This is a genomic window from Glaciihabitans sp. dw_435, assembly GCF_018449675.1.
GTDB lineage: Bacteria > Actinomycetota > Actinomycetes > Actinomycetales > Microbacteriaceae > Glaciihabitans.
In genome coordinates, this window is sequence record NZ_JAAVUZ010000005.1 from 169641 (window position 1) to 215667 (window position 46027).

Here is a 46027-nt window from a genome sequence, read left to right on the forward strand (position 1 = left end):
CGATGAACGAGCCGACGATGGCCAAGACGGCGCTGACGAGCACAACGACCTGCCGCACGGTGTCTTTCACGGGATCCTCCAATTGATCAGCTAGCTGATCAATTACGGTAGCACCGTCTTCGGTCGACGGCGAGGGGGAGGCGAGGAGGGCGTTAGCCCAGCGCGAGCAGCGCGACGGCGACGAGGGCGGTGGTGAGGCCGATCGCCTGCAATCGTGTGATGCGTTCGTGGAGGAACACGGCGGCGAGGATCACGGTGACTCCCGCGTAGAGCGCGACGAGGACTGCCATGACCGACAGCTCGCCGAGTCGCACGCCCGTGAGCATGACCGCGTCTGCGGTTGCCGAGAGAACTCCCCCGCCGACCGCGTACCAGAATCCGCCCCGCCATCCGCTTCCCGTGGCGCGTACCCGGGACCGTTTGGCTCGCAGGAAGATGACCCCGACGGCGGCAAACATGACGATGACCGTGACCGTGCGACCCACGATGAGTGGCACGAATCCGGAGGCGGGCGGCATGGCGTTGAAGGTCACGAGGCCTGCGCCGATGGAGGTTCCGGCGCCGACGGCCAGCAGGATTCCCCGGGTGCTCGGCCGTGTGCCCGTGCGTTCAGGGGCGAGCCCCACGAGGATCACCGCGGCGAGAGCGAGTGCCAGGCCGAGGTATCCCGCAGCGCCGAAGCGTTCCCCAGTGAGGAGCCCGACCGTCATGGGAACCACGGCCGAAATCACCGCGATGAGTGGGGAGAGCACGCTCATCGGGCCGATGGCGAGCGCGGCGTACAGCATGGAGACCGAGAGACAGGCGATTCCGCCGGCGATAGCGCCCCAGAGGATCGCCTGCGCGGACCACTGTCCTCCGAGGAACGGAACGATGAGGCACACGGCAACCAGGCCGCCGGCGGCGCTGAGGGCGGTGACGCGGATCGCACTGATCTGCCGGGAGGCGAATCCGCCGAGGAAGTCTGCCGAACCGAAGAAGAACGCGGTCGTGAGCCCGAGGGCCGCGGTGATCATGGGTCTCCTCGTGCGGTTGGTGCGTGCTCCGAGCGTAGTGGAGGGCGGTGCGGCTAGGTTGAGGAGCATGACGGACGTCGACGGCACCGAGAGCTGGCCCACTGGGCGGTTGCTCTCCACGGCCGCGCGGCTGGTCGAGCACGCCTGGGTCGAGGCGCTCGCCGAGATGGGCTTGACCCACGCGGGACTCATCGCCCTGCATCTGCTGGACGCCGGTCCCCTGAACCAGACCGACCTCGCCCAGCGTGCCCGCGTGCAGACGCAGACGATGTCGCGCACGATCGACCGGCTGGAGCGCCAGGGTTTCGTGGAGCGCCGGCCCGACGACAAGGATCGACGCCGGCAGCTCGTCAGCCGCACCGAGTCGGGAGCCGACGCGTGGCGCAAGACTCGCACCCTCGAGGCCGACCTCTTTCCGGCCACGGATGACCCGGCCGGCCTGCGGGCGGCGCTGCTCGCGATCATTTCGTCGACATCCGGAGCCCGCTGGAGCAACGCGGACTGAGCGCGGCGAGCAACGGCGGGTTCGCCGGGGCCCGCGGACGACGCACAACGTCATCCAGCGACCCCGTAAATACCGGTGAAATACGCGCCACCGGTATCCTCGGTGAGGGGCAAACCCACCGACGACCGAGGAGTTTCACCGGCATGAACGCACCTGGACGGGACGCCACTCCGGCCCTCGAACACTCCGTCCGTCTGGTGAACGGCGCCGTCGAGATTCTCGACCGCCGCGCGTTCCCCGCGGAACTCACCTGGGTGCGCGCCACCAGCGCGGCCGAGGTGGCCGACGCGATCCGCGACATGGTCACCCAGAGTTCCGGACCCCTCTTCGCCGCGTTCGCCGGCCTCGAGCTGACCGCCCAGCAGGTCCGTGGCCTTCCGCTGGACGATGCCCGAGCGACCCTGATCGCGGCGGCCGGCGCTCTCACCACCGCGCGCCCGACGAACAACCATCCGAGGGATGCCGCCCGCCACGTGCTGGGCGCCATCGCCGGGGCGACGACGACCGACGAGCTGGTCGAGCTCGCGACATCCGCTGCCCACACGGGCGTTGCCGCCTACAACGCCCGCAGCCGCGCGCTCGGCGAGCACACCGTCGCACTGTTGCCGGACGGGGCGCGCATCCTCACCCACTGCTGGATGGACAGCTACCTCATCGCCATGGTGCGCGCCGCTCACGACGCGGGTAAGAGCTTCGAATGGGTCACGACGGAGACGCGCCCCTACCTGCAGGGCGCCCGGCTCACCTCGCACACGCTGCGCGAATTCGGCGAGAAGGTCACGCTCATCACGGACAGCATGGGCGCCGCCGCGCTGTCGCCCGGGTCCTCGCTCGGGGCCATCGACGCGCTTGTGACCGCTGCCGACGTGGTCAGTCTCGACGGCAGCGTGGTCAACAAGGTCGGAACCCTGGGGCTCGCGGTCGCCGCTGCCGCGTTCGAGGTTCCGTTCTACGCGCTGGTGCTCAAGCCCGATGCGGATGCCCCGACGGGATCCGACGTCGTCATCGAGCAGCGTGACCCCGGCGAGGTGTTCCACGCGCTGGGGCACCGCACCGCCTCTAACCTCGTGACGGACGGCTGGTACCCCGCCTTCGACGTGACCCCCGCACGCTTCGTCACGCGCATCGTGACCGATCGGGGTGCGTTTGCGCCGGACTCGGTCGTCGATTATTTTGCGGCGGATGACTCGGGCCCCGTGCTCTCCGCGTCCGCCGACGCGAGCGTCACCCGGTGAGCACCACCGAGCTGTCGCCGTCGGGCGACGAATACGAACTGCTGGTCAGCGGCCACGACGTGACCGCCTACCTCACCACGGCCGGCCTGCTTCCGCGGCTGGCGGATGATCCCGCCGACGTAATCGTGCGCGAGGTCACCGCGGGAAACATGAACCGCGTCTTCATCGCCCGCGGCCCGCTCGGCAGCGTCGCCGTGAAGCAGGCACCCCCGTTCGTGCAGGTGGCCGGGCCCGAGTGGCCCATCGACCCCGCCCGGATCGGCGCCGAGGCGCGGGCCTACGAGCTGCTCGCGGGGCTCGTTCCGGACGCGGTTCCGGCCATCGAGCTCGTGGACCTCGAGCGCTTCGTGATGGTGATGGAAGACCTCTCAGACCTCGAGGTGGTGCGTGATGTTCTCGTCGACGAGATCGCGACCGGCGGGGCATCCACCATCGACTTCGACAACCTCGGCGCCGTGGTTGGGCGGTTCATCGGCGAGCTGACGCTGGCGACGAGCGAGGGGCGACTGGGGTCCGAGGCGCACGCCGAACTCGTGGCGACCGCCGCTAACCCCGAGCTGTGCGCGCTGACGGTCGACGTCGTGCTCGACGAGCCGTATCGCGAGCACGAGCACAACCACTGGCACCCGGTGCTCGACGACGAGGTGCGCGCGCTCTACACGGACGAGGCTCTCGCGGCCGCCGTGCTCATCGTGCGGGACACGTTCGACACCCGGGCCGAGGCGCTGCTGCACGGCGACCTCCACACCGGCTCGGTGATGGTGGGCACCCGCGATGGCGTCCAGGCCGTGAAGGTGTTCGACCCCGAGTTCAGCTTCGTCGGTCCCATCGGCATGGACCTCGGACTCTTCTGGGCCAACCTCACGATCGCGTCCGTTGCCGCCCGCGCGGTGGGCCGCGACCAGCTCGCCGACGACCGCCTGCGCGCGATCGACGCCAGCTGGGATGCCTTCGCAGCGGTGTGGGATGCCCCGGGCGCGCGCGATGCGGCGGCCGTGTCATCCACCCCTCTCGAATCGATTCGATCGGACGCGTGGCGCTTTGCCGGCGTCGAGGCCATGCGTCGCGTTGTCGGATATTCACACGCCGCCGACCTCGAGACCCTGCCCGCGGAGGTGCAGGCCGATGCCCACCGCGCGGTGTTCGACCTTGCCCGCCACTGGATTCTGACGGGCGAGCCCGCGCCCGACGCCGCACCCGACGCCGCGCCCGACGCCGCTCCCGCCTCCGCCTCCGCACCCGTCGGCACCACCCGCGCGGCCACCACCTCGTCTGACCCGACCGACCCCGCCCCGAAGGAGCAATCGTGACCTCACCCCTGCAGCTGACGGCGTCCACCCTGGTGGTCGACCTCGAGGGCACGACGAGTGCGGCCGGGTTCATCCTCGGCGACCTCTACGACTACGCCCGCCCCCGCCTCGGCGCCTGGCTCGATGATCATGCGGATGACCCGGACGTCGCCACCGCGCGCGCCCAGGTGATCGCCGAGGCCGGACTGCCCGCCGACGCCAGCACGGACGACGTCGTTGCCGTGTTGCACGGCTGGATGGCGTCCGACGTGAAGGCCACCCCGCTCAAGACGTTGCAGGGACAGATCTGGGCGCTGGGGTTCGAGCGCGGCGAGATCTCGTCGCACTTCTTCGACGATGTAATCCCGAAGCTGCGTGCCTGGCACATGGCCGGGGTGGGCCTCGCGGTGTTCTCGTCGGGGTCGGTGACATCGCAGGTCCCGTGGTTCCGTCACTCGCCGGACGGTGACCTCACGCCCCTGATCACGGACTACTTTGACACCGTCAGCGCGGGACCGAAGAAGGTTGCCACGTCGTACGACGCGATCGCGACGGCGCTGGGGCTCGAGGCATCCGCCCTCGTCTTCTTCACCGACAACCCCGAGGAAGTTACGGCGGCCCAGACGGCCGGGTGGCAGGTCGTCGCGTTCTCGCGGGAGGGCGAGCCGTTCTTCGGCGACGACTTCGGAACCGCGCCGGTGGTGGGGTCCTTCGACGAGGTCGACGTGGTCGCGCCGGTCCCACCCGTCGCGCCCGCCGTTGCCGGTGCGACCGCATGACCGAGTTCAACACCCGTCCGATCGCGCTGGAGACGCTCGACCGGGCCGGCGCCGCCCTGGCCGCCGAGTCTGCGCGGTTCGCTGCGCGCGGGTGGATGCCTGGAACCGCCGGTAACCTCTCGCTGCTACTGCGCACCGACCCGCTGCGACTGGCCGTCACCGCGTCCGGCCTGGACAAGGGCGAGCTGACGTCCGGCGACATCGTCGTGGTCGACGGGCATGGTGCCCGCGTGCACGGCGAGGCCGGGTCGCACGCCAACCCGTCGGCCGAGGCCGGCCTGCATGCCCGAATTGCCCGGGTCGCCGGAGCCGGAGCCATCATCCACGTGCACGCCGTGGCCGCCGTCACGGCTGCCCATGTCTGGCCGGGTGGCGTCGCGCTGCACGACCTCGAGATGCTCAAGGGACTCGGTCACTCGGCGCACGGCGAACAGATCGTCATCCCCGTTGTGCCCAACGGCCAGGACATGACCCTCGTCGGCGACGCGTTCGAGGCGGTCTACCGCCCGGCGACGCAGGACGTTCGGGATGTCCCGGCCCTCCTTGTCGCCGATCACGGTATCTACGCCTGGGGTAAAGATCTCCGCGAAGCGCGCTGGCACCTCGAGATCACCGAGGCGCTGCTGCAGATCGCGCTCGCGCGCCGCTAGCCGCGCCGCCCGCGGCCGTGCCGCGATGGGCGGCCGGCAGCGGCGCCACCCGCCGGCCCGCTAGCCGCGCGCCCCGCCGGCCAGTCGCCCCGCCGCTGCCCCGCAGCGCATCGAAAGGGTAAAAACATGCGTTTCTCCCCCGGAAATCGCCCATTTCTACCCTTTCGATGACACCTGGCGCACCTCAAGGCGCCCAGCCCCGTCGAAGGAGCAGAGATGGTCGTTCTTTGCTCCGGGACGCGACCATCTCTGCTCCTTCGATGCGCGCAGGAGGCAAAAAGGGCGCCCGCGCTGTAACGGGCGTCGAGAAAGCGCGCCCGCACCTGTGGTGGGCGACAAAAGAGGGCCAGGATGCGGTCGCAGCTGCCGCTCGCTGCCATTGCCACTCCCGGTCAGAGAGCTGCATCCCGCCCGCAGGCTGTCGCCGTCAGGCCGGCGCGATGTGGCGGGACGGAACGGGGCTCGAGTACACGACGTTTGTCGTGATTCCGCCGAGCGTGGCGAGTCGGCCGGTGATGCGCTCGAGGTCCCGCATGGATCGCGCGTGCACCTTGATGATGAAGCAATCGGCGCCGGTGACGTGGTGCGCCTCGACGATTTCGGGTGTCGTGTCGACCAGGTCGTGGAACGGCTTGTAGTTGCCCGATGGGTACGCCAACCGCACGAACGCGGTGACCGCGTAGCCGAGCGCCTCGGGATCGACGGTGATCGAATAGCCGGTGATCACCCCGGAGTCCGTCAGGCGGCGCAACCGTTCGGCGGTCGCGCTGGCAGACAGCGAGACCTCCCGGGCCAGCTGGGCAACGCTCATCCGCCCATCACGCTGCAACTGCTCGATGATCGCGTGATCGGTGGAATCGAAGTCAAGGCGTGGATTCGACGGCATACGCGTCACAATACCGGTGGATCACGCGCGATCGCGCCCAAGAGCCGGGCATCGTCTCTTCTTAGATGTGTGCCTCCGCCGCTTGGATTGAGACATGGAAACCACACTCTCAGCCCGCGATTTCTTCGCCGCAAAGCTCCGGTACGAAACCGACCCGTCCGACCTCGCCGCCGACCGTGTGGGCGGTGCCGGCCCGCTCATCCTCGACGTTCGCAACGACGCCAGCTGGAGCCAGGGACGCATCCCCGGCGCGGTCCACGTGCCCAACCGAGAGCTCGCGGACCGTGCGCCCGAGGTCATCCCTTCGCTCGACGCCGCCGTCGTTGTGTACTGCTGGGGACCCGGATGCAACGGCAGCACGCGAGCCGCTCTGACCCTCGCCACCCTCGGCTACACAAACGTCAAGGAACTCATTGGCGGCTTCGAGTACTGGGCGCGCGAAGGTCTCGCCGTCGTCAGCGACGAGGGCCGGTCGCGTCGCGCACCGGACCCCCTCACCGCTCCCGTCGGCGTCCCCGCGTGACGGCAACCGTCTCTGTCGACAGGGTCGAGGTGCTGCGAGCGGATGCCCCGGAGCGCGCGCTCGCCGTCGCGCACGCGCAGTTCGAAAAGAGCACAATCGTCATCCCCGCCGATTGGGCGGCACGCACGTCGCGACTTATCGCCGCGGGGCAGCTGGACCTCTTCGTCGCCCGTTCCTCCGGGCAGGCACTGGGATACGCGACGCTCACTCGGGGCGTGAGCACCTGGGCGGCAGAGCCCTACGGCTACCTCGACTGCCTCTTCGTGGCCGAGGGACACCGCGACGCGGGCGTCGGCCCGCTCCTGGTCACGGCCGTCGCCGAGCATGCGCGGAGCGTCGGGTTGCGCGAGCTGCAGTGGCAGACGCCCTCGTGGAACGCCGGTGCAATCCGGTTCTACACGCGGCTCGGAGCCGCACGCAGCGGCAAAGAGCACTTCGCCCTGCGGCTGGAGTAACCCTCGGCCCAGCGAAAGGGTAAAAACATGCGTTACGCGCCCGGAAATCGCAGGTTTTTACCCTTTCGATGACATCTGGCGTGCCTCAGCGGCACCTGGCCGCGCCGAAGGAGCAGAGATGGTCGTTAGGTGCGCCGGGAGACGACCATCTCTGCTCCTTCGATGCGCGCGGGTGGCAAAAAGGGGCGGCCACGGAGTGCACGGGTGACGAAATGGGCCGCCCACGCAGCGCACGGGTGGCGAAAGCGGCGCCGCGACGGGCAGGGGCGGCCGAAACGAGCTAGCGGGTGGCGGTTCCGCGGAGTATCTGCTGCGAGTGGAGCGACAACGAGCTGACCCAGGCCGTTCCGGAACCCGCACCCGCGAGCCTCGACAGCACGAGCTCGCGCCCGGCCCGCAGCACACCCCGGGCCGCGCCCTCGCGGAGCTCGGGCTCGAGGGTCTCGATGTCGCTCGCCTTCGCGAAGCCGATGATGCGGCGGATGGCCTTGGCGCCCGCGAAGACAGCCGCGTCTGCGCAGATTTCGGACAGCAGGCTCTCGAGCATGTCGTCGCCCCACACCCGCGGGTCGACCCGGGACGGCCACAGCGCGCGGTACTCGGCGTCGAAGGCCTCCCACAGCGCGGCCGGCAGCTCGAGAATGCGCGCGGCACGCTCGCTGTCGCCGAGCGCCTCGGCCCGTGCCGCCGCGATGACGAAGTTCGCCCAGAGCGCGCCGAGGTCGAAACCGGTGGGACCGTAGAACCCGAACTCGCTGTCGAAGGCGCGCACGGACGCGGGGGCGTCCTCACCGAATGCGGGCCGCACGAAGACGGACCCGGTGTGCAGGTCGCCGTGCAACAGCGACTGTGCGTTAGTCATGAAGCGGTACTTCGCCAGCCCGATCTGCAGCAGCAGTTCGTCGTCGGCGCGCAGCTCCGCGACATCCACTTCGTTGGCAGGCAGCACGCGGTTGTGCTCGTGCTCGATGTACGGCTCGGTGAAGACGAGGTCCTCGGTGATCTGGCAGAGCTCCGGATTGATGGATGCCGCGGCGAGACGCTTCTGCTCAAGGGGATCGAGTCCGATGACCGAGGTGGAAAAGGCGGCACGCGCGATGAAGCGGCCGACCTCTGCGGCGGCATAGCCGTGGACGCGGTTGGCGTTGAGCTCGTTGCGCCAGACCTCGTGGTCGGAAAGGTCCTCGATGGCGAGCACGTAGTTCTCGGCGTCGAAGTCGTACAGCGCGGGCACGTGGGATGCGTCGGCGCGCTCGTGGCTCGCGAGCACGACTGCCTCGCGGGCGGTGCGCTCCCGCGTCATCGGCCAGCTCGGGTCGGTGCGCACGTGGGGGAGCGACTGCTTAAGCACCAGGCTCGCGCCGTGGGTATCGCGCACGATGAAGACGAGGTTGAGGTTGCCGTCGCCCACCTCGGTGATGAGCTCGATGGCGCTGGCGTCGAAGCGGGCGACCAGCGCGGGACGCTGCGCCAGGTAGGCGGGCACCGTTTCCGCGGTCAGCTGGGAGAAGTCGGCGGCAGCGGTGCCCCTGGCGGCGGTGCCAGCGGGAGCGGTGCCGGTGGCGGCGGTAGAGGCAGCGCCGGTGCTCGCACCGGCGCGGGTCTCGGTGTCGGTCGGGTCGGTCATGGTCGCTGCCTCGGTGGGTCGTGGAGGGTGGGGCGGATGCCCCGGGTGTGGGTAATGCCGGCGGTGCTGGTGACTACGACGCGGACGTGGAACCCGCGGTCAACACCGTGCGCTTGCGGGAGAGCGTGAAGCTGAAGAGCATGGCGACGAGCAGCACGATTCCCTTGCCGAAGTCCTGAGCGTAGTAGGGCAGGCCCGCCATGGTGAAGCCCGTCGTCATGACGGCGATGAGCACGGCGCCGAGCAGGGTTCCCCACGCGTTCGGGCGGCCGATGCCGAGCACGGAGACACCGACGAGAGCGACGGCCATGGCGTCGAGCAACAGCGAGTTGCCGGCGGAAACGTCGCCCTGGCCGATGCGGGCAGCCAGCAGCAGGCCGGCGATCGACGCGAGCAGGCCACAGCCCATGTAGGCGAGGGTGCGGTAGAGCTGCACGCGGATTCCGGCGAGACGCGCGGCCTCAACGTTCGCACCGACAGCGAAGAGCGCGCGGCCCCAGCGGGTGCGTTCCAGCAGCACCCACATGAGAAGGGTGAGGGCGGCGAGGATGATCACGGGGATCGGGATGGGCCCGACCGAGCCGCGGTCGAGCGCGAGGAAGTCCGCGGTGAACTTGCCGGGCGCGGTCGTTCCGTCGGCGAGCGACATGTTCGACGAGATCGACTTGCCGTCGACGATGAGGAGCTTGAGGCCCACGATCACGAACATCGTGGTCAGCGTCGCGAGCAGGTCGGGCACGCGGGCGACCACCACGAGCAGGGCGTTCAGGCCACCGATCGCGAGGCCACCGATCAGCACCACGATGACCGCGACGCCGCCGACCTGGTTACCGATGACCATGGTCCAGGCTGCAACGGAGACGGCGAATCCCGCGGAGGCACCCACCGACAGGTCAATGCCGCCCACGGTCATGGCCAGCGCGACGCCGAGCCCGGCGATGGCGGTGGGAGCGACGAACTTGAGCATGCCAAACACGTTGTCGACGGTCCGGAAATTCGGCAGGGTGATGACGAAGTAGAGAATCAGCGCGACGGTGACGGCGATGAATCCCCACTTCACGACGAAGGCGGAGACACGTTCGCCGCGACGCGCGGAGATCAGGGTGCTGGGACTGCTCATCGGTTCACTTCTTTACGCTTCGGGAAAATCTGTCGGGAAAACGGGAGCGTCGGTGCCGCGCGGGCCCCGCTCGGAGTCGGTCGCGGTGGCGGCATCGCCGTCGGAGGAGGCGTCGGCGCCGATGTGGGAGCCCGAGTCGGCGCCAGAGCCCGACCGCGCGGCCAGGAACGCCGCGACGAGTGCCTCGCGGTTGGTCTGGTCTGAATAGACGTCGAGCACAATTTCGCCGGCGACGAGCACGATGATCCGGTCGGCGACCTCGAGGATCTCGTCCACATCGCTGGAGAGCACGATGGCGGCGGCGCCCGAGGTGGCGAGTGTTCCCAGCCGCGCCCCGATCTCACGGCGGGCGGCGATGTCGACACCGCGGAACGGTTCATCCAGAATCGCCAGCTTGGGCCCGGCCGACAGCCACCGGCCCACAACGACCTTCTGCTGGTTGCCACCGGAGAGGTCGTCGATGGATGCCTCGGCACCCTTGGTCACCACGTCGAGCGACGCGATCACGGTCTCGGCGCGTTCCGTCTCGCGCGAGCGCACGAGCATGCCGAACACCGAGGTCTCGCGCAGGTACGGCAGGGAGATGTTCTGGATGAGCGACCACCCGGGCAGTACGCTCTGGCGCTGGCGGTCCTCGGGCACGAGCACGACGCCGGCGCGCAGCGCATCGGAGGGGCGCTTCGGCGCGTAGGGCGCACCGGCGAGTTCGAGGGTTCCGGCGGGTGCCTTGCGCAGGCCGGCGAGCAGTTCGGCGAGCTCGGACTTGCCCGCCCCGATGAGCCCGAGAATTCCGAGCACCTCGCCGCCGCGCACCGCGAGGCTGAGCGGGGCGGACTCGGGCAGCAGGGTCGCCCCGGTCACGCGGGCGACGACCTCGGATCCGCGCTGTGTGATCGCGTGCGGGTGCTCAAGGTTGGTGGCGCGGCCCAGCATGTCGTGCAAGATCTCGTGCCACTCGAACGGCCGCACGGTGTCGCTCTTGACAACGCCGTCGCGCAGCACGACAACACGATCGGCGAGGGCCTCGATCTCGCCGAAGCGGTGGGAGACGTAGACGATGGACAGCCCATTGGTGCGCAACGCCCGCAGCACGCCGAACAGGCGGTCAGCTTCCGAGGCGGTCAGGGCGGACGTCGGCTCGTCGAGAATCAGCAGACGCGGGGTGCCCCGCAGGGCGCGGGCGAGGATGAGCAGCTGGGCGTCCGAGATGCTGAGATCCGCGGCATCCCGAACCAAAACAGAGTCGGGCCAGTCGATACCGAGCGTCGCGAGGGCTGCCCGGGCGTTGGTGAGCGCTGCGCGCCGGGAGCGGAGTGGATGCCTCGCGGCCGACGCCAGGTCGTCGAGGGTGACGTTCTCGGCGACGCTGAGTCCCGGAACGATGCCATCGGCCACCTTCTGGTGCACGGTGGAGATGCCCCGCGCCTTTGCCTGAACGGGGGAGGAGAGGTGGACGGTGGTTCCGTCGATGGCGATGGTGCCCTGATACCGCGGGTTCGCGCCCGACAGGGCTTTGATCATGGTGGACTTGCCGGCGCCGTTGGCTCCGAGCAGGGCGGTGATCTCGCCGGGACGGAAGGCGAGGGTCACGTCGCGCAACACGAGGTTGGACCCGAACGCCACCGACAGCCCGGTGAGGGAAACGACTTCGGGGACGCCCGCGAGGGAGGCGACCTGTCGGCCGCCTCCCTCGGAGTCACCCGTTGCCGGGGAGGTTGTTACTTCAGGGATGCTCAAGAGACTGCGGGCAGCCAATCTGCGACCGCGATGTCGTCGAGCGAAAGGGCAGGCTCGGCGTTGCGGAGGTCGGTGATGGTCTTGATCGACTTGCTCGTGAGGAAGTCCTGCGTGATGGTCACGGCGGGGAACTGCACGTCGTCCTTGTAGAGCTGGCCGGCGAGCTTCAGAGCGATGGAGCGCACGACGCCGGCGCCGACGGCTGCCGGGTCGGTGGCCGAGGTGGCGACCCACGGGCTCTTGTCCGCGAGGATCACGTCGAGGTCGGCGTTGGAGATGTCGATGCCGTAGACCTTGACCTTTCCCTGCAGGTTGTTCTGGGTGACTGCCTGGACGACGCCCTTGGTGATCTCGTCGTACGGGGCGAAGATCGCCTGCACGTCGGGGTTCTGCTTGAGCGCGGCATCCACGAGGGGAATGTTATCGGTTGCGGTGGATTCCGTGACCTTGCCGGTGGAGAAGACCTGGTCGAGCTTGTGCTCGGTCACGTACTGCTTCCAGATGACCGCGCGGCGGTCGAGGGCGGCGTAGCCCGTCGCGGAGACGTAGCCAACCTTGGCTCCGTCGCCAACATCCTTGATGAGCTGGTCGAGAACGCCGGTCGCCATCGACTCGTCGGACTGCGAGGTGGTGACCACGCCCGTGGCATCCGTCAGCGCCAGGTCGTAAACGGCGATGGGAATTCCCGCCGCGACGGCCTTGGTGATGAGGGGCTGCAGGGTGTCCGTCAGGCCGTGGTCGACGATGATCGCGTCAGGCTTGTTGGCGATGGCCTGCTCGAGGTCGCTCGCCTGCTTCGCGTTGTCGTTGCGCGCGTCGGAGATGGTGAGGTGAATGTTCGCGGCCTTGGCCTGAGCTGCTGCGCCCGCGCCCCATCCCTCGAAGTAGTCGCCGGCGCCGGACTGGCGAACGAGCGCGATCTCGACGGCCTTGTCGGTGTTGAAGGGAGCGGGAAGCGGGGCGGATGCCACGGCCGCCGGCGTCGTCGAGGCGCTGGAGGAGCTCGTGGCGCCGTTGGACTGCGCGCAGCCCGTGAGGGCGAGGATGACCGTTGCCGCGAGGGCGACGGTCACACGGCGGGTGGTTGCCATGGGGTGAATCCTTTCGATGAGCCGGGTCGCTCGACGGTGGTGCAAAGAGTGTGGAGTGTGATGATCGAAATTCAAGCAGCCCGGGGCCCGGGGCCACGATTCGTATGACTTTGTGTTACCGAAGTTAGGTGTGCCTCACTCGTGAGTCCTAACATTGGGCCATGACTTTGTTGACCGTCTGGGACGAAAACACACCCGAAACTCCCGAGCTGCAGACCCGGGACGCCGCCGTCATCACCGACATCCTGTCGGGACTCGGTGCACGCTTCAGTCGCTGGGAGCTCAAGCCGCTCTCGGACGACCCCACGCAGGAGGAAGTCCTCTCTGCATACAAGGACGACATCGACGCCGTGAACGCGGTGCAGGGCTACACGCTCGTCGACATGTTGAAGATCCTTCCCGACTCCACCCCTGACTACGCGCAGGTCGCACTCGACTCCCGCTCGAAGTTCCTCGACGAGCACCAGCACGATGACGACGAGGACCGCTTCTTCGCGCGCGGCAGCGGGGTCTTCTACCTCCGCGCCAACGGCAAGGTGCACGCCGTGTTCTGCGAGGCGGGCGACGTGATCTCCGTCCCGGCCAACACGACCCACTGGTTCGACATGGGAACCGCTCCCGAGTACATCTCGGTGCGCTTCTTCCACGATGACGACGGCTGGGTGGGTAACTTCACCGGCAGCGGCATCGCCAAGAACTTCGCGACCTACGACGAGCTGGCTTCGGTCCCGGCGTAATTCGCACCCGCGCGTGGCCCCGCTTTCGGGGTGCGCGGGAGGCCTCGTGCGGCGCCTTTTCCCGGGCGCGCGGGGGCCCTGCGATACCCCGGTTTCGGGGTGGCGGGAGAAGCTGGCAAGCGGCGGGAGTTACGACTCCCGCCGCTTGCTTTCTTTTCCCGCCAAAACCTGCGTTAACTCCCGCCGAACGCGATGACTCCCGCCGAACGGGAACTCCCGCCGAACACGAGGGCCCCGGCCAAACGGGATAGCTCCCACCAGGCGGCGGCCGCTCCGGGCGGACTAGCTGTAGGCGCTCGGGGTGGGGTGGGCTCCGGTCAGCGCCCAGTCGCCGACCTCCTGCGCCTTGTAGACGACGGGATCGTGCAGCGTGATGGTGCGGGCGTTGCGCCAGAAGCGGTCGAAGCCCGCGGAGGTGCTGGTCGCACGGGCGCCGGTGAGCTCGAAGGCCTTCGCCGTGACATCCAGCACCGTGCGCGTGGTGAAGACCTTGGCCGCGGCAATCTCGATGGCGGCATCACCCCGCTCGGCGTCGGTGAGATCCCAGCCGCGGTCGATCGCGGCCACGAGAGCGTCCGTCGCGCGCCACGTGAGGGCATCGGCCGCCCGGGTCTGCGCGGTGAGTTCGCCGATGATCTGACGGATGTACGGGTCATCCACCGCCGAATCCACACCCGAGGTGGCCCAGGCGCGGGTCTTGGTGCGTGCATAGTCGGTGGCGTCGGCCAGCGCCCCCTCGGCGATGCCGACGTGCAGGTGGTTCATGACCAGCTGGTAGAGCAAGATCGAGAGCGAGCCGCGCGGCTGGTAGGCGGGACCCGACTGCTCGTTGGGTCCGAGCACGTTCGCGTCGGGGACGAAGGCGTTATCGAACGACACCGACCCGGACGCCGAGAGGCGCTGGCCCATGTTGTTCCAGTCGTCATGGTGGATGACCCGGGGCTGGGTCGCATCGATCACAATGGCGAGCACTTCGCCGGTGTCAGCCCGGGTTCCGCTGGCGGTGACCCGGTCGGCGACCTGCGCGCCCGTGGCGAAGAACTTGCGACCGGAGACGGTGAAGCCGCCCTCGACGGGAGTGAGGGCCAACCCGGCGTCGCGCGGGTTACCGGCGCCACCCCAGAAGAGGGATTCCGCGGCGAGGTCGCGGAACTGGCCGTCGATGACGTCGGCGTTGGCGTTGAGCTGCACGCGCCAGGAGTTGACGAAGTGGTAGCCGAAGAGCTGGCCGAGCCCGCCGTCGGCGCGGATGATCGGGCGGATGGCGGTGAGGACTGCGTTCCAGTCGAGGCCGCCACCGCCGAGGTCGGTGGGCACGAGGGCCGGGACGAGACCGCTGGAACGGAAAGCGGCGACCTGCGCAAACGGGGCGGCGCCCTCGTGGTCGTCGGCGATGGCGTCGGCGGCGAAGCCCTCAGCGAGATGCGCGGCCGCCGCGATGGCGTCGGTGACGGAGGTGATCGCCGGGGTGCTTGTGGCGCCGGAAACGCCGAGGTCGGGTACTGCTGCTTCGGGCACGCTTGTTCTCCGTGATCTGACGGGTGGGACGAGATAACTATGCTCCTGCCGGGGAGCCCGACGGTATTCGCGTGACGCCCTGTTGCGGCATCCTCCCCTCCATGGGTGCTGTCGGGGGCCGAACCTAGGATTGTGGGCATGCCTACTCTCCTGCACCTTGACTCGTCCGCCGACACCGAGGTGTCCCGATCCCGCGCGATCACGCGCGCGTTTGCCGACGAATGGCGTGCGCAAGGCCCCGACTTCACCGTTGTGTACCGCGATCTGCACCGCGACCCACTGCCGCACATCCCGGCCGCGGCGCTGCACTGGCCCGAGCGTCTGCGCCCCGAGGGATCGGTCGTTCCGGCGGATGCCGAGGCGCTGCAGGCCGAGGTCATCAACGAGCTGCTGGCCGCCGACGTGCTGCTGGTGGGCGCTCCGCTCTACAACTACTCGGTGCCGTCGAGCCTCAAGGCGTGGATCGACCACATCCACGTGCCCGGCGTCACGGCGCCCTTCGACGTGGACACGCAGCCGCTGGCCGGCCGTGCCGCGGTGATCGCGACCAGTCGCGGCGGATCGTATGACGCCGGCTCCGCCACCGCTGACTGGGATCATGCGGTGCCCGTGCTCGAGTTGATCCTCGGCACGGCGCTGGGGATGGAGACCTCGGTCATCACCACGAGTCTCACCCTTGCCGAGACGGTGCCGGCGCTCGCCGAGGATCTCGAGCGCAGCCGCACGGAGTTCGCCGAAGCGCTGACGGCGGCCGCAGCATCCGCCCGCTCCATCGCGTCGGGTTTTTAGCACGCGCGACGACGAACCCGGCGGGAAAAATTGTCGCAAGGCGGGAGCTGTAGCTCCCGCCGCGTGCTTCGTTCTCCCGCCACAACCTGCGCGTTCTCCCGCCGAACGAAAAACGGGCAGCCCGCGTGCCACGAATAGCTAGCGAGTGTTCGCTTTTCGCGGGTGGGGCCAGTAGTGTCGATCTCGCTGGGGCTGGACCACTCAAGGGAGAGTAGATATGACCACCGCACTCGTCGGAAAGACCGCGCTCGTCACCGGCGCCGCGTCGGGCATTGGCCGGGCCGTCGCGACACGATTCGCCCGCGAGGGAGCCACCGTGATCTTCGCGGACATCGACGGTGACGGCGCCGCGGAGGCGGCCAGCGCCGCGGGCGGGCTCTCGTCGGGTGTGCGAATGGATGTCACGGACGAGGCCAGCGTCGAAGCGGCCTATGCCGAGGTCGTGAACCGCGGACTGCGCGTCGACGTCGTGGTGGCCAACGCCGGGGTGCAGCTCTTCGGCCGGGACAACAAGATCGCCGAGGTGGAGCTGGAGACGTTCCGCCGCACCGTCGAGGTGAACCTCGTCGGGACGTTCCTGACCGTCAAACACGCGGTCCGGGCGATGCTCGCGGACGCCGACGACTCGGGCGCCACCGGTGGCTCCATCATCCTCACCGGCAGCCCCACCGCGCTTAACGGTGAGGGCGCCGACTTTGCCTCCTACAGCTCCTCCAAGGCCGGCGTTCATGGCATGGGCCGCGCCGTCGCCATGGCATATGCCAAAAATGGCATTCGAGTGAACACGGCGGTTCCCGGGTACACCGAGACCCCGCTGGTTGCGGCGATTTCGGGCGACCTCGAGGCGCGGGCCGCGATCACCTCGCGCATCCCGCTCGGCCGGCCGGGTTCGGCGGCTGACGTGGAGGGGATCATGGTCTTCCTCGCGAGTGACGAATCCGCCTACGCGACCGGGAGCGAGTTCCGGGTCGACGGCGGAATGACGACGTTGTAGCCGGCGATGACCGACGACGCGGATGACTGGAACGACGGCGAACCCGCGCCCCGGGTCATCCACTCGGGGCATTGGTCGATCACGCTGCGCGGCGACTCCCTCTCGGACGTGCGCCACGACGGCGAGCTCGTGCTGCGGGCGATCCGCGTCGTGGTGCGCGATCACGACTGGCGCACCATCCCGGCGACCGTCGAGTCGGTGGATGAGCGCCCGACGTCCGCGGGTCTCGAGGTGCGGCTGTCCGTGCGCAACCACGGCCTTGGCGTCGATTTCGCCTGGGCCTGCCTGCTGACGCTCGCGGACGGCGAGCTGCGGTTCGACGTCGAGGGCCGCGCGCTGTCGGGGTTCCGGCGCAATCGCATCGGCATCGTGGTGCTGCACCCGACGGAGGTGGCGGGCTCCCCGCTGGAGATGCGACACGGGTCGGGGGCAGCGGATGACACGAGCACCGCGTTTCCCGTGGAGATCGCGCCCCACCAGCCGGCGATAGACGTCGCGGGTCTGGCCTGGCGCACCGCAGCGGGTGAACACGACCTCGCCTTCCGGGGGGACGTGTTCGAGATGGAAGACCAGCGCAACTGGACGGATGCCTCGTTCAAGACCTACAGCACGCCGCTGTCGGAGCCGTTTCCCGTGCAGCTGCGCCCGGGCGATGTCGTGCGGCAGGGGATCGTGCTGCGGACGCGGGCCCTGGCGCCGTCGGGGGAGTCCGTGGCGCCGTCCGCAGGGCTCGCGGCGCCGTCCGGCAGTTCTGCGGAACCTCCGGGCGATCCCGCACGCTGGAGGGTGCGACTGGTGAACCAGGGGCGCGTTGTGCCGCAGATCGTGGTGGGCGCGTCCACGGCCCCGCGGGACGACGCGGCCCCGCGGCTCGGCCGCGCCCTTCCGGTTCTGGTCGAGCTCGACACCCGCGCCGCGAACTGGCGGGCAGCCCTCGACCGCGCAGTGGAGGACGCACGCGGGGAGCCGCTCGACGTGCGCATCATCGCGTCGGACGTCCAACGCGGCCCCTCGGGCGATTCCGCGCCCGGCGACCCCATCGCCGGGGTGCTCGACGCGCTCCGCGGGGTACCCCTGCTGCGGATTGGCGTGTTCGATCCGGCGACTCACTGCAGTGAGCCCGGGCAGTGGAAACGGCTGCGAGTGGAAACGGCGGCCCGGGGCATCCGTGTCCCCCTCGTCGGCGGGACGCGGGCGCACTTCACCGAGCTGAACCGGCAGCACGAGCGACTCCTCGATACCGGGCGCGACACCGACGGTGGCGGCATCGCCGGCACCGACGCCCTCACCTTCAGCATCACGCCGCAGATGCACGACTCCGGCCGCGATCAGGTGATCGCGTCCCTCGCGGTGCAGCGGCTCGTCGCCGAACAGGCGGTGCGCATCGCCGCCGGGCGTGCGGTGCACATCGGGCCAGTGACCCTGCGGGCGCGCTTCAACGCCGTCGCCACGGAACCACCTCCGCCGGCGGCGGAGCCCACCGTCGACGCGGGCTACGGCCCCGAGTTCGTCTGGCGGGCGACCGACCCCCGGCAGCGTTCCCGCGGGTTCGCGGCGTGGCTCATCGCGTCGGTCGCAGCTCTCGCGGTTCCGGGGGTCGAGAGCATCACGGTCGGAGAGGCGTGGGGTCCGCGCGGCGTCGAGAGCGCCGCGGACGAAGCCCTCACCTGGATCGCGGACATCGCCGGCTGGGTACTCCTCGGGCCCGTCGGCGAGCTGGCACCCGGGGTCGCGGCGATCGCCGCCCGCCGCAACGGCATGACCGTGGTGCTCGCCGCCAACGTTGGCGCAGAGCATCGCACGATAACGATCGGGGCAGCGGATGTCCCGGACAGGGTCATCACCCTGCCTCCGGCGTCAGCGCTCCGAATCGAGGTGTAGCTACAGGTCGATCGTCAGGAGGGGACGCACGTACCTGCGTACTTCTTCGACCATGTCGATCGAGTCCCGGTCGAGTAGCCACTGAACCTGCAGGCCGTCCATGAGGGCAATGAGGGTTCGCGCCGCGCTTCCCGGATCCACGTCGGGCGCCAGCTCACCGCGCGACTTCATGAGCTCGAAGGATTCGGTCGCGATGCCCACCACGTAGGAGTAGCGGTTGATGAAGTAGTGGTGGGCGGGGTGCTCGGGCGAGGTCGCCTCGGCCGACAGTACGCAGTACAGCTCGACGAGTCCGGGCACTCCCGAGTTGTACTCGACGAGGTCAACGAGCCCGCGGATGGTGTCGATTCCCCCGTCCGGCGTCATGTTCATTCGCTCGCGCGAAATGTCATCGCGCAACTCGAGGACTCCGGCGAGAAGCTCGTTCTTGTTGGAGAAATGATGCAGGAGTCCCGCCTGGCTGATGCCCACACGCTCGGCGATCTCGCGGATCGATCCGTTGCGGAATCCCGAGCTCGAAAACACCTCGACACCGGCGTCGAGGATCTCGCGCCGGCGCTCGGCGGTCTTCGCATAGCTGCCACGCAGCGTCCCTGGGCTACCCATTTGGTGAGAGTAACACTAGTTTTCGCCGAATTTTTGAAAACCTAGTGACTATTCGTTTTTTGTGTTAGTTTCCTTTCCCAGAGGTGGTCCAACGGAGGATCCCCCGATCTGAAAGGGACCAACGATGTTCCGATGGAAGAGGCTCGCGGCAGTTGCTGCCGTGGCCGCGATCGCCCTCACGGGGTGCGCGGCAAACACCGGATCCACCAGCGCCGCAAGCAGCACACTCACGCTCGGGGTACTCGTACCCGCAACAACGTTCTCGGCCGAGGGTATGAACTGGGCAAATGAGTCGCCCTACGGCCAGGCGGTCTACGACGGTCTGGTTCGCGCAAACCCGGACGGTGAAATCGTGCCGTGGCTCGCCACCAAGTGGGAGTACAACGCGGACAACACCGTGCTCACCATGACCCTTCGCGATGACGTGAAGTTCTCCGACGGAACTCCTTTTACAGCGGATGTCGCAGCGCAGAACATCATTCGTTTCCGTGACGGCGACTCCGCCAACAAGTCGTTCCTTGTCAACGTCGCTGACGCCAAGGCGGTGGATGCCACGACTCTGCAGATCACGCTCAAGGCGGCTGATCCGGCACTGCTGACGTACCTGTCGCAGAATGCCGGACTGCAGGAAAGCCCGAAGGCGTTCGACAGTGCCGACATCAAAACAAAGCCCGTCGGCTCGGGTCCGTACCTGCTCGACAGCACCTCGACAGTCATCGGATCCTCCTACGTCTTTACCAAGAACCCCGACTACTGGGCGCCGGACGACCAGCACTACAGCAAGGTTGTCTACAAGGTGTTCACGACACCAACTGCCCTGCTCAACGCGGTCAAGGGTGGTCAGGTCAACGCCACGAACACCTACGACAACACCACGCTCGACCAGATGGAAGCGGTGGGCTTCACCACCAACAAACTCGAGCTCAACTGGACGGGCCTGATCCTGTTCGACCGCGGCGGCACCGTCTCCAAGCCGCTCGCCGATGTGCGGGTTCGCCAGGCGATCAACTACGCGTTTGACTCGGCCGCACTGCTCAAGGCGGTCGGCAAGGGCTACGGCACGGTGACCGGCCAGATCTTCCCGACCAACTCGCCGGCGTTCGACGCAGCTCTTGACACCACGTACTCCTACGACCCGGCGAAGGCGAAGCAACTGCTGGCCGACGCGGGATACGCCAACGGCTTCACTCTCGACCAGCCGAGTTCCGCGTTCTTCGGAACCGCGATCTACACGCTGATCTCGCAGCAGTTGAAGGACGTGGGCATCACGGTCAAGTACACCGACCCCGGCAACAACTTCATCGCCGACCTGCTGGCGCCCAAGTACCCGTCCTCGTACATGACGCTGCAGGAAGACCCGAGGGCATGGCAGATCGCGAACTTCGCCCTCACGCCCGAGGCCACCTTCAACCCGTACCACTACGTGGACAAGACGGTGGTTGACCTGACCGCGAAGATCCAGACGGGCACGACCGCGGAGGCCGACCAGGCCGCCAAGGACCTCAACGCCTACATCGTGAAGGAGGCGTGGTTCGCTCCCTGGTACCGCCAGCAGTCCAGCTTCATGACGGACAAGAACACCACCACAACGGTGCAGCAGGGCAATGCCTACCCCTACCTCTGGAACTTCCTCCCGAAGTCCTGAGTCTCGACCCGAGCGGGTCGCCTCGTCCACAGGCGACCCGCTCGTTCTCTTCCCCGTAGTCACTGCCGACGCAAAGGAACAACGATGTTGACTTTCATCCTCCGGCGGATCGTGTCTGGCGTAGTGCTCGTCTTCGTCATCTCGACCGTCGCCTACTTCCTCCTCTACCTCGGCGGTGGCGACATCGCCCGCCGCATTCTCGGGCAGTCGGCGACGCCCGAAACCGTCGCCGAGAAGACCCACGCGCTCGGCCTCGACCGACCGCTGATCGTGCAGTACGGCGACTGGCTGGCCCACGCGCTTCGGGGTGACTTCGGGGCGTCATGGTTCACCGGCGAGCCGGTCGCTACCGCGATCACCTCCCGGTTGGCGGTCACTCTCTCCATCGTCATCGGCGCGACGCTCATCAGCGCTGTCGTCGCCGTCGTGCTTGGCGTGCTCGCCGCCACCCGCCGCGGGTGGATCGACCGGGTCGTGCAGGTCATCTCCATCCTGGGTTTCGCAGTCCCCGGATTCCTCATCGCTCTGGGTCTCGTCTTGATCTTCGCCATCAACCTCGGATGGTTCGCGCCCACGGGATACGTGCCGATCGAGACATCCTTCTCCGGCTGGATCGGCACCGTCACCCTCCCGATCGTCGCCCTGTCCATCGGCGGCATCGCCGCGATCGCCCAACAGGTGCGCGGTTCCGTGATTGACGCGCTCCGGCAGGACTACGTGCGCACGCTCCGCAGCCGGGGACTCTCCTCCGGCCGCGTCATCTACAAGCACGTGCTGCGCAACGCCGGCGGACCGGCCCTCGCCGTGCTCGCCGTGCAGTTCGCCGGCCTCCTCGGCGGCGCCGTCATCGTCGAGCAAATCTTCGCGATCCCCGGCATCGGGCAGGTGTCGGTGAGCGCGACCTCCCAGGGGGATATCCCCCTCGTCATGGGCCTGGTGCTCGCCACCGCCGCACTCGTGGTGATCATCAACCTGCTTATCGACCTGCTGCAAGGCTTCCTCAACCCCAAGGTGCGTCTCTCATGATCGAACCCGTTGTCGCCGTCCCCACCCCCGCCGACCTGGCGCGTGCCAGCCGCGTCTCGCTCTTCCGGCGCCTGCTGAAGAACCCCACCGGCATCATCGCGCTGGCATTTCTCGTGCTCATCGCCCTCAGTGCGATCTTCGCGTCCCTGCTCGCGCCGCACGATCCGGATCTGCCGGACATCAACGCCATACTGACAAACAGCGGCCCCGGTCATCTGCTCGGCACCGACAGTGCTGGCCGCGACGTGCTCTCCCGCCTCCTGTTCGCCGGTCGCTTCAGCCTCGCCGGGGCCTTGCTGGCCCTCGTCATCGCCGCCGTGATCGGGGTGACAGGCGGACTGATCGCCGGGTACTACGGCAAGTGGTTCGACTCGGTGTCGTCCTGGCTCGCCGGAATGATCATGGCGCTGCCGGGCATCGTCGTGCTGCTGGCCGCGCGTGCAGTTCTCGGACCCTCGATGTGGTTGTCGATGGCGATCTTCGGTGTGCTCATGTCTCCCGCCTTCTTCCGGCTCGTCTACGCGTCGGTGACCGCGGTGCGAAACGAGCTGTATGTGGATGCCGCGCGGGTGTCGGGTCTCAGCGATGCCCGCATCATCGGCAAGCACATCCTCACGGTGGTGCGAGCCCCGGCGATCATCCAGGCCGCGATCATCGGCGGCATCGCGATCGCCATTCAGGCCGGACTCGAGTTCCTCGGACTCGGGGACACGACCATCCCCACCTGGGGAAGCATGCTCAACGACGGCTTCACCAACATCTACTCGAACCCGGCGCTCATCCTCTGGCCGAGCCTCACCATTGGGCTCACCTGTATCGCGCTGACCCTGCTGGCCAACGCCATGCGCGACGAACTCGAGCGCAGCGGATCGGTGCGCAAGCGCAAGAAGAAGTTCCTCGGCCAGACGGTCTCCATCGAGCGTGAGCCGGTCATCGTGCACCCCGAGGTGGTGGACGAGGAGCGTTCGTTCGGCGAGGAGTTGCTTCGGGTCAGCGATCTCGCAGTCGGCTACGACCAACCCGATGGTTCGGTGAAGGTCGTCGTCAACGACGTCTCACTCGTGGTGCGCCGCGGCGAGGTGCACGGTCTGATCGGTGAATCCGGGTCCGGCAAGACACAGACGGCGTGGAGCGTACTTCGCCTGCTACCCGAGGGCGGTCGCATCGTCGGCGGATCGATCGTCTTCGAGGGCACCGACCTCGCGGGCGCATCCGAGAAGCAGATGACGCGCATCCGGGGCAAGAAGATCGCCTATATCCCGCAGGAGCCGATGTCCAACCTCGACGCCTCCTTCACCATCGGCAGCCAGCTGGTGGAGCCCATGCGGGTGTGCCTCGGGCTGTCGAAGAAAGACGCCACTGCGCGCGCCCTCGAGCTGCTCGCGAAGGTCGGTATCCCGAACCCCACGCGCACCTTTGCCGCCTACCCCCACGAGGTCTCGGGCGGCATGGCCCAGCGCGTGCTCATCGCCGGGGCGATCTCGTGCGAACCCGACCTGCTCATCGCCGACGAGCCCACCACCGCGCTCGACGTGACGGTGCAGGCCGAGGTGCTCGACCTGCTGCGCGAACTGCAGCGGGAACTGCACATGGGCGTGATTCTCGTCACCCACAACTTCGGTGTTGTCGCCGACCTCTGCGACCAGGTATCGGTCATGCGGGGCGGCCGCATCGTCGAGACCGGCCCAGTCCGCTCGATCTTCGCGGACCCGCAGCACGAGTACACGAGGGCGCTGTTCGACGCAATTCTCGAAGACGGCGAGGCGCGGGGCGATCTCGTCACCTCGCCCCCGGCCGCGGTCGGCCGTCACGGAGCACTCTCATGAGCACGAAGGAACAGACAATGGATGACTCGCTGCTCACCGTCGACAACGTGGTTGTCGAGTACCCGATCAAGGGATTCCGCAAGCCGCCGTTCATGGCGCTGAAGGGGGTATCCCTCGACATCCGCCCGGGTGAGACCGTTGGCCTCGTCGGCGAATCCGGCTCCGGCAAGACCACGCTGGGCCGCGCTGTTCTCGGACTCGCCCCCGTCACGGGCGGCACCATCACCTACAAGGGACAGTCGATCGCGCACCTCGGCCGCGCCCAGCGTCGCGCCCTCTCCAGCGAGATCCAGGTGGTCTTCCAGGACCCGTACACATCGCTGAACCCGTCGCTCACGATCGAGCAGATCCTCGCGGAGCCGCTGACCGTGCGCAAGGTTCCTGTGAAGGATGCCTCCCGCCGCGTGCGGGAACTCCTCGACCAGGTGGGGCTGCCGACGAACTCCGCCGACCGACTGCCGCGCGAGTTCAGCGGTGGCCAACGCCAGCGCATCGCCATCGCGCGGGCTCTCGCCCTCGATCCGCGTCTCATCGTGTGCGACGAACCGGTCTCCGCGCTCGACCTCTCCACACAGGCCCGCGTGCTCGACCTGTTCAAGGAGATCCAGGAACGCACGGGCGTCGCCTACCTCTTTGTGTCCCACGACCTCGCGGTGGTGCGGCACCTCAGTCACCGCGTCGCCGTGATGTTCCACGGTGAGATCGTGGAGTGGGGCGATGGCGACCAGGTGACGGCCCGCCCGGAGCATCCGTACACGCAGCGGCTGTTCCTCGCCGCTCCCGTGCCAGACCCCGTGCGGCAGGAGCAGCGCCGCGCCGACCGCCAGCGTCTTCTCGCCGTGCAGGCGGAGCAGGACCTGCAGGCCGGCGCCCATGTCTGAGCCCGCCGCGGTCGACGCACCCGGGCAGCGCCCGCACCCGATCACCCACGACGGCATCCGTTTCGGCGCCGCCTTCTACACCGAGTACCAGCCGAGCGGCAGGCTCGACGAGGACCTCGACCTGATGAAGGAGGCGGGGTTCACGGTCATCCGCGTCGGTGAATCCGTCTGGTCGACCTGGGAGCCGGAGGAGGGAGTCTTCGACCTCGACTGGTTGCAGCCCGTGCTCGACGGCGCCCACGCCCGGGGCATTGGCGTTGTGCTCGGCACCCCCACCTACGCGATCCCCCTGTGGATGAAGCGGCTGCACCCGGAGGTCGCGGCGGACAGCGCGTCGGGGGTACCGATGAACTGGGGGTCGCGCCAAGAGATGGACTTCACCAACCCGGCCTACCTCTTCTACGCCGAACGCATCATCCGCCGGGTAATCGGGCGCTACCGCGATCACCCGGCGATCATCGGGTATCAGGTGGACAACGAGCCGGGCATCCGCCTGCTGTACAACCGGGGCGTGTTCCAGAAGTTCGTCGACCACCTGCGCCACACCTACGGCGACGTTGAGACACTTAACCGCGAGTGGGGGCTCGTCTACTGGTCGCACCGGCTGTCCACCTGGGACGACCTCTGGCTGCCCGACGGTAATTTCCAGCCGCAGTACGACCTCGCCTGGCGCCGGTTCCAGGCGGGACTGGTCACCGACTTCATCGGCTGGCAGGCGGAGCTCGTGCGCGAGCTGGTTCCCGCAGGCACCTTCGTCACGACGTGCATTTCGTACGACCAGCTCGGGGTGGAGGACGTCGACCTCTCGGCGAACCTCGACGTTGCCTCGGGCAACGCGTACTACGAGATGGAAGACTCCCTCGCCCACCCCAGCACAGACCCCCGGTCGACAGGCTGGATCGTCAAGGGCACCTGGGCGCTGTACCAGCTCGCAGATCTCATGTACTCGTCGAAGGGCGCGCCCTTCCTCATTACCGAGACGAACGCCTCGTCCATCGGCCACTCGTCGCTGAACTTCTCGCCCTACGACGGGCAGTGGCGGCAGGCAGCATGGGCGCTGGTCGCCCGGGGCGCCCGCATGATCGAGTACTGGCACTGGCACACCCTGCACTTCGGCGTCGAGACCTACTGGGGTGGAATCCTCCCGCACAGCCAGAAGCCCGGCCGCACCTATCGCGAGCTCGCCGCGCTCGGCGCCGAGTTCGCCCGGGCCGGAGCCGCGGTCGCCGAGTCGCTTCCCCAGTCAGACATCGCGATGCTCTACGACTCCGACAGCAAGTTCGCGCTGTCGTCGCAGGCCCCGTTCACCGCACCCGGGCAGTACTTCGACCCGGACGCCTACCGCCGCATCTTCTCGTCCTTCTACCGCGGTGCGTTCGACGCCGGCCTGCAGGTCGAGCTGGTGCGGCCGCAGCAGCTCTTCGGTGCGCGCGATGCCACCGGCGTCGGCAGCGGTGGGGCGGATGACGCGGGGCGGGGCGGACCCGCGGATCCGGGCGACTTCGCCGCGAGGCATCCGGTGCTCCTCGTCCCCGGTTTTTTCACGGCTGGCGACGACGACCTCGACTGGCTCGACGCGTACGCCCGCGCCGGGGGACACCTCGTGCTCGGACCCCGCAGCGCGTACGCCGATCGCGAGGGACGTGCCCGCACCGACGTGCAGCCCGCCCGCCTGACCGAGGCGGCCGGCCTCTGGTACGACGAGATTGCCAACCTGCCCGCTCCGATTGTGGTGAGCGCGGCGGATGACTCGGGCTTCGTGCTCGCCGAGGGTGCGGCCGCGACCGACTGGGTCGACGGACTGACGCTCAGCGGCGCAACCGAGTTAGCAGGTTACGAGCACCTGCACTTCGGCCGCTGGAGCGCGATCGCCACGGCGGTGCGCGGATCCGGGCGGGTCACCACCGTCGGCACGGTGCCGAACCAGGCGCTCGCCGCATCGCTCGCACGTTGGCTGGTGCCGTCCCCCGTCGCGGGGTGGACCGACCTGCCGCCGAGTGTGACGGTGTCGAGTTCTCTCGTCCCGGACGGAAGCGCCGGCGCCGGGGCATCCATCTATTACCTCCACAACTGGTCGTGGGACCCCCAGACGGTGACGACTCCGCTCGCCGTAACTGACCTCCTCGGTGACGGGGAATTCGGCCAGGGATCGACGATCGAGCTTGGCCCCTGGGACGTGCGGGTCTTCTCCACACGAGTTACGAAAGCAAAAGGATAGGAATCATGACGAACGAGACGCTTGACCAGGGAACCCTGGACGCACGACTCGAAGCGCTGCTGGCAACAATCTCCCTCGAGGAGAAGGTGCAGTTGCTCACCGGCCGCGACTTCTGGACGACGTGGCCGATCGAGAAGATCGGGCTGCGGCGCATGCTCATGTCCGACGGCCCGTCCGGCGTGCGCGGCGAGGTGTGGGACGAACGCAGTCCCTCGCTCAACCTGCCGTCGGCCACGACGCTCGCCTCCTCGTGGGATCTCGAGATGGCGGCGCGCTACGGGGCGGCCGCGGCGGTCGAAGCCCGGAGGAAGGGTGTCGACATCGTGCTCGGACCCACCATCAACCTGCACCGCTCGCCGCGGGGTGGCCGCCACTTCGAGGCGTTCAGCGAGGACCCGGTGTTGACCGCGGAACTCGCCGCCTCCTACGTGACGGGGGTGCAGGACAACGGGGTCGGGGCGACCCCCAAGCACTACATCGCCAATGACTCCGAGACGGACCGCTTCACCATCAACGTGGAGGTCAGCGATCGCGCGCTGCGCGAGCTGTACCTGTTCGCGTTCGAGAAGGCGATCGTGGAGTCGAAGGCGTGGCTCGTGATGAGCTCGTACAACTCCATCAACGGCGTGACGGCAACGGAGAACGAGCTGCTCGAGACACCGCTGAACTCCGAGTGGGGCTTCGACGGCGTCGTGGTCAGCGACTGGACCGCCGTGCGGTCGATCAACAGTGCGCGTTACTCGCAGGACCTCGCGATGCCGGGTCCTCCCGGCCCGTGGGGAGACAAGCTGCTCGCCGCGGTGCGGGCGGGCGAGGTCGAGGAGTCGGCGATCGACCGCAAGGTGCTGCGCCTGCTGAAGCTCGCGTCGCGCGTCGGTGCGCTCGAGGGGTTCGACCCGATGTCTGCGGCGCCCCTCCGGGTGGAGGACGGCATCGCGTTCACCCGCGAAGCCGCCGCTGCTGGCACGGTGCTGCTGCGCAACGAGGGTGAACTGCCGTGGGATGCGGCGGCCGTGTCATCCGTCGCGGTCATTGGGCACAACGCCAAGTTCACCCGCAGCCAGGGCGGCGGAAGCGCCACGGTCCTGCCCGAGCATGTGGTGTCCCCGCTCGAGGGAGTGCGCGAGGCGTTACCCCACGCGACGGTGACCTACTCCGTCGGCGCCGTGGTGCAGGAGGGTGTCGCCGAGCTGCCGCTCGAGCGCATCACCGACCCGGTGAGCGGCGAGCCGGGACTGCTCACGCGATTCCTCGGCGTCGATGACGAGGTGCTCTTCGAGGAGCACCGCGGTGCGACCGCGCTCGTCTGGTTCGGTGGCGACGCGCCGATCGCGCTGTCCCACCGTCTCGAAGTCACCACCCAGTACCTGCCCGAAGAGACCGGAACGATCCTGTTTGGCTTTGCCGCCGTCGGTGACCTGCGCCTGTACGTCAACGACGAGCTGGTCGTCGAGGCGTCGGTCGAGGCGGAGGGCACCGACCTGGGCGCCGCCTTCCTCGCGCCGCCGACGCGCTCCGCCCCCGTTGCCGTGACCGAGGGCGTCGCGATCGATATCCGCGTCGAGTACGACCTCGCGGGTCGCGAGGGCGAGTTGTCCAACGCGCTGTCGTTTACCTTTGGGATCGAACCGGATGACTCGCGCCCGGACGAGCTCATCGCCGAGGCGGTGCAGGCTGCGAGGTCCGCCGACGTCGCGCTCATCGTCGTCGGAACGAACTCCCGTGTCGAGTCGGAGGGCTACGACCGCACCTCGCTCGAACTACCGGGCCTGCAGGATGACCTCGTGCGCGCGGTCGTCGCGGCCAACCCCCGCACCGTCGTGGTGGTGAACGCTGGCGCACCCGTCGAGATGCCGTGGCGCAACGCCGTCGCCGCCGTTCTGGTCGGCTACTTCGGCGGACAGGAATTCGGGGACGCGGTCGCCGACGTGCTGCTGGGCCTCGCCGAGCCGGGAGGGCGGCTTCCCACCACGTGGCCGGCCCACGAATCCGATGTTCCGGTGATCAACACCGAGCCCTGGAACGGGGTGCTCCACTACGACGAGGGCATCCACGTCGGGTATCGCGCGTGGCTGAAGGCGGGGGTAACCCCCGCGTACGCCTTCGGGCACGGGCTCGGCTATACCTCGTTCGAGCAGAGCGACGTGTCGGCGCCGCAGACCGTCGCCGCGGGTGACACCGCCACCGTCGGGGTCACCGTCACCAACACCGGCGACCGCCGCGGCAAGCACGTCGTGCAGGTGTACGCCGAGCGTCCCGACTCCACCATCGACCGTCCCGTGCGCTGGCTTGTGGGGTTCGCGCCCATCGAGCTCGACGCGGGCGCGACGGAGCGCGTGAGCATCACCGTGCCGAGCCGGCTGCTCGCCCACTGGAGCGACGGCTGGCAGTACGAGGCGGGCGTCTTCACGTTGCGCGTCGGTACCGCCGTCGACACCCTTCCCCTCGACACCACCCTGGAGCTGACCGCATGAGTGCCACGACAACCGCCGGGGGAACCACCGGCACCACCGAATACCCCAACCCGCTGATACCCGGGTTCAACCCCGACCCGAGCGCGGTGAAGGTCGGCGATGACTATTACCTCGTGACATCCACCTTCGAATACCTGCCCGGGATTCCCGTCTACCACAGCACCGACCTCGTCGACTGGACCCAGATCGGCAACGTGGCGACGCGGCCGGAGCAGCTCGACCTCGCCACGATCCCCACGCTGGGCGGGGTGTGGGCGCCGACGATCCGCTTCCGCGACGGCGTGTTCTATGTAATCGTGACCGTCGCCATGGGTGGCGGGTGTGTGGTCTTCACGGCGACCGATCCGGCGGGGCCGTGGAGTGACCCGACCCTGCTCTCGGGCATCGCGGGCATCGACCCGGACCTCGCGTGGGGCGACGACGGCACCGCGTACGTCACCTTCTCGGGGCTGACCACGACGGGCCCGGACGCCGGCGCGCACCACGGTGTGCAGCAGGTGAAGGTGGATCTCGAGACCGGCGAAGTGCTCGAGGAGCCGCGGTCGCTCTGGTCGGGAACGGGACTCAAGTTCCCCGAGGCGCCCCACATCTACCATCGCGGACCGTGGTGGTACCTGATGATCGCCGAGGGCGGCACCGAACGTGGACACGGGGTGAGCATGGCCCGGGGCCTCTCGCCCGAAGGTCCGTTCACCGGGTTCGACGGCAACCCCTTCCTCAGTGCGCGCAGCACGTCGCGCCCGATCCAGAACACGGGCCACGCCGACCTGATCGAGACTCCGGACGGCGGCAGCGCGCTCATCCTGCTCGGGATGCGGCCGCGGGGGATGACCCAGGCCTTCTCCGCCCTCGGACGGGAAACCTTCATCACCACCCTCGCGTGGAAAAACGACTGGCCGGTGGCGGAGCCGGTGATCCTGCGCCCGCGGGCAGGGGAGACCCGCTACTCGATCGATTTCGCCGGCGTGGATGCGCTGGATGCCGGCTGGCTCGCCATCCGTCGCGTTCCCGCCGAGGTCGCGGCGATCGACGGCGGAAAGCTCGTGCTTCACGGCGAGGGGGCGACCCTGGATGACACCCGACCGGTGTTCCTAGGACGCCGCCAGCTCAACCAGACCGCCCGGGTGTCGACGGTGATCGACGCGTCGTCCGGTACCGGCGGCCTCGTGGTGCGGTACGACGAGGATTACCACACCGAAATCGAGGTGTCCGGAACCCGGGTCACGGGCCGGGTGCACCTCGCGGGCGTTGCCCAGGAGTGGACGCTCGAGGTCCCCGCCGGCCCCCTCGAGCTGCGCATGTCTTCCGTGCCGATCGCCGCGGGCTTCGGTCCCTCCCAGCTCAGCTCCGACCGGATCATCCTGAGCATCGTCACGGGCGGAGAAGAAACAGTCATCGCCGAGACCGACGGACGCTACCTGTCCGCCGAGACTGCGGCGTCCTTCACCGGGCGGGTCATCGGCGTGTATGCCGTCGACGGCACGGTCAGGTTCGACCGCTTCGACTATGTGGGGTCGGAGGACTGATGCCTATCCACGGATTCAGCGCCGATTCCGTCCTCGCCGATGTGCTCGACAATCCCGAGGGCCGCTCGATCGTTCAGGCGCACCTGCCGATCATCAACTCGCCGATGCAATTGCAATTGCGTGCGCTCACGCTTGGCCGCGTCGCCGAGATCGGCGTCATGGCCCGCGCCAACGGCGACGCCCTCGCGGCCATGTGGGAGCAACTCGCCCTGCTCGATGCCGGGACTCCGTCGGTGAGAGTGGATGCCCCGGCCATCGTTCCCTCGCCCGGGTACGAGTCCGACCGGATCTTCGTTGGCTCGGCAGCGCTCAGCTATCCCCGCGATGCGGGGCTGTGGGACACCGTCGAGATCGTCATCGGCGGCCCCAGCCACGGCAATCCCTTCGTCGACGTGGATCTGGACGCGACCTTCACGCTGGCCGCCGACACCGCTGATACTGACGACACCGCCGACACCGACACCACCACCGACGGCTCCGGCGCCCCGGGCGGCCCCGTCTTCGTCGGCGGGTTCTACGACGGTGACGGCCGCTACCTCCTGCGGTTCCTGCCCCGCGCCTCCGGCGAGTGGAGCTTCGTCACGCGCTCCAACGCGCGGTCCCTGCACAACCTCGCCGGAACGATCACTGTGACCGATCCGGAGGAAGGAAACCAGGGAGTCGTGCGGGTCGCCGATACCTTCCACTTCGCCTACGACGACGGAACGCGGTACCTGCCACTCGGCACGACCGCGTACGCCTGGACCCACCAGCCCGAGGCCCTGCAGGAGCAGACCCTCGCGAGTCTCGGCGATGCCCCGTTCACGAAGATGCGCATGTGCATTTTTCCCAAGTCGTACCTCTTCAACACCAACGAACCCGAGATCTTCCCCTTCGAGGGGTCGCTCGAGGACGGCTGGGACTTCACCCGGTTCGTGCCGGAGTATTTCCAGCACCTGGAGCGCCGCCTTTCCGAGCTCGAGGCGCTGGGGATCGAGGCAGACCTCATCCTCTTCCACGCCTATGACCGCTGGGGCTTCTCCGACATGGGCACGGCGGCCGACGACCGTTTCGTGCAGTACCTCGTGCGCCGGCTGTCGGCTTTCCGCAACGTGTGGTGGTCACTGGCGAACGAATATGACCTGCTGTGGAGCAAAACCGAGGCCGACTGGGAACGCATGGCACGGGTCATCCGCCGCAATGATCCGACCGACCACCTGCTGTCGATCCACAACTGCCTTGCCTTCTACGACTACGGCCGCGACTGGGTCACGCACTGCAGTGTGCAGCGCATCGACGTGTACCGCACGTCCGAGAACACCGACGCCTGGCGCCAGCAGTGGGGCAAGCCGATCGTGATCGACGAGTGCGCCTACGAGGGCGACATCGACCAGGGCTGGGGCAACATCACCGGCGAGGAAATGACGCGCAGGTTCTGGGAAGGAGCCATCCGCGGCGGATATGTCGGCCACGGCGAGACCTACCTCAACGATCGCGAGGAGTTGTGGTGGTCGAAGGGTGGCGAGCTGGTGGGCACGTCGCCCGACCGCATCGCCTTCCTGGCGCGCATCACCGCGGAGTCGCCGAGCGGTGTGCTCGAGCCGCTTGACGGGGACTGGGATGTCCCGTGGGGCGGCCATGGCGACGAGTACCGCATCGCGTACTTCGGTTTCAACCGACCGAGCTACCGGGACGTGACGGCTCCGGCCGGCCACACATACGCCGTGGATGTCATCGACACCTGGAACATGACGGTCGATCGTCTGCCCGGCACGTTCGAGGGAGCCTTCCGCGTACCGCTGCAGCCGGCCCGCCAGTACATGGCGGTGCGGCTGACGGCCCTCGACTAGCTCGGGGGCAGCACAGGCAGGTAGTGGCGGCTCACCGGGCCGTCGCTCCCGCTACCCTCGGCGGGTTTCGCGGGGGCGATGTTCAGGCGCTGGATCATGCTCGGCGTGGTCTCGGTCATCTCGAGCTTCAGCTCGAGGTCGCCTGCCTGCCCGGGAATGGTCCACACCAGGTGCGCGCCCGACAGCGCCCACGACAACCGCTGGCGCAGGGGAGCGACGCCACCCGCGGGCAGCAGCCCACCGATCTCGGTGACGGCCTTGTCGAGGCGACGCTGGCGCTCCTCGGCGGGCACGTCGTCGAGCAGGTTCGGACTGAACAGGTCGCTCGCGCCCAGCACGTGACCGAGAGACAGAATGGATGCCTCGATGCCGGCGGCGGCCTCGATGGTCTCGGGCCACAGCGTGATGCTGCGGGCCGGGGCATCCACTTCCTCCATCACACGACGCAGGATGGCTGCTGCCGGCCCCGCGGGCTTTGCGCCGTTGGTGTTGGCGAAGACGGCGACGCCGATGCCGGACTCCAGGTGCCAGCGCATGTTCGTCGAGACGCCGGGCAGGCCGCCCGAGTGGTGGGCGAACGGGCCGAAGCGGGAGTCCTCCTCGACGAACAAGCCAAAGCCGTAGCCGATGTTGTCGATACCCGTCTTGGCGGAGCGCTCGTCGACGGCGGCGACGGGCGTGTGGATGCGCTGCATCAGGCGGCGGGAGGCGCGACTGAGGATGGCGTCGTCCGTGTTGGTGGCGTCGAAGCTGCTGGCGAGCCACGAACTCCAGCGCGCGATATCGGGGAGCGTGCTGTACATGCTCGCGGCGCAGGCGCCGGCGCCCGAACCGTCGCCGATGAACGGCCGGTCGAACCAGGTGGCTCCCTCGTCGAATGACTCGAGGCTGTGGGCGATGCCGGCGCCGGACTCGCCGCCCTCGGGGAAGACCCGCCAGTCGTAGCTCGTGCGGGTGAGGCCGAGCGGTTCGAGGAGGGTTTCGGTGGCGAAGTTGTCGAACGGCTGGCCGGAGATGTTCTCGACGATGAGGCCGAGCAGCCAGAACCCGAAGTTGGAGTACTGGTAGGCGACGTCGGGGTAGTCGGCGAACTTCACGCCGGCCTTCACCTGGTCGAGGAAGCCCTCACGGCTGAGGCGCAGCTCGTAGTCGGCCCAGGCGTTGTCCTCGGGCATGCCGGACGAGTTGGCCATGAGCATGCGGACGGTGATGGGGATCTCGACGCCGGCGGGGTCGACGAAGTTCCGGAACTCGGGCACGTGGGTGCGCACGGCGTCGTCGAGGTTCAGCTGGCCGCGCTCTTGAAGCACGAGCACGGCGGCGACAAGGAAGCTCTTCGACATCGAGGCGATGCGGTAGATCGTGTCGACCTCGGGCGCGCGGCCGTCGCGGGTGAATTGGCCGACGCCGTGGTGGAAGACGACTCCGTCACGGTCCCAGACCGCGTAGTTGAGCGACGGTGAGACGACATCGGAGCCGTCGAACCAGTGGGCGAGCTCGGTAGAGAGTGCGTCGGAGAGTGTGAGGCGGTCGGTCATGAGACCAATCAATCACACTCGCGGGGGTGCGGGCGCGTCAGTGACCGATCATCGCGAGGCATCCGCCGTCTATCGGTCCGTCCCCGGGGTGATCCCGCGGCGCTTCTGGATCTCCGCCTCGAGCCGCGCGATGCGGGCCAGGTTTTCGTGGTGCTCGATCTCGCGGTCCAGCGCGGCGAGCTGCTCTTCGGTGGACATGGCGCTGGGCGTCGCGCGGGACATCCGCTCTGCGCTCAGGGCTTCGTGCCGTCTCGGGTCGCCGAAGGATCCCCGGTCGTGCGGGGCGGCGTACTCGCGCCCGATCGCAAACCAGAGCACGCTGCCGACGAAGGGCAGGAAGATCACGATGAACACCCACACCAGCTTCGGGAGGTGCTTCACCGCATCGCTCGGTCGGGTGATGATGTCGACGAGGGCGCCGACGAAGACCACGAGGAGCAGAACGGAGATGACTGCGTACATGGCGGTCAGCTTAGTGAACAGTCGAGCGAAACTCGATTGATAAGGCCCAGGGCGTGCAGAAGGGGATCCCGCGCGCGGGATCCCCTTCCACCGTCAGTGCGTTAGCGAACGGAGATCGTCGTCACCCCCGTGTACTTCGTGCCAACGCTGTTGCTGAACGCGGCACGGTACTTCGCACCGTTGTCGCGCTTGCCGGCGACGAACTGGTACGACGTGTGGCTTGCGCCCCGCACCGCCGTCCAGGACTTGCCGCCGTTCCTGCTCACCTGCCACTGCACCGTCGGCCGCGGAACCCCCGTTGCCGCCGCCGACAGCGTCACCTTGCTTCCGCGGTGGGTGACCACCGAGGAATGCGGCTGCGAGGTGATGACCGGCGCGCTGGTGTGCGCGACCTTCCCGCGCGACACCGTCAGGAACTGCGTCAGGTGACGGAACTGCGCCGAGTACGACCCGACCGAGATGCCCGAGACGCCCTGAATGCTGGCGAGCTCCTGGAATCCGGCCGACTGCATGGCGACATTGATGACGTGGATGGCACTGCGCTGAAGGTCGCCCAGACGCAGCGGGTATCCACCCGCCGGGTAGTCGCCGCGAATGGTCACCGTGTACGAGACGACGGGGCTCGTGGCATCCCCCGCCGTCTGGTGCACGACGTTGGTGATGCTGATTCCTGCCTTCTGGTCCGCGGTCAGCGCGTCGGACGCGAGGAGCGCCGTCACGTCGGCGTATGCCGCCTGCACCGAGGTGTAGGGCGGGGTCAGCTGCGTCGTCTGGTTGAACAGGGAGTCCACCAGGGTGGTGCTCGACTGCGGCTGCTGTCCGATGATGCTCGCGTCCACGTTGGTCGTGACGGCCTCGGCCCCGGTGGCAGACGGGGTGAGCCCGCCAAACCGCCAGGTCCAGTTCGTGAAGTTGAACGCTTCATAGGTCAGCTTGCTGTACTCCGGCAGGCCGGAGACATCGATGGTCGGCGCGACCTTCTTGATCTGGGTGACGACCTCGTCGGGGTTGCCTCCGGGTTCGATCAGATCGTTGCCCGAGTAGTACACGCCCGTTGCACCCGTGCGCGGTCCCGCACCCCAGTCGGTCATCACCAGCCCCTTGAAGCCCCACTCACCACGGAGGATGTCCGTGTTGAGATCGTAGGAACCCGAGGTGTAGGTGTCGTTGACCTTGTTGTACGAGGTCATGATCGCCATCGGCTGGGCGCTCCTGACGGCGATCTCGAAGCCCTTCAGGTAAATCTCCCTGATGGCCCTCTCATCGATCACCGCGTTCGTGGAGGTGCGCGACGTCTCCTGGTTGTTGGCGAAGAAGTGCTTGAGCGTCACGCCGACGCCCTTGTTGCTCTGCACTCCCAGGGTTGCCGCGGAGGCCGTGAGCCCGGCGATGAGCGGGTCCTCCGAGTAGTACTCGAAGTTGCGTCCGTTGAGCGGGTCGCGGTGGATGTTCATGCCGGGCGCGAGCCACAGCGTGACTCCGTACTCGGTCATCTCCTTACCAATCGCTGTGCCCACCTTCTTCACCACCGTCGGATCCCACGTCTGCGCGAGCAGTGTGCCGATCGGCCACGCGGTGCCGAACTGGTAGGTCGGCGGTGTGCTGTTCACCTTCTGGGTGAGCCGCAGGCCGGCCGGACCGTCGGAGAGTGTCATGCCGGGCAGGCCGAGTGACTCGTAGTCGGGCGTCGTGTAGCCGGCTGCGCCGACCGCGGTCAGGGTCGATCCGGCCTTCGACGAGCCCTCGACGATGGTCGCCAGCTGCGTGGCGGTCAGTCTCGCGACGAACTGCTTGAGCGAGTACGTTCCCTTGGCCACGTCGAAGAGCGTCTTGCTCGGGTCGGTCGAGACGTACTTGACGGTCTCACCCGTCTTCGCGGTGTACGGAGCGCCCGTGCCATCCCAGTCCGTCGTCCCGGCCGGCAGATACGCCGTGGTCGACGAGATCGGGCTCTTGTCGAGCGCGTAGTACGGCGAGGAACTGTCGACCGGCACGTTCTGCTCGTACCGCGAGGCATCCTGTTCCGTGTGGAAGTCCCGCGACCGCAGCGCGATCCGCGGAGCCTTCGCGATCTCCTTCGCCTGTGACGCGTAGGTGTAGAAGTCGGCGGGGTTGCTCGTGAGCTCGGTGTCGACCGTGCGGTCGTTCTCCTCGTTCGCGAGCTGCTGGGTGGTCACGGTGCGGTTGAGGTTCAGCCGGGCGGCAACGTGGGTGCTGCGCGACGAGTCGCCCACACGCACGAGGTAGTCACCCGCCTGCAGCGTGTAGGCGGCCTTCGCGGGGTCGTACGACGACATGTCCTGGGTGCGGAACTGAATCGTCACATCCTGCGATGCCCCGGGCGCCAGGCTGTCGGTCTTCGCGTAGCCGGCGAGCTCCTGGTACGGCTTGTCGAGGCCGGTCTGCGGCGCCGAGAAGTACACCTGCACGACCTGCCGGCCGGTGTGCTTGCCCGTATTGGTCACCTTCGCCGTGACTTTTACCGTCTGCGGGTTGGCCGAGACGCGCTTGGTCGCGATGGTGAAGTCCGTGTAGGTAAGGCCATATCCGAACGGATAGTCGACAACGCTTGCCGGGTTGGCGGGATCGATCTTCTTGTAGAAGGAATCGAAGTAGCGGTAGCCGACGTAGATGCCCTCGCTGTATTGCTCCTGTTCGGGGTCTCCGTCATTGTTCGCGAACGTGGATGACGCGGGGTAGTCGCCGTACGACGACGCCCACGTGTCCGTGAGCTTGCCCGAGGGCGCCACCGTGCCGTTCAGCACCTCGGTAACGGCGTTACCCGATTCCTGGCCGGCCTGGCTCATCAGCAACAGCGAGTCGAGCGCGGTGCCACCGGACGGATCCTTCGCCCCCGCGTTCACCGACGCGAAGAACGAGGTGTCGACGATGCCCCCGACGTTGAGCACGACGACGACCTTCTTGTAGGTTTGGCCGATCAACTTCAGGTCGCCGAGTTCGGTGTCGGTCAGCAGGTAGTCACCCTTGCCGGAGGAACGGTCGGCGCCTTCGCCGGAGTTCCGGGCAACGACGAAGATGGCCGTGTCCGTGGGCTGGGTGGGACGAACGGATGTCGCGGTCAGCTGCTGCTCGACCGAGGAGTAATCGATCGGCGGCCCAAAGATTCCGCCGGAGCCGGCCGGGTACTTTGCGTTGTAGGCAGCGACCATGGCGTCGTAGTACGCGGGGCTTGTGGTGATCGCGTAGCCGGCGTTGGTGAGGCCTTCCCGCACGCTCACCGTGTAGCGGTTGTTCACGTCGCCCGATCCGGTGCCGCCCTTGACCGTCTTGTAGGAGCCGACGCCGAAGAGCGCGACCTTCCCTGACTTGGACATGGGGAGCGCTGTGTTGTGGTTTTCCAGCAGGACCATGCCCTGCGTGGCAGCGGACTTCGATAGCTGGCCGTTGGCAAGCTCGAGTGGCCCGGGGTTGGGATCGGTCGTGGCGCCGTACGCGGCGTACCCTCCCGAAACGATCAATGCCAGCGATACAGCCATCGACACCGCGATCGCGCGCGGTGTTCGAAGGCCTCGCCGGGAATGTGGTTCACGCATCCTGTCGTCCTCTCTGACAACACTCTTTGCGCATCGGGAGGAAAGCTGCGGCGTTCGTTCTGGACGTCATCGGCCAAACCTGCGCGTGTTCCCACCCCGAACGCACTCAAGTTATGGTCAGCGGAATCGGCCTGTCAATGGCCTCCGAGGCACACGGCCGCTTTTCTTAAGAACTTTTTTCCGGCCGAAAATTCGGCGTACTATCCCTGCCGCCGCGCGAGCGCGGCAACGACGTCCGCCGTGGCGATGGCGCGTTGAACCGTCGCCTCTGCCGTGTGACGGAGCGACAAATCGTGCGCTGCCGCGTACTCCCGCAGTGCGTTGAAGGCGTCAGTCATGGTGAGGTCCTCGGCCTGCGCAAGAACGCCCTTCGCCTGCTCGACGATGATGCGGGTGTCGAGTGCGAGGTGAAGCTGTTCGCCGACAACGAGGGGGTTCCGGAAATTACGCTCGTGAAGAATGCCGAGTACGGCGATGTCGGCAAGCGCCTGCGCGATGTCGGCGTCGTTGTCGGTGATCGAATCGGGGGTGGTGCTGAGGAGGTTCATGACGCCAATAACTTCTCTGCGCAATCGCATCGGGATGGCGTAGGTCGACCGGAATCCCTGTTCGATGGCCGAATCGTGGAACTTCGGCCATCGGGTCGCGCCGGCGGTGATATCCGGCACGCTCACTGCGCGGCCGGTGCTGTAGCAGTCGATGCAGGGTCCGGCCCCCGCGGCAATGATGATGGTCTCCACCACCTTCGCCTCTTCGCTGGTCGACGCGACCAGGTCCAGGTCGCCGCCCGAGTCGGCCAGAAGGATGCCGCCGGCATCGACACCGAGAATGTCGGTGCACGTCTTCAGCAGCGTCGAGAGGAGGTCAACGATGTCGTAGTCGTTCATGAGCGCGTCCGTTGTCGCGACGAACGCGTCATTGATTTTCTGTTCCCGCGATTTCACGTTCACTGTGTCTCCGTCATTCACGTCCGGTCACTCCTCCAGTGCTGAAAAGTTGAGGCGACGTGTCACAACGTCGCGAGCGACTTCCCGAAGACTGACTCCCCGGGAAAAAGCGTACGCGCGCATACTGGCAAACGCGTCGGTCGCGGTGGTGTCGAGTTGCAGCAGGACCATTCCGGTCGCCTGATGCACCTCGCGTCGTACTTCGATGGGAAGTTGTCCATCGGGCTCCTCATTGTCGGCGACCACAATCGCCCGCCGGAGCGCTGGCCCCGCAATTGCCCGCCCGAGGGCCACGCCCGTTTCGATGGCGCTGGCGTCCAGCTCGCCGGGAGTCGAGCGATAGCAGAGCACCGCGCCGATGCAGACGGCCCCCAGCGCGAGCGGAAAGATGAAGATCGCGCCGACAGCCGCCGCCGGCTGGGAGAAGTAGATGGGCCAGCCCTCGGAAGCGGACACGTCCGGAATGAGTACCGGGATGGCGCGTCCCACGCAATCGAACAGTGGACCCTCGCCGAGGTCAAAATGGATTTCTTCGAGGCGCGCGGCGGTCTCATCGCTGGCATGCACCCTCGTCAGCCGATTCTCCTGGTCGAGGACCGAGACCACGACGCCAGAGATGGGCAGCAGGTCGAGAAATGGGGAGGCGAGCTTCTCGCCCGCGAGTGGTGCCTCCCGGGCGGGAATCATGGCGAGTCCGTGCTCACGGTGTCCCGCAATGCACCTCGTGCGCGCAGCAGGGGCAACCACACGTCGTCCACGATCTCCGCAATGACGTCGTCGGGTACCCGGGTCAAAGTCCACAGCAGCTCGTGGCGCATGAGGGATAACGGCAGCTCGATGACGCGGGTCGTGAGGCCCTCCAGAGTGATCTCGCCGCGATCCTGTGCCCGCTCGAGCACGAGTTCCATGCCGGATCGCCCGCGCCGGATGAGCAGCTCACGCAGGTTCGCGAAGGTCGTGCCCGTCTCCCGAAAATATTCGGCCAGTTGCACGCTGAGCGTCACGGCGAAATCGGCCCGCGCCTCGCTGGCGCGGTGCAGCAGGGTGACGACGTCGTCGCGCAGGTTGCCGGTGTCCGGCAGCTCGATGGGCGCGCGGGCGCCCGCACGGCGCACCGCGGCCTTGAGCAAGTCTTCGCGATCGGTCCAGCGGCGGTACAGCACGGTGCGGCTGGTCCCGGCGCGCGCGGCTACCGCTTCGAACGTGAAGTCGGCATACCCAGACTGCGTGAGTTGCTGCCACGCAGCATCGAGAAGGGCAGCCTCCAGCTCATCGCCCCGCCGTCGCGTCTGTTTTAGATCCACTTGCGCATCTTATCGCGTCGCCCTAGCATTGCCGTCATTAGATACGCCAACGCACCCTAAGGTCGATGATGTCCACTTCCGCTCCTGCGCCCACCGCCAAACTTGATCCCGCCGTCATGCGGGTGACCGTCGCACTGCTTGTCGGCGGCATCGCCGTCATTTTCGACTCGACAATCGTCGCGGTCGCCCTGCATCAACTCGCCGCGGATCTCCATGCGAGCGTCACAACAATCCAGTGGGTCAGCACCGCGTACCTGTTAGCGCTTGCGGTGACTCTCCCGCTCGTGGGCTGGCTCCAGAGTCGGTTGGGTGGCAAGCGGCTGTGGCTGATTGCGTTGACGGTGTTCCTTCTCGGCTCCGTGCTGTGTGCCACGGCGTGGGACGCTGGCAGCCTGATCACCTTCCGCGTTGTCCAGGGCATCGGCGGTGGCGCGATGATGCCACTACTGACGACCATGATCATGCAGGCGGCCCGCGGGCAAAACCTCGGGCGCCTGATGGCGACGGTTGCGTTGCCCACGGCCCTTGGGCCCATCTTTGGTCCCGTGATCGGCGGTCTCATTCTCGGGGTTGGCGACTGGCGCTGGTTGTTCCTCGTGAACATTCCCCTGTGCCTGGCGGGGCTGTACCTCGCCTGGCGGATGCTTCCGGCCGACCAGCCCACCGCACGCGTGCGCCTGGATATCGTGGGCCTCGTTTTGCTTTCGCCGGGCCTGGTCGCGCTGCTCTGGGGGCTCTCGAACGTCTCCCGCGACGGAGGTTTTGGCCGCGCCGACGTGGCAATTCCCCTCATCGGCGGAGTGATCCTCTTGGTTGCCTTCACGCTGTGGGCGGTGCGCCGTCGGGCGGAGGCTCTTGTCGATCTGGCGGTGCTCCGCCGTCGCCCCACCTGGTCGGCGAGTGCGCTGATGTTCCTCTCGGGAGCATCCCTCTATGGTGCGATGCTGCTGCTTCCCCTGTACTTCCAGGAGATCCGAGGCAGCGATGCCCTGGGTGCCGGGCTGTTGCTCATTCCGCAGGGTGTTGGCTCGCTGCTCAGCCGTTCCCTCGCGGGGGGCCTCCTCGATCGTGTGGGCGGGCGGATCGTGGCGATCCTTGGATTCGTGGTCGTCGCACTGGCCACGGCACCGTTTGCGTTCGCCGACGCGGACACACCGGTGTGGACGCTGATGGTCGGACTGTTCGTGCGCGGCCTCGGCATGGGAGTGGTGTTCATCCCGCTCATGGCTGTCGCCTTCATTGGGCTCGAGCACGACGAGGTGCCCCACGCGAGCATCGTCACGAGAATCGCCCAGCAGGTAGGCGGCTCGCTGGGAGTCGCGCTCTTGGCCGTGATTCTTGCGACGTCGACCGTGGCGGCGGGCTCAACTGTCATCGGATTCCAGACGGCGTTCTGGTGGACGGTGGGCTTCAGCGTGCTGTCAATTGCCGTCGCCTTCGTGCTTCCCGGCCGCCCGCCCGTGCTTCCTAAGGGCGAGTCGATCGAAGAGGTCACCGCGGAGGCCGCGGGAGAGTGATTGCCTTCGTCCTGAACGTCCTTGATGTAGGTGTGTGGGCTCAGGACGCGAGGCCGCGGTCGAGCATGCTGCTGCCTGCTGCAAGGATCGCTTCCCGGGCGGGCCGCGGGGTGACTCCGAGAATCTCGCGGGTCTTGGTCGGGGAGACTCGTCTGACGTAGCCGAGGTCCGCGGCGACCGGAGTACTAAGCGACCTGTGGCTGAACGGTCGGTAGGCTCCCGAGCATGGCCATCGACTCGTCCACCTTCTCTTGGCTCCCTGATCATCACCGCCACGTCGCATACACGCTCGCTCATGTCGACAAGCTCATCGGCGAGCTCGCGGGAATTCTTTTCAGCTATCTCGATGACGGACCGTTTAAGTTCGCCAACCAAAACTGGAACGACAGGTCGTACGTGGTGCTCCGGGATGTACGTGCCCTCCCCGAATCGGTACCTCGAATTTTTGCCGACGCCACCACCCAACTACGCGCTGCGATCGAGCACACGATATACACACAGGTAGAACATGAATTGGGTACGACGGCACAAAACGCCGATTTCGATGGGCGAGGGATCGAGATGCCAGCTCACCTTGAGGAGCAAGCATTCGCGAAGTGGTCCAATGACTCACGCCGGAAGCTCATTGGATCTCTCCAACCTGGGTCTACCCTCCACGCCCGGATCCGTAGTCTCCAGCCCTTCCTCTCGGAGGACCCGGAACGTCACCCGATGCGGGTATTAGCCGAGTACACGAACTTCGCCAAGCATCGGTCGCCATCAATCGCAAACGTTGGCATTGGGCCAGTTATCCCAGATTTCGAATCTGAAGGATTAAATGTCGCGGCGGGTGCCGGCAGCAGGTTGCGGCCGGCAAAGGTGGGGGACGTCGTTGCCAGCGGCCCACGCGGTGTATTGGTGCCGTTATCTATATGCCCCAACATTGCGGTGCAGCAACCGCACACCCAAGACTGGAACGTCCTAATGCATGAATTGAACAACGTGGCTGAATGGGTTCGCCGGACCGCCATTCCGACCTTGATCACCGGGTCGTCGGATGTTGCTGCGCTTCCCCCGGGCCTAGACCTTCGTGTTGCTCATGAGGACTTCTCTAGCGCGCTCCTAGCGGCGAATCGGACGACATCCTTTGAGCGAAATCAGCGACGGATCATGGCCCATGGTGTTCGGGACGGGCTCGCCGATGTCCTGTCCGCTGGCGACAACCCGCGAGTTGAGTATGAAGCCGCGCTCACATGGGCGCGGACGCTGGACGATGCTGACGTGCTTGCCCGAATGAGTGTCTTAGAGAAAGTTGCTGGGGCTGGCGATCTTGCGGAGGCGGAACGTCTGGTGGGCGCCATAGTCCAAGAGGTACTGGAGTCGGCTCCTTTGGATGCGTCGTGACGCGTCTTCAACGACGCGCTGGCATCGGTGCTGGAATCGATTCCAACGGCATAAAAAATGACCACCCGCGGTAGAAGCCCGCAGATGGTCAAGTGGCCCCGACCGGCGTCGATCCGGTGACCTCACGATTTTCAGTCGACAAGCGACTGTGAGGGTGGGGGCGTTGTGCTGACTTTCCCCGCAAACACCAGCCCGATTGAATCACTCCATCGTGGATGATTGCGGTCGAATGTGATCCAAGTGTGTCCAAAATGTGTCCACTCCACTGGGCGTCCCGGGGTTCGTCAAGGAGTACCGACGACCCCCGCTTTACAAGAGCGTTACAAGGCGCTGTATGGACACTGGAGTTTTAATCGATCCTTGAGTTTCAGGGGGTTTTGGGTGATTCCAGACTTTCTGGAATCGAGTGCAATGACGTGTAAATGTTGCCATTTTGTTGCCGCTGGGGACGGCCCCCGGAGAGGTGCTACGTGTGAGCGCTCAACGGTGGCGTCACCGTCTTTGCTCCGGCACGACAGGTGCACAAGGTCTACAACCAGGGGGTGTGATTGACGATTGTCGAGATCGCGTGGCCGACGTGGTACGGGACGAGCACGATGAAAAAGGCGGCCAAGGGGTAGATCCACGCGAGGCGGCGTCGTCTTATCCCACCGAAAATGGTCAAAACGATGGCAATCAGCGCAATGACGGGCGGTATGTAGATCGCGATACTCAAGCTGATGCCCACCGCGTTGCAGTCTGGATCGCAGACTCCGGTGTTCACGGCGAAAATCCCAAACCACCCGACTGCGGCCGCCCATGGCACAAGAAGCACACACAGAACTGCCGCGACAAAGATGCCAGCGCGCGACGCGACGGGCGGTTCACTTGTTGCCGTATGCGTTGTCTCGGAATCTGTCATGGGCTATGTCTACACGAAGCTCGGCCACGCGGAGCCAGACCAGAGTGCGTGGGCCAATTGATGGTGAGCGCCGCCTTGCTCGCACGATTGACTCTGGAATTAATAAGTCCGTTCCACGTGCCCGCAAAGGAAGCAAAGCGCCTAAGAACCGATAATTATCGGGGGTTATAGCTTGCTGCGACAGTTGCCAATCTGGTCAGTTGTTGACCAAGCGTGGGCAAATGTGAGCAAATCGAACAGCCTCCGAGTTGTCATCGCGGAAACGATGTGCGGTGAGGGTCACTCGTGGATCATGTTGCGCGGAGCGGGCGCTCTGATTCGAAGTGCCCAAGGGCGAGGTTCATTGGAATAGTGGGTTTGCCCAGATCCGAACCGTCCGGCTGATATTGTCCGGCGGAGGACCAAGGCTGCGCTTGAACGGAGCCCTACGACAACGTAGGGCCGAAGGGGGATCGTGATAACTGCAGACCACGCGGTGATGAGCCTTTCGCACCGTTTCGCTTACGTTGTATGCCTATTGCAACCTCTCAGCTTCGCGGTCTTTCGGGTGGGCTCCCGGCTGCTCGATCTGGACATCGGCTTCCTCCTCGCACTGTTCGGAATCGGGTCGACCGTCAGCGTCGGGATCATCGGGGTGTGCTTATTTGGCGTAATTTCAGTGCGTCGTCGACCAGGGTGGGTAGGTCCTCTTCTTGCTCTCTTCGCTGGTTTGGTCGCGGAAATCGCCGTCGGTTTGCTGATTCGATACGCCTGAGCTTTTCGCAGGGAACGATAACCAGGTAGACAGGTTCCGACGGTCGGCGCATCGGTTCTGATGCTCCGGATGGCGGGAAGCTTGTCGTATGTCTCGTCATCTAACGAGACGCAGACGACTCAAACCGCTTTCGAGCGGGTGACCTCACGATTTTCAATCGACAATCGAATTTGAGTAGGGGACGTCTTGGGACGCCTATCCCTGCAGACACAACATCGGCACGATTATTCCAATGCTCATGAATTCTGTGGTATTCGCTTCAAGTGTGCCCAGAATGCGTCTACTCGACCAACTTCAGAGCAGCCTTTGCTGCCGTATTTGATACGCGGCGGGGTGCCCAAATACACAGGGTCATAGCCATGGGGTGTGGTTGGCGATTGTCGCTATCGCATGTCCCAGGTGGTAGGGGACAAGCGCGATAAAAAAGGCGGACAGGGGGTAAATCCACGAGAAGCGGCGATCGTTCACTATGCGTGAAATGGCCAAGCTCGCTGCGACGATCGCGATCAACGGCGGGAGGAACTGTGCAATGTATACGCTCGACGTGGTTGCTACCCAATTGCAATTCGGAGAGCAAACACCAGTGCTCACGGCGAAAATCCCAAGAAAGCCAATTAGGCATCCGTACGGTACGACGAGAACAGAGAGGACGATTGCGACAATGATGCCGCGGCGCGACGCAGCGGGTGGATTGGTTGGTGCTGCAGATGTCATCCCAGTAGCAGTCATGGGGCATGTCTACACGAATCTTGCACCTTCAGGCGACCATGCAGGTCCGTCGAACCAATTCAGCACGGAAGTCCC

The 46027-nt window shown here is 66.9% G+C and carries 38 protein-coding genes (1 of these 38 running past the window's edge); 22 read left to right on the forward strand and 16 right to left on the reverse strand.

Annotation, left to right across the window (positions count from 1 at the left end; all coding sequences use genetic code 11):
• Positions 1–70 carry the start of a tryptophan-rich sensory protein gene (locus tag HB677_RS09340; RefSeq protein ID WP_213815427.1) on the reverse strand. The gene continues 770 nt to the left of window position 1, outside the view, so 70 of the gene's 840 nt are visible here — the first part of the coding sequence; it begins with the start codon at positions 68–70; its stop codon lies beyond the left edge, outside the window.
• An 82-nt stretch (positions 71–152) separates the two neighbouring features.
• Positions 153–1016: a DMT family transporter gene (locus HB677_RS09345; protein WP_213815428.1), complete on the reverse strand. Its 864-nt coding sequence runs from the start codon at positions 1014–1016 to the stop codon at positions 153–155.
• Between the two features lie 67 nt (positions 1017–1083).
• Here HB677_RS09345 and HB677_RS09350 point away from each other — a divergent pair, with 67 nt between their 5' ends.
• The 5 genes from HB677_RS09350 to mtnB all read left to right on the forward strand — a co-directional run bounded on the left by HB677_RS09350 (position 1084) and on the right by mtnB (position 5474).
• Positions 1084–1521 (forward strand): MarR family winged helix-turn-helix transcriptional regulator, encoded by a 438-nt coding sequence (locus tag HB677_RS09350; RefSeq protein WP_213815429.1) that lies wholly within the window; start codon positions 1084–1086, stop codon positions 1519–1521.
• A gap of 143 nt (positions 1522–1664) precedes the next feature.
• Positions 1665–2756, forward strand: coding sequence for a hypothetical protein (locus HB677_RS09355; protein WP_213815430.1), 1092 nt, complete (start codon positions 1665–1667; stop codon positions 2754–2756).
• Positions 2753–4066: an S-methyl-5-thioribose kinase gene (gene mtnK, locus HB677_RS09360; protein ID WP_213815431.1), complete on the forward strand. Its 1314-nt coding sequence runs from the start codon at positions 2753–2755 to the stop codon at positions 4064–4066. Before HB677_RS09355 ends, mtnK (HB677_RS09360) begins: the two co-directional genes overlap by 4 nt.
• Complete coding sequence (gene mtnC, locus HB677_RS09365) at positions 4063–4824, forward strand: acireductone synthase (protein ID WP_213815432.1); 762 nt, start codon at positions 4063–4065, stop codon at positions 4822–4824. Before mtnK (HB677_RS09360) ends, mtnC begins: the two co-directional genes overlap by 4 nt.
• The gene (mtnB, locus tag HB677_RS09370) at positions 4821–5474 is read left to right on the forward strand and encodes a methylthioribulose 1-phosphate dehydratase (RefSeq protein WP_213815433.1); all 654 of its coding nucleotides are present in this window, start codon (positions 4821–4823) and stop codon (positions 5472–5474) included. The genes mtnC and mtnB overlap by 4 nt, the downstream gene beginning before the upstream one ends.
• 427 nt (positions 5475–5901) lie before the next feature.
• Here mtnB and HB677_RS09375 read toward each other — a convergent pair whose 3' ends face one another.
• Positions 5902–6360, reverse strand: a complete 459-nt coding sequence (locus HB677_RS09375; protein ID WP_213815434.1) for an Lrp/AsnC family transcriptional regulator — start codon at positions 6358–6360, stop codon at positions 5902–5904.
• Between the two features lie 94 nt (positions 6361–6454).
• Between HB677_RS09375 and HB677_RS09380 the strand changes: the two genes are divergently transcribed.
• Positions 6455–6883, forward strand: coding sequence for a rhodanese-like domain-containing protein (locus HB677_RS09380; protein WP_213815435.1), 429 nt, complete (start codon positions 6455–6457; stop codon positions 6881–6883).
• Positions 6880–7338, forward strand: coding sequence for a GNAT family N-acetyltransferase (locus HB677_RS09385; RefSeq protein ID WP_213815436.1), 459 nt, complete (start codon positions 6880–6882; stop codon positions 7336–7338). Before HB677_RS09380 ends, HB677_RS09385 begins: the two co-directional genes overlap by 4 nt.
• A 280-nt stretch (positions 7339–7618) precedes the next feature.
• On the opposite strand, the gene mtnK (HB677_RS09390) is transcribed toward HB677_RS09385, so the two are convergent.
• The 4 genes from mtnK (HB677_RS09390) to HB677_RS09405 all read right to left on the reverse strand — a co-directional run bounded on the left by mtnK (HB677_RS09390) (position 7619) and on the right by HB677_RS09405 (position 12913).
• Complete coding sequence (mtnK, locus tag HB677_RS09390; protein WP_213815437.1) at positions 7619–8965, reverse strand: S-methyl-5-thioribose kinase; 1347 nt, start codon at positions 8963–8965, stop codon at positions 7619–7621.
• A gap of 73 nt (positions 8966–9038) precedes the next feature.
• A complete protein-coding gene (locus HB677_RS09395) occupies positions 9039–10085 on the reverse strand; it encodes an ABC transporter permease (protein ID WP_213815438.1) in 1047 nt (348 codons plus the stop codon).
• A 12-nt stretch (positions 10086–10097) separates the two neighbouring features.
• Positions 10098–11822, reverse strand: a complete 1725-nt coding sequence (locus HB677_RS09400) for a sugar ABC transporter ATP-binding protein (protein ID WP_255546450.1) — start codon at positions 11820–11822, stop codon at positions 10098–10100.
• Positions 11819–12913 carry a substrate-binding domain-containing protein gene (locus HB677_RS09405; protein ID WP_213815439.1) on the reverse strand — a complete coding sequence of 365 codons (1095 nt, stop codon included), beginning with the start codon at positions 12911–12913 and terminating at the stop codon, positions 11819–11821. The genes HB677_RS09400 and HB677_RS09405 overlap by 4 nt, the downstream gene beginning before the upstream one ends.
• 161 nt (positions 12914–13074) lie before the next feature.
• On the opposite strand from HB677_RS09405, the gene HB677_RS09410 reads away from it, so the two are divergent.
• Positions 13075–13650, forward strand: a complete 576-nt coding sequence (locus HB677_RS09410; protein ID WP_213815440.1) for an acireductone dioxygenase — start codon at positions 13075–13077, stop codon at positions 13648–13650.
• A gap of 282 nt (positions 13651–13932) precedes the next feature.
• Here HB677_RS09410 and HB677_RS18830 read toward each other — a convergent pair whose 3' ends face one another.
• Entirely contained in the window at positions 13933–15168 is a 1236-nt protein-coding gene (locus HB677_RS18830; protein WP_213815441.1) for an acyl-CoA dehydrogenase family protein, read from the reverse strand.
• A gap of 138 nt (positions 15169–15306) precedes the next feature.
• On the opposite strand from HB677_RS18830, the gene HB677_RS09420 reads away from it, so the two are divergent.
• From HB677_RS09420 to HB677_RS09430, 3 genes are all read left to right on the forward strand, one after another.
• Complete coding sequence (locus HB677_RS09420; protein WP_213815442.1) at positions 15307–15957, forward strand: FMN-dependent NADH-azoreductase; 651 nt, start codon at positions 15307–15309, stop codon at positions 15955–15957.
• Between the two features lie 217 nt (positions 15958–16174).
• The gene (locus tag HB677_RS09425) at positions 16175–16951 is read left to right on the forward strand and encodes an SDR family NAD(P)-dependent oxidoreductase (protein WP_213815443.1); all 777 of its coding nucleotides are present in this window, start codon (positions 16175–16177) and stop codon (positions 16949–16951) included.
• 6 nt (positions 16952–16957) lie between these two features.
• A complete protein-coding gene (locus tag HB677_RS09430; protein WP_213815444.1) occupies positions 16958–18832 on the forward strand; it encodes a DUF4436 domain-containing protein in 1875 nt (624 codons plus the stop codon).
• On the opposite strand, the gene HB677_RS09435 is transcribed toward HB677_RS09430, so the two are convergent.
• A complete protein-coding gene (locus tag HB677_RS09435) occupies positions 18833–19438 on the reverse strand; it encodes a TetR/AcrR family transcriptional regulator (protein ID WP_213815445.1) in 606 nt (201 codons plus the stop codon).
• A 124-nt stretch (positions 19439–19562) separates the two neighbouring features.
• Between HB677_RS09435 and HB677_RS09440 the strand changes: the two genes are divergently transcribed.
• The 8 genes from HB677_RS09440 (at position 19563) to HB677_RS09475 (ending at position 32863) form a co-directional block, all read left to right on the forward strand.
• On the forward strand, positions 19563–21083 hold the full coding sequence (locus HB677_RS09440; RefSeq protein WP_213815446.1) for an ABC transporter substrate-binding protein: 1521 nt from the start codon (positions 19563–19565) through the stop codon (positions 21081–21083).
• A gap of 84 nt (positions 21084–21167) precedes the next feature.
• Positions 21168–22109, forward strand: coding sequence for an ABC transporter permease (locus HB677_RS09445; RefSeq protein ID WP_213815447.1), 942 nt, complete (start codon positions 21168–21170; stop codon positions 22107–22109).
• Entirely contained in the window at positions 22106–23935 is a 1830-nt protein-coding gene (locus HB677_RS09450) for a dipeptide/oligopeptide/nickel ABC transporter permease/ATP-binding protein (protein ID WP_213815448.1), read from the forward strand. Before HB677_RS09445 ends, HB677_RS09450 begins: the two co-directional genes overlap by 4 nt.
• Positions 23936–23952: 17 nt before the next feature.
• Entirely contained in the window at positions 23953–24816 is an 864-nt protein-coding gene (locus HB677_RS09455) for an ATP-binding cassette domain-containing protein (protein WP_213815474.1), read from the forward strand.
• On the forward strand, positions 24809–27034 hold the full coding sequence (locus HB677_RS09460) for a beta-galactosidase (protein WP_213815449.1): 2226 nt from the start codon (positions 24809–24811) through the stop codon (positions 27032–27034). Before HB677_RS09455 ends, HB677_RS09460 begins: the two co-directional genes overlap by 8 nt.
• A 5-nt stretch (positions 27035–27039) precedes the next feature.
• Positions 27040–29508, forward strand: a complete 2469-nt coding sequence (locus tag HB677_RS09465; RefSeq protein ID WP_213815450.1) for a glycoside hydrolase family 3 protein — start codon at positions 27040–27042, stop codon at positions 29506–29508.
• A complete protein-coding gene (locus tag HB677_RS09470) occupies positions 29505–31034 on the forward strand; it encodes a glycoside hydrolase family 43 protein (RefSeq protein ID WP_213815451.1) in 1530 nt (509 codons plus the stop codon). The genes HB677_RS09465 and HB677_RS09470 overlap by 4 nt, the downstream gene beginning before the upstream one ends.
• Positions 31034–32863: a DUF5605 domain-containing protein gene (locus HB677_RS09475; RefSeq protein WP_213815452.1), complete on the forward strand. Its 1830-nt coding sequence runs from the start codon at positions 31034–31036 to the stop codon at positions 32861–32863. Before HB677_RS09470 ends, HB677_RS09475 begins: the two co-directional genes overlap by 1 nt.
• Here HB677_RS09475 and HB677_RS09480 read toward each other — a convergent pair.
• The 6 genes from HB677_RS09480 to HB677_RS09505 all read right to left on the reverse strand — a co-directional run bounded on the left by HB677_RS09480 (position 32860) and on the right by HB677_RS09505 (position 40668).
• Positions 32860–34401 (reverse strand): serine hydrolase, encoded by a 1542-nt coding sequence (locus HB677_RS09480; protein ID WP_213815453.1) that lies wholly within the window; start codon positions 34399–34401, stop codon positions 32860–32862. The genes HB677_RS09475 and HB677_RS09480 overlap by 4 nt on opposite strands.
• 69 nt (positions 34402–34470) lie before the next feature.
• Complete coding sequence (locus tag HB677_RS09485) at positions 34471–34863, reverse strand: PLD nuclease N-terminal domain-containing protein (protein ID WP_213815454.1); 393 nt, start codon at positions 34861–34863, stop codon at positions 34471–34473.
• Between the two features lie 101 nt (positions 34864–34964).
• The gene (locus HB677_RS09490; protein WP_213815455.1) at positions 34965–38360 is read right to left on the reverse strand and encodes a glycoside hydrolase family 3 N-terminal domain-containing protein; all 3396 of its coding nucleotides are present in this window, start codon (positions 38358–38360) and stop codon (positions 34965–34967) included.
• 257 nt (positions 38361–38617) lie between these two features.
• Complete coding sequence (locus tag HB677_RS09495) at positions 38618–39385, reverse strand: GAF and ANTAR domain-containing protein (protein ID WP_213815456.1); 768 nt, start codon at positions 39383–39385, stop codon at positions 38618–38620.
• A 6-nt stretch (positions 39386–39391) separates the two neighbouring features.
• A complete protein-coding gene (locus tag HB677_RS09500; RefSeq protein ID WP_213815457.1) occupies positions 39392–40051 on the reverse strand; it encodes a GAF and ANTAR domain-containing protein in 660 nt (219 codons plus the stop codon).
• The gene (locus HB677_RS09505) at positions 40048–40668 is read right to left on the reverse strand and encodes a TetR/AcrR family transcriptional regulator (RefSeq protein ID WP_213815458.1); all 621 of its coding nucleotides are present in this window, start codon (positions 40666–40668) and stop codon (positions 40048–40050) included. The genes HB677_RS09500 and HB677_RS09505 overlap by 4 nt, the downstream gene beginning before the upstream one ends.
• A gap of 65 nt (positions 40669–40733) precedes the next feature.
• Between HB677_RS09505 and HB677_RS09510 the strand changes: the two genes are divergently transcribed.
• Together HB677_RS09510 and HB677_RS09515 are read left to right on the forward strand one after the other, a co-directional pair.
• Positions 40734–42185, forward strand: a complete 1452-nt coding sequence (locus HB677_RS09510) for a DHA2 family efflux MFS transporter permease subunit (RefSeq protein ID WP_213815459.1) — start codon at positions 40734–40736, stop codon at positions 42183–42185.
• A gap of 225 nt (positions 42186–42410) precedes the next feature.
• Positions 42411–43568 carry a hypothetical protein gene (locus HB677_RS09515; RefSeq protein WP_213815460.1) on the forward strand — a complete coding sequence of 386 codons (1158 nt, stop codon included), beginning with the start codon at positions 42411–42413 and terminating at the stop codon, positions 43566–43568.
• A 529-nt stretch (positions 43569–44097) separates the two neighbouring features.
• On the opposite strand, the gene HB677_RS09520 is transcribed toward HB677_RS09515, so the two are convergent.
• A complete protein-coding gene (locus tag HB677_RS09520) occupies positions 44098–44469 on the reverse strand; it encodes a hypothetical protein (RefSeq protein ID WP_213815461.1) in 372 nt (123 codons plus the stop codon).
• Positions 44470–45701: 1232 nt separating this feature from the next.
• Between HB677_RS09520 and HB677_RS09525 the strand changes: the two genes are divergently transcribed.
• Positions 45702–46027 (forward strand): hypothetical protein (locus HB677_RS09525; protein ID WP_213815462.1); only part of this gene is annotated, 326 nt, incomplete at its 3' end.

Coding starts and splice junctions, on each gene's coding strand:
- HB677_RS09410 (WP_213815440.1), top strand. CDS start 13,075: ATGACTTTGTTGACCGTCTGGGACGAAAACACACCCGAAACTCCCGAG.
- HB677_RS09455 (WP_213815474.1), top strand. CDS start 23,953: ATGGATGACTCGCTGCTCACCGTCGACAACGTGGTTGTCGAGTACCCG.
- mtnK (WP_213815437.1), bottom strand. CDS start 8,965: ATGACCGACCCGACCGACACCGAGACCCGCGCCGGTGCGAGCACCGGC.
- HB677_RS09345 (WP_213815428.1), bottom strand. CDS start 1,016: ATGATCACCGCGGCCCTCGGGCTCACGACCGCGTTCTTCTTCGGTTCG.
- HB677_RS09485 (WP_213815454.1), bottom strand. CDS start 34,863: ATGTACGCAGTCATCTCCGTTCTGCTCCTCGTGGTCTTCGTCGGCGCC.
- HB677_RS09380 (WP_213815435.1), top strand. CDS start 6,455: ATGGAAACCACACTCTCAGCCCGCGATTTCTTCGCCGCAAAGCTCCGG.
- HB677_RS09395 (WP_213815438.1), bottom strand. CDS start 10,085: ATGAGCAGTCCCAGCACCCTGATCTCCGCGCGTCGCGGCGAACGTGTC.
- HB677_RS09440 (WP_213815446.1), top strand. CDS start 19,563: ATGTTCCGATGGAAGAGGCTCGCGGCAGTTGCTGCCGTGGCCGCGATC.
- HB677_RS09475 (WP_213815452.1), top strand. CDS start 31,034: ATGCCTATCCACGGATTCAGCGCCGATTCCGTCCTCGCCGATGTGCTC.
- HB677_RS09445 (WP_213815447.1), top strand. CDS start 21,168: ATGTTGACTTTCATCCTCCGGCGGATCGTGTCTGGCGTAGTGCTCGTC.
- HB677_RS09460 (WP_213815449.1), top strand. CDS start 24,809: ATGTCTGAGCCCGCCGCGGTCGACGCACCCGGGCAGCGCCCGCACCCG.
- HB677_RS09520 (WP_213815461.1), bottom strand. CDS start 44,469: ATGACAGATTCCGAGACAACGCATACGGCAACAAGTGAACCGCCCGTC.
- HB677_RS09350 (WP_213815429.1), top strand. CDS start 1,084: ATGACGGACGTCGACGGCACCGAGAGCTGGCCCACTGGGCGGTTGCTC.
- HB677_RS09490 (WP_213815455.1), bottom strand. CDS start 38,360: ATGGCTGTATCGCTGGCATTGATCGTTTCGGGAGGGTACGCCGCGTAC.
- HB677_RS09515 (WP_213815460.1), top strand. CDS start 42,411: ATGGCCATCGACTCGTCCACCTTCTCTTGGCTCCCTGATCATCACCGC.
- HB677_RS09450 (WP_213815448.1), top strand. CDS start 22,106: ATGATCGAACCCGTTGTCGCCGTCCCCACCCCCGCCGACCTGGCGCGT.
- HB677_RS09375 (WP_213815434.1), bottom strand. CDS start 6,360: ATGCCGTCGAATCCACGCCTTGACTTCGATTCCACCGATCACGCGATC.
- HB677_RS09435 (WP_213815445.1), bottom strand. CDS start 19,438: ATGGGTAGCCCAGGGACGCTGCGTGGCAGCTATGCGAAGACCGCCGAG.
- HB677_RS09470 (WP_213815451.1), top strand. CDS start 29,505: ATGAGTGCCACGACAACCGCCGGGGGAACCACCGGCACCACCGAATAC.
- HB677_RS09355 (WP_213815430.1), top strand. CDS start 1,665: ATGAACGCACCTGGACGGGACGCCACTCCGGCCCTCGAACACTCCGTC.
- HB677_RS09465 (WP_213815450.1), top strand. CDS start 27,040: ATGACGAACGAGACGCTTGACCAGGGAACCCTGGACGCACGACTCGAA.
- HB677_RS09405 (WP_213815439.1), bottom strand. CDS start 12,913: ATGGCAACCACCCGCCGTGTGACCGTCGCCCTCGCGGCAACGGTCATC.
- HB677_RS09430 (WP_213815444.1), top strand. CDS start 16,958: ATGACCGACGACGCGGATGACTGGAACGACGGCGAACCCGCGCCCCGG.
- HB677_RS09425 (WP_213815443.1), top strand. CDS start 16,175: ATGACCACCGCACTCGTCGGAAAGACCGCGCTCGTCACCGGCGCCGCG.
- HB677_RS09500 (WP_213815457.1), bottom strand. CDS start 40,051: ATGATTCCCGCCCGGGAGGCACCACTCGCGGGCGAGAAGCTCGCCTCC.
- mtnB (WP_213815433.1), top strand. CDS start 4,821: ATGACCGAGTTCAACACCCGTCCGATCGCGCTGGAGACGCTCGACCGG.
- HB677_RS09510 (WP_213815459.1), top strand. CDS start 40,734: ATGATGTCCACTTCCGCTCCTGCGCCCACCGCCAAACTTGATCCCGCC.
- HB677_RS09480 (WP_213815453.1), bottom strand. CDS start 34,401: ATGACCGACCGCCTCACACTCTCCGACGCACTCTCTACCGAGCTCGCC.
- HB677_RS09420 (WP_213815442.1), top strand. CDS start 15,307: ATGCCTACTCTCCTGCACCTTGACTCGTCCGCCGACACCGAGGTGTCC.